At 35.4% G+C, this 57671-nt stretch carries 58 protein-coding genes, 1 rRNA gene and 2 other annotated features (1 of these 61 running past the window's edge); of the genes, 55 read left to right on the forward strand and 4 right to left on the reverse strand.

From position 1 onward, the window contains the following. The 27 genes from rrf to hxlB (ACWG42_RS08690) all read left to right on the forward strand — a co-directional run. Positions 1-89, forward strand: a 5S ribosomal RNA gene (gene rrf / locus ACWG42_RS08560); the annotation flags it as partial. An 89-nt stretch (positions 90-178) separates the two neighbouring features. Continuing rightward, a complete protein-coding gene (gene mnmA, locus ACWG42_RS08565; RefSeq protein WP_455791561.1) occupies positions 179-1339 on the forward strand; it encodes a tRNA 2-thiouridine(34) synthase MnmA in 1161 nt (386 codons plus the stop codon). Then, positions 1329-2036, forward strand: coding sequence for a CPBP family intramembrane glutamic endopeptidase (locus tag ACWG42_RS08570; protein ID WP_455791562.1), 708 nt, complete (start codon positions 1329-1331; stop codon positions 2034-2036). Before mnmA ends, ACWG42_RS08570 begins: the two co-directional genes overlap by 11 nt. 18 nt (positions 2037-2054) lie before the next feature. Next, entirely contained in the window at positions 2055-4223 is a 2169-nt protein-coding gene (gene recD2, locus ACWG42_RS08575) for an SF1B family DNA helicase RecD2 (RefSeq protein WP_455791564.1), read from the forward strand. Between the two features lie 43 nt (positions 4224-4266). After that, entirely contained in the window at positions 4267-4443 is a 177-nt protein-coding gene (locus ACWG42_RS08580; protein WP_455791565.1) for a hypothetical protein, read from the forward strand. Between the two features lie 21 nt (positions 4444-4464). Next, positions 4465-5565, forward strand: coding sequence for an AI-2E family transporter (locus ACWG42_RS08585; protein WP_455791567.1), 1101 nt, complete (start codon positions 4465-4467; stop codon positions 5563-5565). 51 nt (positions 5566-5616) lie between these two features. Further along, positions 5617-5808: a binding site (T-box leader), on the forward strand. A gap of 38 nt (positions 5809-5846) precedes the next feature. Continuing rightward, positions 5847-8471, forward strand: coding sequence for an alanine--tRNA ligase (alaS, locus tag ACWG42_RS08590; RefSeq protein WP_455791569.1), 2625 nt, complete (start codon positions 5847-5849; stop codon positions 8469-8471). Positions 8472-8530: 59 nt separating this feature from the next. Further along, positions 8531-8788: an IreB family regulatory phosphoprotein gene (locus tag ACWG42_RS08595; RefSeq protein WP_455791571.1), complete on the forward strand. Its 258-nt coding sequence runs from the start codon at positions 8531-8533 to the stop codon at positions 8786-8788. Next, complete coding sequence (gene ruvX, locus ACWG42_RS08600) at positions 8788-9201, forward strand: Holliday junction resolvase RuvX (RefSeq protein WP_455791573.1); 414 nt, start codon at positions 8788-8790, stop codon at positions 9199-9201. The genes ACWG42_RS08595 and ruvX overlap by 1 nt, the downstream gene beginning before the upstream one ends. Positions 9202-9239: 38 nt before the next feature. After that, complete coding sequence (locus ACWG42_RS08605) at positions 9240-9500, forward strand: DUF1292 domain-containing protein (RefSeq protein WP_455791574.1); 261 nt, start codon at positions 9240-9242, stop codon at positions 9498-9500. After that, complete coding sequence (mltG, locus tag ACWG42_RS08610) at positions 9493-10566, forward strand: endolytic transglycosylase MltG (protein WP_455791575.1); 1074 nt, start codon at positions 9493-9495, stop codon at positions 10564-10566. Before ACWG42_RS08605 ends, mltG begins: the two co-directional genes overlap by 8 nt. A gap of 8 nt (positions 10567-10574) precedes the next feature. After that, positions 10575-11207 (forward strand): uridine kinase, encoded by a 633-nt coding sequence (gene udk / locus ACWG42_RS08615; RefSeq protein ID WP_455791577.1) that lies wholly within the window; start codon positions 10575-10577, stop codon positions 11205-11207. A 24-nt stretch (positions 11208-11231) separates the two neighbouring features. Further along, positions 11232-11711, forward strand: a complete 480-nt coding sequence (gene greA / locus ACWG42_RS08620; RefSeq protein ID WP_455791578.1) for a transcription elongation factor GreA — start codon at positions 11232-11234, stop codon at positions 11709-11711. 69 nt (positions 11712-11780) lie between these two features. Further along, entirely contained in the window at positions 11781-12245 is a 465-nt protein-coding gene (locus tag ACWG42_RS08625) for a helix-hairpin-helix domain-containing protein (RefSeq protein ID WP_455791580.1), read from the forward strand. Further along, complete coding sequence (locus tag ACWG42_RS08630) at positions 12242-14194, forward strand: MBL fold metallo-hydrolase (protein WP_455791582.1); 1953 nt, start codon at positions 12242-12244, stop codon at positions 14192-14194. Before ACWG42_RS08625 ends, ACWG42_RS08630 begins: the two co-directional genes overlap by 4 nt. A 5-nt stretch (positions 14195-14199) precedes the next feature. Beyond that, positions 14200-15162, forward strand: coding sequence for a DNA polymerase III subunit delta (holA, locus tag ACWG42_RS08635; protein WP_455791584.1), 963 nt, complete (start codon positions 14200-14202; stop codon positions 15160-15162). Next, a complete protein-coding gene (locus ACWG42_RS08640) occupies positions 15159-16361 on the forward strand; it encodes an L-serine ammonia-lyase, iron-sulfur-dependent, subunit alpha (RefSeq protein ID WP_455791586.1) in 1203 nt (400 codons plus the stop codon). Before holA ends, ACWG42_RS08640 begins: the two co-directional genes overlap by 4 nt. A gap of 616 nt (positions 16362-16977) precedes the next feature. Then, positions 16978-18414 (forward strand): PTS transporter subunit EIIC, encoded by a 1437-nt coding sequence (locus ACWG42_RS08645; RefSeq protein WP_455791588.1) that lies wholly within the window; start codon positions 16978-16980, stop codon positions 18412-18414. 71 nt (positions 18415-18485) lie between these two features. Beyond that, positions 18486-18923 carry a PTS sugar transporter subunit IIA gene (locus ACWG42_RS08650; protein ID WP_455791589.1) on the forward strand — a complete coding sequence of 146 codons (438 nt, stop codon included), beginning with the start codon at positions 18486-18488 and terminating at the stop codon, positions 18921-18923. An 18-nt stretch (positions 18924-18941) separates the two neighbouring features. Further along, positions 18942-20096 (forward strand): mannitol dehydrogenase family protein, encoded by a 1155-nt coding sequence (locus ACWG42_RS08655; RefSeq protein WP_455791591.1) that lies wholly within the window; start codon positions 18942-18944, stop codon positions 20094-20096. A gap of 12 nt (positions 20097-20108) precedes the next feature. Further along, a complete protein-coding gene (hxlA, locus tag ACWG42_RS08660; protein WP_455791592.1) occupies positions 20109-20735 on the forward strand; it encodes a 3-hexulose-6-phosphate synthase in 627 nt (208 codons plus the stop codon). A 10-nt stretch (positions 20736-20745) separates the two neighbouring features. Then, complete coding sequence (gene hxlB, locus ACWG42_RS08665; RefSeq protein ID WP_455791594.1) at positions 20746-21306, forward strand: 6-phospho-3-hexuloisomerase; 561 nt, start codon at positions 20746-20748, stop codon at positions 21304-21306. Positions 21307-21325: 19 nt separating this feature from the next. Beyond that, positions 21326-21913 (forward strand): hypothetical protein, encoded by a 588-nt coding sequence (locus ACWG42_RS08670; RefSeq protein ID WP_455791596.1) that lies wholly within the window; start codon positions 21326-21328, stop codon positions 21911-21913. A 100-nt stretch (positions 21914-22013) separates the two neighbouring features. Then, on the forward strand, positions 22014-24062 hold the full coding sequence (locus tag ACWG42_RS08675; RefSeq protein WP_455791598.1) for a BglG family transcription antiterminator: 2049 nt from the start codon (positions 22014-22016) through the stop codon (positions 24060-24062). Continuing rightward, on the forward strand, positions 24059-25213 hold the full coding sequence (fucO, locus tag ACWG42_RS08680) for a lactaldehyde reductase (RefSeq protein ID WP_455791600.1): 1155 nt from the start codon (positions 24059-24061) through the stop codon (positions 25211-25213). The genes ACWG42_RS08675 and fucO overlap by 4 nt, the downstream gene beginning before the upstream one ends. A gap of 9 nt (positions 25214-25222) precedes the next feature. Further along, a complete protein-coding gene (locus tag ACWG42_RS08685; RefSeq protein ID WP_455791601.1) occupies positions 25223-26215 on the forward strand; it encodes a dihydroxyacetone kinase subunit DhaK in 993 nt (330 codons plus the stop codon). Positions 26216-26228: 13 nt separating this feature from the next. Further along, entirely contained in the window at positions 26229-26792 is a 564-nt protein-coding gene (gene hxlB / locus ACWG42_RS08690) for a 6-phospho-3-hexuloisomerase (RefSeq protein ID WP_455791603.1), read from the forward strand. Between the two features lie 60 nt (positions 26793-26852). Here the strand turns inward: hxlB (ACWG42_RS08690) and ACWG42_RS08695 are convergent, their stop codons facing one another. Then, positions 26853-27653 carry a DeoR/GlpR family DNA-binding transcription regulator gene (locus tag ACWG42_RS08695; protein WP_455791604.1) on the reverse strand — a complete coding sequence of 267 codons (801 nt, stop codon included), beginning with the start codon at positions 27651-27653 and terminating at the stop codon, positions 26853-26855. 182 nt (positions 27654-27835) lie between these two features. Here ACWG42_RS08695 and ACWG42_RS08700 point away from each other — a divergent pair, with 182 nt between their 5' ends. The 9 genes from ACWG42_RS08700 to ACWG42_RS08740 all read left to right on the forward strand — a co-directional run bounded on the left by ACWG42_RS08700 (position 27836) and on the right by ACWG42_RS08740 (position 35534). Next, on the forward strand, positions 27836-29089 hold the full coding sequence (locus tag ACWG42_RS08700) for a zinc-binding dehydrogenase (RefSeq protein ID WP_455791606.1): 1254 nt from the start codon (positions 27836-27838) through the stop codon (positions 29087-29089). 18 nt (positions 29090-29107) lie between these two features. After that, positions 29108-29968 carry a sugar phosphate isomerase/epimerase family protein gene (locus ACWG42_RS08705; protein WP_455791607.1) on the forward strand — a complete coding sequence of 287 codons (861 nt, stop codon included), beginning with the start codon at positions 29108-29110 and terminating at the stop codon, positions 29966-29968. A gap of 24 nt (positions 29969-29992) precedes the next feature. Further along, positions 29993-30868 carry a class II fructose-bisphosphate aldolase gene (locus ACWG42_RS08710; protein WP_455791609.1) on the forward strand — a complete coding sequence of 292 codons (876 nt, stop codon included), beginning with the start codon at positions 29993-29995 and terminating at the stop codon, positions 30866-30868. Positions 30869-30880: 12 nt separating this feature from the next. Further along, positions 30881-31597: a glucosamine-6-phosphate deaminase gene (nagB, locus tag ACWG42_RS08715; RefSeq protein ID WP_455791610.1), complete on the forward strand. Its 717-nt coding sequence runs from the start codon at positions 30881-30883 to the stop codon at positions 31595-31597. 13 nt (positions 31598-31610) lie between these two features. Further along, on the forward strand, positions 31611-32525 hold the full coding sequence (locus ACWG42_RS08720; protein ID WP_455791611.1) for a cupin domain-containing protein: 915 nt from the start codon (positions 31611-31613) through the stop codon (positions 32523-32525). A 60-nt stretch (positions 32526-32585) separates the two neighbouring features. Beyond that, positions 32586-33032, forward strand: coding sequence for an RpiB/LacA/LacB family sugar-phosphate isomerase (locus ACWG42_RS08725; RefSeq protein WP_455791613.1), 447 nt, complete (start codon positions 32586-32588; stop codon positions 33030-33032). A gap of 12 nt (positions 33033-33044) precedes the next feature. Next, complete coding sequence (locus ACWG42_RS08730; protein ID WP_455791614.1) at positions 33045-34052, forward strand: dihydroxyacetone kinase subunit DhaK; 1008 nt, start codon at positions 33045-33047, stop codon at positions 34050-34052. A 1-nt stretch (position 34053) separates the two neighbouring features. Then, the gene (dhaL, locus tag ACWG42_RS08735) at positions 34054-34689 is read left to right on the forward strand and encodes a dihydroxyacetone kinase subunit DhaL (RefSeq protein ID WP_455791615.1); all 636 of its coding nucleotides are present in this window, start codon (positions 34054-34056) and stop codon (positions 34687-34689) included. A 275-nt stretch (positions 34690-34964) separates the two neighbouring features. Continuing rightward, the gene (locus ACWG42_RS08740; protein ID WP_455791616.1) at positions 34965-35534 is read left to right on the forward strand and encodes a GNAT family N-acetyltransferase; all 570 of its coding nucleotides are present in this window, start codon (positions 34965-34967) and stop codon (positions 35532-35534) included. Positions 35535-35663: 129 nt separating this feature from the next. On the opposite strand, the gene trhA is transcribed toward ACWG42_RS08740, so the two are convergent. Beyond that, positions 35664-36317 carry a PAQR family membrane homeostasis protein TrhA gene (trhA, locus tag ACWG42_RS08745; protein ID WP_455791617.1) on the reverse strand — a complete coding sequence of 218 codons (654 nt, stop codon included), beginning with the start codon at positions 36315-36317 and terminating at the stop codon, positions 35664-35666. A 145-nt stretch (positions 36318-36462) separates the two neighbouring features. On the opposite strand from trhA, the gene ACWG42_RS08750 reads away from it, so the two are divergent. From ACWG42_RS08750 to ruvB, 14 genes are all read left to right on the forward strand, one after another. Further along, positions 36463-39402: a chromosome segregation protein SMC gene (locus ACWG42_RS08750; RefSeq protein ID WP_455791619.1), complete on the forward strand. Its 2940-nt coding sequence runs from the start codon at positions 36463-36465 to the stop codon at positions 39400-39402. Next, entirely contained in the window at positions 39402-40373 is a 972-nt protein-coding gene (gene ftsY, locus ACWG42_RS08755; protein WP_455791621.1) for a signal recognition particle-docking protein FtsY, read from the forward strand. The genes ACWG42_RS08750 and ftsY overlap by 1 nt, the downstream gene beginning before the upstream one ends. Continuing rightward, entirely contained in the window at positions 40366-40680 is a 315-nt protein-coding gene (gene ylxM / locus ACWG42_RS08760; RefSeq protein ID WP_455791622.1) for a YlxM family DNA-binding protein, read from the forward strand. The genes ftsY and ylxM overlap by 8 nt, the downstream gene beginning before the upstream one ends. A 13-nt stretch (positions 40681-40693) precedes the next feature. Beyond that, a complete protein-coding gene (locus tag ACWG42_RS08765; protein ID WP_455791624.1) occupies positions 40694-41884 on the forward strand; it encodes an acetate/propionate family kinase in 1191 nt (396 codons plus the stop codon). A 4-nt stretch (positions 41885-41888) separates the two neighbouring features. After that, positions 41889-42842 (forward strand): DHH family phosphoesterase, encoded by a 954-nt coding sequence (locus ACWG42_RS08770; protein WP_455791626.1) that lies wholly within the window; start codon positions 41889-41891, stop codon positions 42840-42842. Positions 42843-42961: 119 nt separating this feature from the next. Further along, positions 42962-46051: a DNA polymerase III subunit alpha gene (gene dnaE / locus ACWG42_RS08775; RefSeq protein ID WP_455791628.1), complete on the forward strand. Its 3090-nt coding sequence runs from the start codon at positions 42962-42964 to the stop codon at positions 46049-46051. 112 nt (positions 46052-46163) lie between these two features. Then, positions 46164-46237: a sequence feature (ribosomal protein L21 leader region), on the forward strand. A gap of 17 nt (positions 46238-46254) precedes the next feature. Continuing rightward, on the forward strand, positions 46255-46566 hold the full coding sequence (gene rplU / locus ACWG42_RS08780) for a 50S ribosomal protein L21 (protein ID WP_455791630.1): 312 nt from the start codon (positions 46255-46257) through the stop codon (positions 46564-46566). A gap of 1 nt (position 46567) precedes the next feature. Further along, positions 46568-46882, forward strand: a complete 315-nt coding sequence (locus tag ACWG42_RS08785) for a ribosomal-processing cysteine protease Prp (protein ID WP_455791632.1) — start codon at positions 46568-46570, stop codon at positions 46880-46882. Between the two features lie 2 nt (positions 46883-46884). After that, positions 46885-47169, forward strand: coding sequence for a 50S ribosomal protein L27 (gene rpmA, locus ACWG42_RS08790; protein ID WP_455791633.1), 285 nt, complete (start codon positions 46885-46887; stop codon positions 47167-47169). A gap of 62 nt (positions 47170-47231) precedes the next feature. Next, positions 47232-48521, forward strand: a complete 1290-nt coding sequence (gene obgE / locus ACWG42_RS08795) for a GTPase ObgE (RefSeq protein WP_455791635.1) — start codon at positions 47232-47234, stop codon at positions 48519-48521. A gap of 148 nt (positions 48522-48669) precedes the next feature. Continuing rightward, positions 48670-49428: an exodeoxyribonuclease III gene (locus ACWG42_RS08800; protein WP_455791637.1), complete on the forward strand. Its 759-nt coding sequence runs from the start codon at positions 48670-48672 to the stop codon at positions 49426-49428. An 87-nt stretch (positions 49429-49515) separates the two neighbouring features. Beyond that, positions 49516-50106 carry a hypothetical protein gene (locus ACWG42_RS08805; RefSeq protein ID WP_455791638.1) on the forward strand — a complete coding sequence of 197 codons (591 nt, stop codon included), beginning with the start codon at positions 49516-49518 and terminating at the stop codon, positions 50104-50106. Positions 50107-50175: 69 nt separating this feature from the next. Beyond that, positions 50176-50757: a Holliday junction branch migration protein RuvA gene (ruvA, locus tag ACWG42_RS08810; RefSeq protein ID WP_455791640.1), complete on the forward strand. Its 582-nt coding sequence runs from the start codon at positions 50176-50178 to the stop codon at positions 50755-50757. Positions 50758-50760: 3 nt separating this feature from the next. After that, on the forward strand, positions 50761-51768 hold the full coding sequence (gene ruvB, locus ACWG42_RS08815) for a Holliday junction branch migration DNA helicase RuvB (protein ID WP_455791641.1): 1008 nt from the start codon (positions 50761-50763) through the stop codon (positions 51766-51768). Here ruvB and ACWG42_RS08820 read toward each other — a convergent pair whose 3' ends face one another. Beyond that, on the reverse strand, positions 51769-52122 hold the full coding sequence (locus ACWG42_RS08820; RefSeq protein WP_455791642.1) for a YrzE family protein: 354 nt from the start codon (positions 52120-52122) through the stop codon (positions 51769-51771). It lies immediately after the preceding gene. A gap of 62 nt (positions 52123-52184) precedes the next feature. Between ACWG42_RS08820 and ACWG42_RS08825 the strand changes: the two genes are divergently transcribed. After that, positions 52185-52844, forward strand: coding sequence for a DUF421 domain-containing protein (locus ACWG42_RS08825; protein ID WP_455791643.1), 660 nt, complete (start codon positions 52185-52187; stop codon positions 52842-52844). On the opposite strand, the gene ACWG42_RS08830 is transcribed toward ACWG42_RS08825, so the two are convergent. Further along, positions 52810-54138 carry an oligosaccharide flippase family protein gene (locus ACWG42_RS08830; protein WP_455791644.1) on the reverse strand — a complete coding sequence of 443 codons (1329 nt, stop codon included), beginning with the start codon at positions 54136-54138 and terminating at the stop codon, positions 52810-52812. The two genes, ACWG42_RS08825 and ACWG42_RS08830, sit on opposite strands and share 35 nt — an antisense overlap. 115 nt (positions 54139-54253) lie before the next feature. Between ACWG42_RS08830 and ACWG42_RS08835 the strand changes: the two genes are divergently transcribed. The 4 genes from ACWG42_RS08835 to ACWG42_RS08850 all read left to right on the forward strand — a co-directional run. After that, the gene (locus ACWG42_RS08835; RefSeq protein WP_455791646.1) at positions 54254-54538 is read left to right on the forward strand and encodes a post-transcriptional regulator; all 285 of its coding nucleotides are present in this window, start codon (positions 54254-54256) and stop codon (positions 54536-54538) included. A gap of 86 nt (positions 54539-54624) precedes the next feature. Then, complete coding sequence (locus ACWG42_RS08840) at positions 54625-56232, forward strand: single-stranded-DNA-specific exonuclease RecJ (RefSeq protein ID WP_455791648.1); 1608 nt, start codon at positions 54625-54627, stop codon at positions 56230-56232. A 60-nt stretch (positions 56233-56292) separates the two neighbouring features. Continuing rightward, positions 56293-56805, forward strand: a complete 513-nt coding sequence (locus ACWG42_RS08845) for an adenine phosphoribosyltransferase (RefSeq protein WP_455791650.1) — start codon at positions 56293-56295, stop codon at positions 56803-56805. Between the two features lie 46 nt (positions 56806-56851). Continuing rightward, positions 56852-57671, forward strand: the 5' portion of a protein-coding gene (locus ACWG42_RS08850; protein WP_455791652.1) for a RelA/SpoT family protein. The gene runs 1379 nt beyond the window's last position; the window shows 820 of its 2199 coding nt (coding positions 1-820); it begins with the start codon at positions 56852-56854; the stop codon falls past the right edge of the window.

The following is a 57671-nucleotide window of genomic DNA, read 5'->3' on the forward strand; positions in this document are numbered from 1 at the left end:
CACCTGTTCTCATCCCGAACACAGAAGTTAAGCACTTCAGCGGCGACAATAGCTGGGCCTGCCTCAGTGAAGATAGCACGCTGCCAGGTGATCGACATCCTTATGGATGTCTTTTTCTTTTCTGTTTTATCTATACCAATTCCATGGTATAATATTCAACGTATAAGTAGGTGAACGTATGAAACAAAAAGTACTATTAGGATTATCAGGCGGAGTTGACTCTGCTGTAGCGGCATATATATTAAAAGAACAGGGCTATGATGTTACCTGTGCTTTTATGCGTAATTGGGATTCTTTTGCGAATAACGATATTTTAGGGAATCCAACCATTCAAGACGATGTTTGTCCACAAGAACAAGATTATTTAGATGCTAAAGCAGTTGCGGATGCATTGGAGTTACCTTTGTTGAGAGTGGATTTTGTAAAGGAATACTGGGATCATGTATTTACGTATTTTTTAGATGAATATAAAAAAGGAAGAACTCCAAATCCAGATATTTTATGTAATAAATATATTAAATTTGATGCTTTTATGAACTATGCGAAAAAATTAGGGTTTGATACTTTAGCAACTGGTCATTACGCGCAAGTAGATCACAGTGGTGAAAAAAGTAAAATGTTACGTGGTGCAGATAATAATAAAGATCAAACATATTTCTTATGCCAAGTACCTCAAGACTCACTTGCACATTCTTTATTTCCTATTGGACATTTACAGAAACATGAAGTTCGTGAAATCGCGGAGAAACTGAGTTTAAAGAGTGTTTCTGAAAAGAAAGATTCAACGGGAATTTGTTTTATCGGTGAACGAAATTTTCGAGAATTCTTACAAAACTATCTTCCTTGTCAAGATGGCGATATTGTAGATATTGAAACTTTAGAAGTTGTTGGTAGACATGGTGGTGTTTTATACTATACGGTTGGACAACGTAAAGGGTTAGGGATTGGTGGAAATAAAGGCCCTTGGTTTGTTGTAGGGAAGGATGTCGAAACAAATGTTTTATATGTGACCAATGGCGATGAATCCGATTGGTTGTATACAGATAGTTGTATTGTAACAGGAGTAAATTGGTTTTCATCAGAACTACCAAATGGGGAACTTCAGTGTACTGCGAAATTTAGATACCGGCAAAAAGATCATGATGTTGTACTTCGATTTATAGATGAAACAACTGTTTTTGTTCGTTATGAACAAGGTGTTTCTTCTGTTACATGTGGTCAAGAAGCGGTCTTTTATAGAAATGAAGAGTGTCTTGGCGGAGGCGTCATTGAAGAAGTATTTATCAAGGGCGAAAGTTTACAAAATAGAATCAATAGGAGATTGCATGATGGAAAATAGGGAACGTGTGCATGCCTTGTCATTACCACGAGTAATTGCTCTTTTAGTACATTATTTTGTAGGTTACATGTATGTTTATGGAATTGTAATATCTAGAATTACATTAGCGATTGATCCAAATGCAAAAATGATTTTGCCATCATTACAAATCGCTACCTATGTGTTTACTATTGTGATTGCGCTTTTGTTAGCGTGGCCAGTGATAAAACAAGGATATAATAAATTTAAGGAAGCTCCATTACAAAATATAAAGCTAATTATTGGATTGGCAGTTGTTTTATTATGTGTAAACGTTACCTTATCGATGGTTGTATCCCTGATTAGTAATTCAAATGGTAGCAATAACCAAGAGGTCATTCGACAAGCGAGTAATGTCGTGCCAATGATTACCTTATTGTCCACTTGTATTGCAGCTCCACTAGTAGAAGAATGTGTATTTCGAGGTGGGGTATATGGTTACCTTCGAAAGAAAACCAATTTCATAGTTGCCATTATTGTGAGTTCCATACTATTTGGTTCTATACATTTCGTGGATACACTGCTCATTGGAGATTTTAGTGATATTATCTACTTGTTTGTATATGCTGGATTAGGCGTTGTCTTAGCATTTAGCTATGAAAAGAGTAATAGTATATTAGTGCCTTTTGGCATTCATTTTTTAAATAATGCAATATCCATGATTGCAATGCTTTTATAATGAATTGAGGAATGATAAATGAATGAATCTTTAGTATTAAAAGCAAAACATCTTTTAACGATTTTCCGTAATGATCAAAGTGGTTATAGTGTAGCAAAATTTGTAACTTATGATGCAAATGAGGAAGATTTTGTAGCTACGGGATATTTTCGAGAATTACATGAAGATGTGATTTATGAACTTCATGGTGAATATATCGATCATCCGCGTTATGGGATGCAGTTTCAAGTTAGTGCTTATGAGAAAATGAAACCGAACGATGAAACATCATTGATTCGTTATTTTTCTAGTAGCTTGTTTCCTGGAATTGGAAAACAAACGGCCGCAATGATTGTCCAAATTCTTGGAGATGATGCCATCGCAAAAATCAAAGAGAACCCAGAAGTTTTAATTGATATTCCATCATTAAATCATAAGAAAATAGAGAGTATTCTGCATGGTGTAAATGATCATGAGAATTTAGATGATTCGATTGTATTTTTTACGCAACATGGAATCAGTGTAAAAAACATTATGAAACTAGAAGCAACTTATGGAGAGAGAGCTGCCTCTGTTGTGAAAGAAAACCCTTATCGTTTGATCGAAGAAGTAGATGGAATTGGGTTTAAAACAGCAGATAAACTCGCTAAAGAATTATCATTTGCCAGTGATCATCCATATCGTATGAAAGCTGCAGTTCTTGCATGTATTCTTGATATTTGTATGGCAAATGGTGATACCTATACAAGTGAGGATGCTTTATCAAAACGATTACGTAAAGAATTCGATGTGGAAATCGTATTGGATGACTATTTGAATGAATTACAAAAAGAACGTTTGGTAATGTTGGAAGATGGGCGTATATATCATCATACGCAATATGACGCAGAAAAGGGAATCGCGAATTTTTTATATCATTTCCCTTATGTAGAAGATATTTCTTTTGATTCTTCTATGGATGAGGAAATCACGGAGCTTGAAGAACGTTACCATATTCATTATGAAACGAAACAAAAACAAGCCATGACTGCGTTCTTCAAGGATTCATTCTCCATAATTACAGGAGGTCCAGGTACTGGTAAGACGACAATTGTACAAGGTATTTTAGCACTTTGTAGAACTTTTTTGCCGACACAAAGAGTTGCACTATGTGCACCAACAGGTAGAGCTAGTAAACGTTTATCAGAGCTCAGTAATGGATCTGCAATGACTTTACATAGCTTATTAAAGTGGGATTTAGAAACTAATACATTTCAAGCGAATGAAAAAGAACCAATTGATTATGATATTTTAATCATCGATGAGTTTTCTATGGTTGATCAGTGGCTTTTTTATAATTTGGTAAAAGCTTCTAAGAATGTACGCAAGATTCTACTTATTGGAGATGAAGATCAGCTACCAAGTGTAGGGCCAGGGTGTGTCTTAAAAGATCTTATTGAATCAAAACAATTCTCTTTAAGTAGATTGGATAAGATTTTTCGTCAAAGTGAAGGTAGTGGAGTTGTTCGCTTAGCACATGAAATACGTGATGGACATATAGAGGTGATGAACAATACTGGAGATATAGCATTTTTTAATGCGCAGAACTATGAAATCAAAGATTTGGTGATGAGCATTGTCTCTAATGCGTTTGAAAAAGGCTATCAGGAAAAGGATATTCAAGTGTTAGCCCCAATGTATGGGGGAGTAGCGGGTATTGATGCTTTAAATAATGCATTACAGAAAATGATCAATCCTCCTCGTGGACACGTACAAGAAATAAAAGTAGGATATCGAACATTTCGGGAAAACGATAAGATACTACAGTTGAAAAATCAACCAGATGATGGTGTGTTTAATGGAGATATAGGTACGATTCTAGAAATCATCCCAAGTTATGAAGATATTCATCATACCAATCGTATTACTGCGGATTTTGATGGTGTGATAGTTGAATATGCAGGTGAACAAATTTATCATATTACACATGCATATTGTGTTTCTATTCATAAATCACAGGGAAGTGAGTATCCAATCGTGATTTTGCCGATTGTCTCAGATTATCGTCATATGTTACAGAAACGATTGATTTATACGGCAGTTACTCGTGCAAAGAAGAGTTTGGTTATGCTAGGTGATCCAAGTGTGTTTGAAAGAGCTATTCAAATAGAGGATCGTCAGGTCAGAAAAAGTACTTTAAGACAAAGAATTTTAGAATTCTTTGGATAGAGCATCTACTTACTTCCACACTAGTAGTGATGGGAGTGATATTATGAACAAATGTATGGTTTCTGCAGTCATAGGATTAATTGCTGGAATGTATATAGGTTATACACAAGAGGAAGAATTATCTGATATTTATCGTAAATCTCGCCGGCAAAAGAAAAAAATGATGAAAAAGATTCACAAATCCTATGATCATATGTGCGACTGTATGGATTTAGACTAACCCCTAAGGGGTTTTTCTTTTATGAAAACATTACCTTTTACACAACGCTTTATTAGAATTTGTAAAAAAAGTATCCTTCCACTACTTTCTATCTTATTACTTGTACTTGTTTTAAAACAACTTCATCTTTTTGAACGTTTGGTAGATATTTATAAGTCTTGTTTACCAATCTTCATGGGTGGTGTAATTGCGTTTTTATTACAACCTATTATTGATCGCTTACGAAAACATTTTTCTACTCGTACTTCCGTATGTTTGGTGTATATTGGAATCCTATTAATGGGATGTGTCTTTTTAATGATTATAATGCCATTACTTTATCAACAAATCTTGGATTTTATAAAGGTATTTCCTTCGTGGGTACAAAAGATTGAAGAGTTTTTACAAACATATCATATTTCATACGATAACTTGAATGTCGTGAAAGAAAAATATTTGGATGAGGGCTATATCATTGTCATTGATTCTTTAAAGAATACAATGGATGTTGTGACCAAATATGGCATAGCATATATTACTGCATTTTTCCTTTCTATCGATTTAGATTTTTGGAAGCGATGTGCAAAAAAACTACTTCCTAATGTACAACGCTTTTCTACCTTTTATCTTACAATGAGTAACATTGTCTTTCAGTACTTGGTAGGTACATTAATCGACTTATTATTTATCGCATGTAGTGTTGGAGCTGTGCTTTATTTGATTGATTTTCCCAATGCTATTTTATATGCGATTATTTTAGCTTTGTTAAACTTATTTCCTTATATTGGTGCGACTTTTGGTTTGTTGTTGATTGCTGTAGTGGGATTGTTGAGCTATGATTCCTTTCCAGTCATTCCATTTCTAATTGTTTGGACCATTCAACAGATTGAATCCAATGTAATTCAACCGATGATTTTCAATCGTACAATGAATGTTCGTCCAATCCTAACCTTTGTATTTATTTTTATATCCGAAGCTTTCTTTGGAGTGGTTGGTGTAATTCTTTCTCCTATCTTTGCGGCGATTGCACAAATTGCATTTCGTTCTTATCTGCATAGTAAAACAAGTGACAAAGTAGGAGAGTGGGATGATATTTGGAGGGATTTTGATGAAGTTATGAGAGAAGAAAGTTATGAAAACTGATATATAAACTATTTGCCAAAAGCTCCACAATATGATAAACTAAATTCATTCATTGAAACGTTGAAGAAGATGAGTACATGTCTTGACGCATCAAAGAGAGAAAGCGGTTGGTGAAAGCTTTTATGCTAAGGAATGGAAGCTACTTTGGAGTTTCACGTGATTTCGCGTTAAGAAAGAAATAAGGGTGCTTTATATACATATAAAGTGAACTAGGATGGTACCGCGTATATTTACGTTCCTGGAATAGGAACGTTTTTTTATTGTTCAGGAGGTAAGAGAGAATGAAACAATTAACAGGTAATCAAGTTCGTCAAATGTTTTTAGATTTCTTTAAATCAAAAGGACATATGATTGAACCAGGAGCTAGTTTAGTTCCACACAACGATCCAACATTATTGTGGATCAATGCAGGTGTAGCAGCTTTAAAGAAATATTTTGATGGTAGTGAAAAACCAAGAAATAATCGAATAGCAAATGCTCAAAAATCAATTCGTACCAATGATATTGAAAATGTAGGAAAGACAGCTCGTCATCATACGTTTTTTGAAATGCTTGGAAATTTTTCTATTGGTGATTATTTCAAAGAAGACGCGATTCCATTTGCTTATGAATTTTTAACGAGCCCTGAATGGATTGGATTTCCAAAAGAAAAACTATATGTGAGTGTGTATACAGATGATACAGAAGCATATCGTATTTGGACCGAAGTATGTAAGTTCGATCCAAGTCATATTTTAAAAACAGATGGTAACTTTTGGGAAATTGGTGAAGGTCCTGGTGGTCCGGATTCTGAGATATTTTTTGATCGTGGAGAAAAGTATGATCCTGAAGGCTTAGGAGAAAAGTTATTTTTTGAAGAGTTAGAGAATGATCGTTATATTGAAGTATGGAATGTTGTATTCTCACAATACGATTGTAAACCTGAATTAGATCGTTCAGAGTATAAAGAACTACCACAGAAAAATATAGATACGGGTATGGGTCTTGAACGATTGGTATGTCTTGTACAAGAGGGCGAAACAAACTTTGATACAGATTTATTTCTACCATTGATTCATGAGTGCGAAAAATATACGAAATATGCTTATACACAAGAAGAATATAAGATGGCATTTCGCGTAATTGCGGATCATATCCGTACAGTTACATTTGCACTTGCGGATGGTGCTTTATTCTCTAATGAAGGTAGAGGTTATGTGTTGCGTCGTGTATTACGTCGTGCTGTTCGTTTTGGTAAGAAATTAAAAATTGAAGGAGCATTTATGTACAAGCTGGTTCCAGTTGTATATGAGTTAATGAAAGACTTCTATCCATACGTTGGAGAAAAACTTGAGTATATCGCAAAATTAGTAAAAGCAGAAGAAGAGCGTTTCCATACAACTTTATCCGATGGAGAGAAATTGATGTTGGATGTTATGGATAAAAACAAAGATACAAAATTGATTGATGGCGCGACTGCATTTAAGTTATACGATACATATGGCTTCCCATTGGAGTTGACAATCGAGATGGCACAAGAGAGTGACTATCGTGTAGATGAGAATGGTTTCCAAGAAGAAATGGCGAAACAACGAGAACGTGCTCGTAATGCAAGAGAAGAAGCAGAATCTATGTCTAGTCAATCTGCGGACTTAATGGCGTTTACAAAAGAAAGTGCATTCATTGGATATGATCAGACACAATGTCATGCGTTAGTAATCGGTTTGTTTAAAGATGGAAAACAAGTAGAATCATTGGATAGTGAAGGTGATGTAATCTTTGATCAAAGTGTTTGTTATGGAGAAAGTGGAGGACAAATAGGGGATAGTGGTTCTCTTCATGGGGCTGTGGAAGCACGTATCTTACAAACTATAAAAGCACCACACAAACAACATTTACACAGAGTTTCTATAGATGCTGGAAAGTTGCATGTAGGAGATGAAGTGGAAATCGTTGTAGATGAGAAAAAACGTGATGTTATTACAAGAAATCACTCTTGTACACATTTACTACAAAGTGCTTTGAAAGAAGTAGTAGGAACGCACATTCAACAAGCTGGTTCTTTTGTAAGTGATGAGTATTTACGATTTGACTTTACACATTTTGAAAAAGTGAGTGAAGCACAACTTAATGAAATTGAGGGTATTGTAAATCAATTCATCGCTGCACATTATGAAGTTCGTAAAGTAGAAATGCCAATTGAAGAAGCGAAGAAGAGTGGAGCAACTGCTTTATTTGATGAAAAATACGGTGATGTTGTTCGTGTTGTTTCTATGGGAGATGTATCTAAGGAATTTTGTGGAGGATGCCATGTGCATAATACACAAGAAATTGGAGTATGTAAAATTGTAAGTGAAGAAAGTATTGGTTCTGGAATTCGTCGTATTACTGCGAAAACAGGATTTGAAGCATATCAAGAATTCCATGCATTGGATCATACTTTACATGAAATTGCGGCAGATTTGAAAATGAACGGAATTACAAATATCGAGAATAGAGTTGTTCAAGTATTGGATGAAAATGCACAATTAAAAAAAGAAATCGCTGCATTACAAGCATCTATGTTTGCGTTGAAGGCAAATGATTTACAAACACACATTCAATCTATGAATGGAAAAGAAGTATTAATCGAACGTATGGATGGTGTGGATGCGAATGCCTTAAAGGATATCGTGACAAATTTAAAAGCTAAATATGATAATCTTGTTGTATTCCTTGGTGGTATCGTGGATGATAAGGTTGTATTTGTTGCGGGGGCAGGGAAAGAAGCAGTATCTACTGGTGTAAAATGTGGAGATTTGGTTCGTGAAGCTGCGCTCATTTGTGATGGAAAAGGCGGAGGTAGACCTGATTTAGCACAATCTGGAGCAAAAGATACATCAAAAATAGAGGATGCATTTGCATTCATTAAAAATATCCTGTCATAATGCTTTTCAATTTGATGAAAATACGATAAAATATACATATACAAAAAGGAGGTAATACAATGAAAGATATAACAGAAACGATGTCTTTTTCAAGCGAAGAGTTAAAAAGAGACAATATCAAGCATGTATTACGCTTAGTGAAAGATGCTTTGGACGAAAGAGGATATAATTCTGTAAATCAACTTGCAGGATATCTTATTTCAAATGATCCAGCTTATATTTCATCACATAACAATGCGCGTACAGTGATTCAAAGTGTAGAACGCTATGAAATTATTGAAGAACTTGTAAGATCATATCTGGAAGACGATAAGTAATGCGTGTTCTAGGACTTGATTTAGGCAGTAAAACACTTGGTGTGAGTGTAAGTGATGCACTTGGTATGATCGCTCGTTCAGTAGAAACGATTCGTTTCGAAAGCGATGATTATGATAGTGCATTTGAACAAGTACAAAAACACATCAAGGAATTCCAAGCTGACACCGTAGTTCTTGGCTTGCCTAAACATATGAATGGTGATGTTGGAATACGTGGTGATATTTCTATCATGTTTAAAGAGAAACTAGAAACATTAGGTGTAAACGTTGTGCTTTGGGATGAACGCCTTACAACGGTTGCGGCTGAACGTATTTTGATTGCGGCAGATGTATCACGTAAGAAACGTAAAAAAGTCATTGATCAAATGGCAGCAGTACAAATATTGCAGGGATATTTAGATAGTAAATACTAGGGGCTCAGCGAGCCCTTTTAGTTCTAGGAGGAAAAAATATGTTAGATTCTAATAGCTTATATGTGACAGATGAACAAGGGAATGAGAAAAGAATGGAAATTCTTTTTACGTTTAATGATGAAAATCGTGGTAAGAACTACGTAGTATTCGTAGATCCTGATGAAGAAAGCGATGAAGTATTTGCATCTGCTTATGATGAGGGTGGAAACTTGCTTCCTGTAGAAAGTGATGAAGAATGGCAAATGATTGAAGAAGTTATTGGTGCCTTCCAAGAAGATGAGGAAGCAGTGGATGAATAAAGAAGTATTCAAGAATAAAAAGGTACTCATCCCAGTTATCATTGCGGTTGTTGTGTTGGTTCTTGGTGTTGGTGGTTTTACTTATTATTCCAGTTCTTTGGGAGCGGTAAGCTCTAGTAAAGATCCTGTGGTGTTTGAAGTAAAGACAGGTGAAACATCAGAAACAATTTTAGCAAATCTAAAAGCGAATAATTTAATCAAAAATACAACCATGGCAAAACTATATATGAAAATGAATGGTTTATCTGATATGAAGGCAGGGAATTTTTCTATTGATCGTTCTATGAGTACCAAAGAAATCTTAGAGATTTTAAACGATACTACGAAAGCCAAAGATGAACAAGTACAGATTACATTTAAAGAGGGTATGTGGGCAAAAGATGTTGCCAGTGAAGTAGAAAGCAAATTAGGTGTTTCTAAAGATGAGTTGCTTACACTATGGAATGATGATACATATTTAAGTGAACTCATGAAGAGTTATCCTTTCTTAACGAAAGATATTCTAAATTCACAATATCGAGTGAAATTAGAAGGGTATTTATTCCCAGAGACATATACTTTTAAAAAAGATGCAACTGCAAAAGAAGTTACGACAACCTTTTTGGATCATTTTGGTACAATCTATGATAAGTATAAGAATGAAATTAGCAAAAGTGGGTATAGTGTACAAGAGATTGTTACTCTATCAAGTGTTGTACAATATGAAGCAGCTAAGAAATCAGATATGGATATGATTGCGGGAGTATTCTACAATCGTTTGAAACAGAACATGCCTTTACAATCAAGTGTAACCGTATGTTACGCATTATATGATAACCTTACAAGCAGTGATGATTGTGAAATTCAAACAGATATCAATTCTCCATATAATACATACCAAGTGTCTGGACTTCCTATTGGACCAATCTTGAATCCTGGAGAAGAAGCAATCCATGCGGTATTAAATCCAAAAGATAGCGAGTATTTATATTTCGTTGCGGATATTTATGGTGATGGAACCGTGTATTATGCAAAAACATTGAATGAACAAGAAGCAAACATCGATAAGTATGGACTTAGAAAATAGAGGCTGTTATGAGAAAGATGATCGTTATTGGAATTGCTGGAGGTAGTGCTTCAGGAAAAACTTCTATTTCAAAACAATTGAAAGAAACTTACGAAGATACTAGATCTGTTGTAATTATTCGACAAGATGATTATTATAAAGATCAATCCCATATGGTGATGGAAGAGCGAGTGAAAACTAACTATGACCATCCATTTGCGTTTGATAATGATCTATTGGTATCACAGTTGTCTGCTTTAATGGCAGGCAATGAAATACAAAAACCTGTATATGATTTTGTGGAGCATACTCGTTCTACAGATATCGAAGTGATTGAACCAAGTGATGTGCTTGTGTTAGAAGGCTTGTTCGTGTTAGAGAATGAAGAACTTCGTAATTTATGCGACATTAAAATATTTGTAGATACGGATGCAGACTTGCGTTTTATCAGAAGACTCTTACGTGATGTGAAGAAGCGTGGGCGTACTTTAGATTCTGTTGTAGAGCAATATATTGGTACAGTACGTGATATGCACAATCAATTTGTGGAACCAAGTAAGCGATATGCCGATATTATCATTCCTGAGGGTGGTAAGAATGTTGTGGCTATCGATCTATTACTTACGAAAATTAGTAGTATTATTTCAGGGAATATGGTATAATAGCGAGCGAATAGGAGTGAAATCATGGCTCAAGAAGAAAAATTTTTAGTAACAAAAGAAGGTTTAGATGAATTATTAAAAGAACAAGATCGTTTGATTCACGTTGTACGTGATGAGGTTATTCGTGAGCTTCAAGAAGCTCGTGCACAAGGTGACCTTAGTGAAAATGCGGACTACGATGCTGCAAGAGATCATCAAGCACAAGTAGAAGCAAGAATTCGTGATTTGGAGGCAATGATCTCAAAAGCAGAAATTATTGAAGAAGATAAGAAATCTGCAAATCGCAAAACGGTTTCTCTAGGTTCTACTGTTAAGATTTTAGATATGGACACAAATGAAGAAGAAACATATACTATCGTTGGTTCTATTGAATCTGATCCATTAAATGGAAGATTATCAAATATTACACCACTTGCAAATGCTCTTATGGACCATAAAGCAGGGGATGTTGTGGAAGTAATGACAGAAGATCCATACAATGTAAAAATCGTTTCATTAAAATAATCCTTAATTGGATTATTTTTTTTAGGATTTTTACCATAGAATCTCGTATATAAATAGTGGAGGGGTTCTATGAAAAAAATAATTCTAGTTTTATTTTTATTATGTTTGTTTTATGGACGTTTTGAGTATGTAGATTTAAGTAAGTATGGAAGTACAATAAAAAAGATTGAGGTGAAAGGAGAAGTAGAGAAGCCAGGAGTTTATACAACGGATGTTCATGCCAGTATTAAAGAAATTCTAGCATTGGCTGGAGGAGTAAAGGAAAATGGGGATACTTCTCATTTAAACCTTACAGAAGATATTGTAAATCATGGTGTTATAGTTGTGAAAGAAAAAGCCACTAAGAAGCTTGTCTCTATCAATTCTGCTTCACTAGAAGAACTTGATACACTTTCTGGAATTGGTCCAGCAGTAGCTAGTAGAATCATTGCATATCGTACACTTCATCCATTTCTTACACTTGAACAATTGAAAGAAGTAAAAGGAATAGGAGATAAGTTATATGATAAGTTGAAGGATGATATTGCCCTATGAAAAACACATGGCTATTGATAGGACTGATCTGGTTGTTTTCAAAATGGATTCCATATACAGCACTTCTTGTAGTGTTCTTACTTTGTATGACACTGTTTTATTTAAAGCACTATAAAATTCACATTGTATTCTTTATATGTATCATCCTTGTTTTTCTGCAGTGTTGTGGAACTTCACAACACCCAAAGCCAGTTTCAAAGATCGTACAAATAAAAGAAATAAAAGCAAATTATGTAATCGCATCTACTGGTGATTATAAGGTTGTACTGTATGGAGTTGATCAAATGAATTTTGATGATGTCATTGAAGTAAAAGGTGAATATCAATATATTCAAACAATACATAATATTCAACAATTTAGTTTTGAGAAATGGTTGAATCGAAAATCGATTTATTATCAAATGAACGTGAAGACTTACAAGGTTATACAAGCAGGAACAGGCATACGTTCTACGCTTTATCAGCGTATCTCAATGTTTCAGAATAAAGATGTTGTGGAATGGATAAAATCCTTATTGTATGGCATCCACGAGGACGATGTGTCCTTTTTTGTGACATCAAGTGGTATGCACATCGCATTCTTGATGTATCTCTTACAGAAGGCTCTACAGCGTAAGTTATCCAAACGTAGTGCAAGTTTTATTGTCTTTCTTGGTGTTGGGGGTATTGCGTATTGCACTTTACTTTCATCCACCCTGATACGAATCCTTTGTTTTTCTTTGGTCTCGTATTTATTCCACAATTCATCTAGATACGATACATTAGGAATAAGTATGTGCTTTGTGCTTTTGTTGTTTCCCTATATGGCTTATGAAGTTGCATTCTTATTGCCAGTTGGATTTCGTCTTTTGTCCTTGTTTAACATTCAAAAAAGGAATGCTATGATCAGTTCACTATGCTTTATGATTCCTTTTCAATTGCATTTTTTTCACAGTTTTAACCCAATACAGATTCTTTCATTCCGTATCTTTCGTACAATCTACGCCATGTTGTATTTGTTGGCATGGGGAATGGTATTATTTCCTGTGAAAGGATTATTAGATATTTCGATGCATTTGTATGAAATCGTAAGGACTTTGGAATCGTGGGGGTGGAATGTATATTTTACACCTAATATCTTTTGGTTATTGTTATGGATTTATTATTTTATGAAGTATTTAAGTTATCGCAAGAATGACTTAAAAATATTATGTATGTTGTTGGCTTTTATTCCATGCGCACCATATATAGATCCTTTTGGAGAAATCTATATGCTAGATGTAGGGCAAGGAGATTGTACACTAATCACACTGCCATTTCATCAAGGCACCATGTTAATTGATGTGATGGGAAGCTTATATAAAGATATACCGAAAGACATCATTGTTCCACTACTGAAGGACAAAGGAATACATGCAATCGATAAAGTGATTATCACCCATGAGGATTATGATCATAGTGGAGGGTTAAAACAATTACAGGATTTAATTCCAGTGAAAGAAATAATTCGTACTAAACAGAAAGAAACATCACTAGGAAATCTTCGCATTCCTTTTATCATAGAGAACTATGAAGGTAAAGATGCGAATGAAAATAGTATCGTGACATATCTAGAAGTGTTTGGTATTTCAGCTTTGTTTATGGGGGATGTTGGAATAGAGGGGGAAAGAGAATTGTTAAAACAATATCCCAATATGGAAGTGGATATATTAAAGGTAGGACATCATGGAAGCAACACGTCTTCTTCGATTGAATTCTTGCATCAAATACGTCCGCAAATCGCTTTAATATCTGCTGGAAGAAACAATCGTTATCATCATCCAAGTACACAAACCCTTGAAAGAATGCGCTTTGAGAATATATATCCACTTATTACTTCGAAAAATGGTGCTGTTTCTATAAAATTTTGTAAATATTTCGCTTTTTATAGGACGGCAGACAATGAATTTGGTATAATAAACAACAGGTGATAAGAATGAACTATATACTGCATGGAGAAGAACAGTTTCGATTACAAGAAGCATTGCGTAAAATTGTACAATCGTATATGGAACAAGGTGATGAAATGAACACCATTGTTTATGACGCGCTGAAAAGTGATGTTCATGTGTTGTTAGAGGATGCGCAAACAATACCGTTTTTTTCGCAGCATAAAGTAATCCTTATCCAAAATGCGAACTTTTTAACTACGAGTGATGATACAGGATGGGACTTGGTTCCTCTAGAAGCATATTTGAACGATCCATTAGAATCTACAGTTCTCATATTTATCACAACTACGGATAAGTTGGATGCTCGCAAAAAAATCGTTAAAAAAATGAAAGAAACATGTAAGGTCATGGTGTTTTCTAAAGTAGACGATCAAGAAAAAATACGGTATGCAAATGAACAGATTACAAAACGTAATTTGGTACTTGATTATGCGGCAAAAGAGTTGTTAATGTTACGATTACCTAATGATATACGTTCCATTCAAAACGAACTAGCTAAACTTGAACTGTTTGGAGGAACGATTACACGGGAAATCGTAGAAGACCTTGTGACGCGTCCGATTGAAGAGGATGTATTCCAATTGGTGAATGCAGTTGTGGACAAGGATTTAAAGAAAGCATTTCATGTGTGGGCAGATATGCAAGTCTTAAATAAAGATGCAATCTTTTTGATTGCTACATTAGCTTCGCAGTTTCGCTTACTTTATCAGGTACGAGTCTTAATGGATGAGGGTAGGCAAAAGGATGATATTGTTTCTATCACCAATGCACATCCATATCGTGTGCAACTTAGTATGAATACAGCAAAGCGTTTAACGGCTAGGGAACTGTTATCTATACTTGAACGTCTAGCTACTTTGGATCAACAAATTAAAAGTGGTCTTATGAAAAAAGAAATCGGATTTGAAATGTTTTTATTAAGTCTTAGAGGAGAAGAATGTAAATGAAGTCATTAAAAGAATTGTATCGTGTAGGACCTGGTCCGTCCTCATCACACACGCTGGGACCACAAAGAGCAGCAGCTTTATTCAAAGAAAAGTTTCATCATGCACATCATTATGAAGCAGAACTATATGGTTCATTGTCCTTGACAGGGAAAGGACATTTAACAGACTATATCATCATCGAAACTATGAAACCAAAAGATTGCATGGTTTTATTCAAAGCGAAAGATAACTTAAAACATCCGAATACGATGAAATTATTAGCATACAATGATAATAATGATATCTTAGGTGAATGGACTATTTATTCAGTTGGTGGTGGTGCAATACAAATTGAGGGAGAAGACAGCAAAGAGGGAAAAGATGTCTATCCTCATCATACATTAAAAGATATAGAAGAGTATTGTACATCTCATAATTGGGAATTGTGGCAGTATATTAATATGTTTGATCCATTGGATGATTATATGGACATGATTATGACACAGATGATAGCTACTGTAGATAGTGGATTATCAAAAGAAGGAACACTACCTGGTACTTTGAAATTAGATCGTGTAGCGAAAGATTTGAAATATAAAGCAGAACATAATAAAAGCGCTATTGAAAAAGAAAAGATGTTGTTATGTGCATATGCATATGCGGCCTGTGAGGAAAATGCATCAGGATGTACGACTGTAACGGCACCTACTCTTGGAAGTAGTGGAATCATACCAGCTTTAATCTATTATCATCACAAAGATTTAGGCTATTCAAAGGAATGTATTCGTAATGGCTTAAAGGTTGCGGGATTATTTGGCAACTTAATAAAAGAAAATGCTACGATTTCTGGTGCACAAGGTGGATGTCAGGCAGAGATTGGTGCTGCTGTAGCTATGGGAGCAGCGATGTCAGCCTATTTTAGAGGTCTTCCTACTGCGCAAATAGAATATGCAGCAGAGATAGGAATCGAGCATCATCTTGGACTTACATGCGACCCTGTAGGTGGCTATGTAATGATTCCATGTATTGAACGAAATGCGGTTGGTGTTTTACGTGCACTTGATTCAGCATTATTGGCTCAAAATATTAGTGAGCTAAGAGGACACAAAGTATCCTTTGATATGGTGGTTCATACAATGAATTATACTGGTAAGAAAATACCAATCGAACTACGTGAAACATCTCTTGGAGGATTAGCGACTATCGTGCCTAATACGTAAATCACATACTTTTGATAAGCAAAAACAGTCCTTTTGTAAGGGCTGTTTTTGTTTTGCTTATATAAGGATGTTCGTCATTTATGCTTTCCTTAATAGATTAAAAAAGAAGTAGGTTATTGTTACACTCCTATCAAATGATTATATGTTTAATAGGAATTGATTGTGGTGCGTGGTACTATTTTATTTGAAGAAATGTTTCCATGAAATATGAAAATGGAAGAATCATGTATATACAAAAATTGGAAAAATATTATCATCAAAACATATAGTATATTTTGTATAATTTCGATATGATATGGGAAGTACGTTTTATTATTGTGACACATATGATTTAAATAAATTTACATTTATAAAGGGGAGATCACATAAATATTTTGATTATAATTATTCTTACCAGTCCATGTAATTGTATAAAAGTCTTTATTTTATTAGGTTTTTTTGTTCTTTCAATCTTGTCACATGGCTTCGTCAGACAACATTGAATGGGAATGCTTTGTTTATCGAAAAACGCGAGGCTATAATGTAGGTGAAAGGAGTAGCAGAGCAAAATAGGAACAGAAGTAACATGGGAAGACTAATGTAAAATGTTGTAAAAACTTATGAGAGGAGAATGAAAATGGAAAACAGTTCTAGCTTTAAAATTAAGATTCAAAAGTTTGGCGCTACATTGTCAGCAATGGTTATGCCAAATATTCCAGCATTTATTGCTTGGGGTATCTTAACAGCTTTATTTATTCCGACTGGTTGGGCACCAAATGAAGATTTAAATAATCTTGTTGGACCTACCTTAAAATTCCTGATGCCAATCTTGATTGGTTATACAGGTGGTTATAACGTTTATGGGAAACGAGGAGGGGTTGCTGGTGCAATCGCTACAATCGGTGTTGTAATCGGTGCTGAAATCACCATGTTAATTGGTGGTATGGTGATGGGACCTCTTGGTGCAATCATCATTAAATACGTCGACAAGGCATTAGAAGGTCATATCAAAACTGGTCTTGAAATGCTTGTCAATAACTTTACATTAGGTATTATAGGGGCTCTTATTATGGTTGCAGGATATTGGGTAGTAACTCCAATATTTGATGCCATCTTAAGTGTAATTTCTTCAGGAGTACAATGGACAGTAGATAACAACTTATTGCCATTTGCATCCATCTTTGTGCCACCTGCACAAGTATTGTTCCTAAACAACGCCGTAAACCACGGCATTATGATTCCACTAGGTGTAGAACAAGCAGCCGAGACAGGTAAATCTATTCTATTCTTGGTAGAAGCAAATGGTGGTATGTGGTCTGGCTTAGTATTAGCATATTGTATCTTCGCTAAAGGTGAAGACAAATCATCCGCTTATTCTGCACTTCCTATCATGGTATTTGGTGGTATCGGTGAGGTAGCATTCCCTTATGCGTTAATGCACCCATCAACACTATTAGGACCAATCGTTGGTAACACTTTTGCAATCTTTGTATTACAAATGTTTGATGGAGGAACAGTGGCAGCTGTTTCACCAGGTAGTATTATTGCCCTCGTGCTAATGTCTCCAAAAGATAGTATGTTTATCAATGTGGTAGCTTATCTTGGAGCAGCAGCAATCTCTTGTGTCATCGCTGGTTTCTTCTTGATGCGTATTTACAAAAATACAAAACCTGAATTAGAAATGGCTGGCGCTGGTGCAGTATCAGGTGGTAGTGCAAGCTCAATTACTGCTACAGGTACAATTACTAAGTTAAGTGATTTCCGTATGATGAATGAGATTCCTAAGAATGTAAAGAAAATTGTCGTTGCTTGTGATGCTGGTATGGGTTCAAGTACGATGGGAACTTCTTTATTAAAGAGTAAAGTTTCAAAAGCAATGCTGAACGTAGAGGTAAAACATAATTCTGTTGCCGAAATTGATGCAGATGCAGATGTTGTAATTACAAGTGATCCATTATTTGATCGCGCTGTTAGTTCATGTCCTAACAAAAATGCAGCCATCATTGGTTTTGATAACCTAATGAATAAAGATGGTTATGACATGGTCATTAACGAAATCAAAAAGAATGTATAAAACGTGATAGAAACATTGATTGGGAAAGGTGTTATCATCTTTCCCAATATGTTACATAAGGAGGTCGCAAAATGCAGGATATACTTAATGGGAAAAATATCGTTTTAAATGCGAGGATACAGGATATGAGTGAAGCGATACAGAAGAGTGGTGAAGTATTGCTTAACAATGGTTATATCACTCCTGAATATATCGATGATATGTTAAAAAAAGAAGAAATTTGCCCTTCTTATATAGGTATGAATATTGCGATTCCTCATGGCTTCAGTCATTCTGAAACTATGATCAAACGCTCAGGAGTAAGTTTCATTCAAGTACCACAAGGCTTTCAAACAAGTCGGGGAGAAACCGTGTATCTTGTATTTGGCATTGCTGGTAATAATGATGAACATATCAATGTTTTAGGGAAAATAGCATTGATATGTTCGGAAGACGAAAATGTGGAGCGTTTAAAAAATGCAAAAACAACGGAAGAGGTCTTCAATATTTTAAACTTAAATGATGAGTAAACATGAGGAGGATAGGTTATGGAAACAGCGGTACATTTTGGCGCAGGGGCTATCGGTAGAGGATTACTTGGAGATTTATTGTATGAGAGTGGATACCAAATTGTATTTGTAGATACGATGCAAAAATTGATTGATCAAATCAATGAGACAAATAGCTTTACTTTAATTGAGATGGAATTAGGAAACCATCGCAAAGTGATTGACCATGTACAAGCACTTCATTCTATTGACGAAAGTGATAAGGTAATTGATGTTATTGCGGAAGCGCTCATCCTTACCACTAGTGTAAGAGTAGAAAATTTAAAAAGAATTGCTCCAGTGATTGGAAAAGGATTGTTGAAACGTTTGGAAAAAGGGGTTCGTCCTATCGATATCCTTGCGTTTGAAAATGCATATCGTGCAAGTGATACATTAAAGGAAGAAATCCTAAAATGTACACCAGAGTTAAACGAAGAAACCATTGGAAAGGTAGCTTGCTTTGCAAATACAATTACAGATCGTGTGGTTATGAATATCGAAGAAGATGGAAAAAGTATCATACAAGTCGGAGATACCTTTGAAGCAGCTATTGAACAAGATCGTTTATATGATCCGACTTCGAAACCAATTAAGGATGGTTCCTATACAAATAATATAAATCTTGCTTTAGATCGTAAATTGTTTGTGGTAAATGGTGGTCATTGTGCATGTGGATATCTTGGAAATCTACGTGGATATACAATTATGATGGATGGTTTTACAGATCCAGAGGTATACAAAGAAGTACGTGATCAAATGTGTGAAGTAGGGAAGATGTTAAGTAAAAAACACAATATTGATTATGCGGAACTTGCTGAGTATATTGAATTTGCATTGGAACGATATTTGTCTAGTAAAAATACAGATTATGTTGTTCGTGTATGCCGTAATCCAATTCGTAAGCTTCATCCCAATGATCGTTTATCAGGACCTGCTATACAAGCAATGCAGTTAGGGATGCCATATCAAAACATTGCTAGAGCAATTGCAGCTGCCTTTACATTTGATAGTTTGGAAGATGAAGAATCACAACAGATTCAAGACTTTATCCGCAACGAAGGAATTGAAAAAGCGATTACCAACTTTACAACAATTCCATCAGATACAGATTTATTTGCATGTATCTTACAGTATTATAAGGACTTTAAAAAATAGGAGGATAATTGTATGAAATTACAAATAGCATTAGATGAAGTAAGTGTTGAAGAAGGTATGAAACTCTGTGAGGAATTAAGAAACTATATCGATATCATCGAAATAGGTACACCCTTTGTTATACGAGAAGGTACAAAAGCAGTAGAGTTATTTGCAAAAGCTTTTCCTGAAAAAGAAATTTTAGCAGATCTTAAAATTATGGATGCAGGAGATTATGAATCACAGCTTGCATTTGATGCAAATGCGGAATATGCAACTGTTCTTGCTGTTACGGATTTATTAACAATTAAGGGTTGTGTGGACGCTGCCAATCGCTACAACAAACAATGTGTGGTAGACTTAATTTGTGAACAAGATTTCCCTAGCAAAATCAAAGCATTAGAAGAAATCGGTGTACATGTAATTGCTGTGCATACTGGAGCTGATCAACAACATGCAGGTAGAACACCACTTGAAGATTTAACAGAGGTAAAATCCTTGGTAAAAAATGCAAAAGTTGCTGTGGCTGGTGGTATCAATAGCTCAACGATTGAAAAGTATGTAGCATTAAAACCAGATATCATCATTGTAGGTTCTGGAATTTGTAATCATGCAAATCCTTTGGAAGAAGCTAAACGAATTAAAGAAAAAATGTGCTAGGTGAAGGAATATGAATACAAGTGAGAGTATTGTTGGAATAGGACAAGAACTTGCAACCTATGCAACACATATAAAAGAAGAAGAATTAGATACGGCTATCTCAATGTTATTAAAAGCGAAACGGATTTTTGTTGGAGGGAGCGGTCGTTCAGGTTTTGTCGCAAGAGCATTCGCCAATCGTATGATGCATTTGGGACTTACAATGTATGTTGTAGGGGAGACAACGACACCATCGATCCGTAAGGATGATGTCCTATTTATTATTTCTGGTTCTGGTAATACCGCAAGTCATGTAAACAATGCATTCCTTGCTAATAAGGAAGGAGCAAAGGTGATTACCATAACAATTTTCCCACAAAATAAGATTGGTAGTGTGGCAGATGCTTGTGTTGTACTACCAGGTAAAACGGATAAAATAGAAGATGAAAATCAAAGCGAAAGCTTACAGCCAGCTGGAAATATGTTTGAACAACTTTCTTGGTTGACTTGTGATGCAATTGCTATGAGTATTCAAAAAGAACGTCACCAAACACAAGAACAAATGCATTATCGTCACGCTAATATGGAATAAAAAGAAAGAGGGAATACAAATGGAGAAGAACAACACAACGAAAATTAAAAAAAGAGGAAACTTTTATGTTACTAAGATCATTCCAAGTACATTTACCATTCGCGGTGTTTATTTTGATACGAAGTATGAAAAAATGATGAAAATTAAAGATCGTCAAACCTATGTGTGGTTTTCTATCTTTGCAGTTTTGGAAGGATTACTTCGACCATATATATTTGAAATTGTTCTTGGCTTAGGCATTAGCATTGTAATTGCCAATGTGCTGTTCTACTTCATGTTTATCAATACAAAAGAACGAGTGAATATCAAACTTCAAGAAAGCGAATTCTATGAAGTAGCTAAGAAAAAACATAAAGTTTGGCAACAAGCACTCACTATGTCATTGGTATTTGTATGCTTAACACGTTTGATTATTTTTGTTCAACCAGGTGTTGTTAGTAGTGAACGTGTCATGATTGTATATGGTATGGCACTTACCTTATGTTTGTTATGTATTTCGTTTTGGATTTATTATGGAAAAATCAAAAATATGAATCCACATCAAATAAAAAGGACTAGAAAGAAAAAAGTAACAAAAAAACAAAAGAAGATGAAATATATCCAATAAATATTGGATATTTCATGTTTATCATGGGGATGTTAGGCAATTGGGTTGAAAGGAGACGAATATGGAACATTGTATATACTCTCGGAGGCTTTTACAAATCATGGATATTATTTCATGTGGTGATGATTACATCTCTATCGGTGATGTAGCTAAAAAACTACATGTCAGTAACCGTACAATCATTCGTGAGCTAAAAGATACAGATTATATTTTCTCCCAATTTGATTTAACCTTAACATCCAAAAAAGGTTTTGGTTATAAAATCATTGGAGAACAGGAGAAGAAAAAAGAATTTATCAACTATATACAGGATGAATTAAAACATCTTGTGGCCAATAGTCCTGAACTTCGTAGAGAGCGTTTGTTGTTGGAATGTTTACAACGAAGATCCATTGATAAACTTAGTTACTTCGCCTATTTGTTCAATGTTTCAGAAGGAACCATCAGCAACGATTTAAAAACTATTGAAGAATGGTTACATAATCAAAATTTAACGATTAAACGAGGCGTTTCATCAGGGATTGAGGTTGTGGGAAGTGAAGAGGATATCCATCGCGCAAAGGCGAATTTTCTTCATGCTCAATTGGTGAAGGAAAATGTAGAAGAGTATATTCATAACAATACGAATTTTGATGAATTGGAATATTTCAATCGTCATAACGATGATGAAAATAGCATTATGAACCTTTTAAATAAAGAGATTTTATATTCTGTAATTACAACCCTAAAAGATATTAGTGTAATACTACTCAATAATATTACGAGAAGTTCTTACTTAGGACTTATTATTCATATGACGATAGCTATTGATCGTATCAAAAAAGGTGAAACTATTGAAATGGCACAACATATCTTTGAGAAACTTCGTAAAGATCCATTGTTTCCACTTTCAAAAGAGTTCGCACATTATTTTGAAATGTCACAAAATATTGTGTTTCCAGATGAAGAAGTTGCCTATATTTTAATGCATTTAAAAGGTACACGTATTCGAGTACCTATGCAAGAAGTAGCGGAAATGGACGATGTAAAGGATGAACACGAGTGTACACAAATAGTAGAACAATTAATATTAAACTTTAGTAAATTGGTGGATTATGATTATACGGAAGATGAAGACTTGTTCGCTGGTTTGATGGCACATCTAAAACCAGCACTCAATCGTATCTCTTATGATTTAAGTATACGAAATCCACTCTTAGACCAGATAAAAGATCAGTTTAATGAAATGTTCGAACTTACAAAAAAGACATGTGGCTTCATTAAAGATACCAAAGGAAATAGTATTTCTGATCATGAAATTGGATATCTTACGCTTCATTTTGGAGCTGCTGTAGAACGTTCCAAAGCTCTTATGCAAAATGAAAACAAACTCAATATAGGTGTTGTTTGTTCTAGTGGGGTAGGGATTAGTGTTCTATTGGTATCTACCTTAAAAAGCAACTTTCATCAACTAGGTGAAGTAGTGGCACTTTCTATAGAACAATTAGAACATTTATATGAGTACAAGGATTTAGATGCGATTGTCACAACCCTCACAATCGATAAAGAAATATCACTCCCATATGTTCAAGTGAACCCTCTTCTAGAAGAAGAGGATATTTCCAATCTCAATCGTTTATTTAATCAAATTAAAGCTGAAAAACGCGTAAAAAATATTCAAGCTTTCAATGATGATAAACATCGTGAAAGTCTCGATGTTTCGCTGTTTGAAGAGGCACGTTTAATACAATTTATGTTTCCACTTACAAAGGGACAATTGATACATAATATTGTACGTATTCTTGATGAACCAACATCCATACGTAAGGAATGTGTCAAAGCCATTATGGAACGAGAAAAATTAGGAGAAGTATATTTAGAAGAGAAAGAGTTTGTGTTATTCCACTCAAGTATTGCTTCTATTCATAGACCCTATATTATTTTCTTCCGTTTCCAAAATGGAGCGCAGATAAGCGATTTTAAAGAAAAAATATCCGTTGGTTTAATGATTTTGATTCCAAAACCAGCGAAAAAAATTGAACGTATAACACTTGGTAATATATCTTATCAAATATTACAAGATGAAACATTATTGCACGTTATTCGTTCAGCTAAAGAAAAAGAAATCATCCAATATTTAAAAGATACTATGAAGGAGGATCAATTATGAAACGCTTTATATTAAATGAAACTAGTTATCATGGTTATGGTGCGATAGAAGGTATTATCTTAGAAATAAAGCAACGCAACTTTAAAAAGGCTTTGATTGTTACAGATGAAGATTTAGTAAAGTTCAAAGTGATCAATAAGGTTACAGATTTAATGGATAAAGAAGGTTTTCCTTATGTCGTATATGATGGTGTAAAAGCGAACCCAACTGTAGATATGGTGAAGGAAGGGGTAGCGATATTTGCACAAAATGCATGTGATTACCTGATTGCTATAGGAGGGGGTTCCCCACAGGATACAGCAAAGGGGATTGGTATCATTACCAACAATCCTGAATTTGGTGATGTTCTTAGTTTAGAGGGAACAGCTGAAACAAAACATAAAAGTGTTCCAATGATAGCGGTAGCGACAACGGCAGGTACTGCAGCTGAAACTACGATCAACTATGTTATCACAGATACAGAAAAACGCCGAAAATTTGTATGTGTAGATCCACATGATATTCCTGTTGTAGCGGTTGTAGACCCTGATATGATGAGTAGTATGCCTAAGGGATTAAGTGCGGCTACTGGTATGGATGCTCTTACACATGCAATTGAAGGGTATATTACAAAAGATGCATGGGAATTATCGGATACCCTGAATCTAAAGGCAATTGAACTTATTGCGAAACATTTAGGAAAGGCATGTGAAAATGATCCAGTTGCTAGAGAGGCGATGGCACTTGGACAATATATGACAGGGATGGCATTCTCAAATGTTGGGTTAGGTATTGTACATAGTATGGCTCATGCTTTAGGTGCGTATTATAATACTCCTCATGGTATTGCGAATGCTGTATTACTTCCTTATGTTATGGAGTTTAACAAAGATGCTACAAACGAAAAATACCGTGATATTGCATATGCTATGGGAGTGGAAAATTGTCAAACTATGGATAGTGATACTTATCGTAAGGTAGCCATCAAAGCTGTGAAAGAATTATCTGCTTCCATTGGTATACCACAAACGCTATCTGAAATTAATGTGTTAGAAAGTGACTTGAAAGAATTAAGCGAATTGGCTTATAAAGATGTATGCACTGGAGGGAATCCAAGAGAATGCAGTGTTGCGGATATCCTTGCTATTTATCAAAGTGCGATGGGAAAGTAGGGGAATACTATGCAAAAATTTGTAAATGATGCAAGTCAAGTAGTGGAAGATATGTTGAAAGGGTTTGTTGATGCCCATGAGTATATTGCCTTGTCGAAATCCAATCCTAAAGTTGTGTATTATAAAGATGAACCTCAAGGCAAAGTTGGACTTGTAAGTGGGGGTGGCAGTGGACATGAACCTGCTTTCCTTGGTTATGTAGGAAAACACATGCTAGATGCTGTGGCGGTAGGGGAAGTGTTTTCTTCTCCAACAGCAGTTGCATTTCATGATGCTTTTCTACATGCAGACAAAGGCGCAGGAGTAGCTTGCTTATTTGGAAATTATGCAGGAGACAACATGAATGTTAAGATGGCGATCGACATGGCAGATGATGACGATGTGTGCGTGAAATATGTTGTTGCTTGTGATGATATTTCATCATCTCCAAAAGAAACAAAAGAAAAAAGACATGGTATAGCGGGTGGCATGTTGATGTGGAAGATTGCAGGGGCAAAAGCAGCGATGGGTGCTGATTTAGATGAAGTGATTCGTATAGCTCAAAAGAGTGTTGATGCAACACGAAGCATATGTGTAGGCTTATCTGCTTGTACAATTCCTGCTGTGGGTCATCCTAACTTTCATATAAAAGAAGGATGCTATGAATTTGGAATTGGACATCATGGTGAACCTGGGATGGATGTACGTGCTATATGTAGTGCCCATACGATTGTAAATGAAATGATGGACAAGCTTCATGAAGATATGCCATTACAAAAGGGCGATGAAGTTGCTGTGATAGTTTCGGGGTTAGGTAGTACACCACTTATGGAACAATACATTTTATATGGAGAAGCGAGTGCTTATTTAAAAAATAAGGGTATAAAAATATACGAACCTTTTGTTGGGAATTATGTAACTTCACTAGATATGAATGGCGCAGCCATTACCATATTAAAACTTGATAATGAATTAAAAGAATTGTTGGATTATGAAGCGAAATGTCCAGCATTTACAAAATAGGGAGAGGTACGATATGAGTGTAAAACAATATACAAATGCAATAGTAGATGAATTAAAATATAATGCACAATATTTAGAAGATACACAATTGACAAAACTAGTGGATGCTATTCAAGAAGCAAGGCATATTTTCACTGCAGGAGCTGGTCGCTCTGGTGTAGCTATGAAGGGTTTTACGAATCGTTTGATGCACTTAGGGTTATCGATTAGTATGTTTGGAGAGATTTCCTCTCCTCATTCTCATGCAGGAGATTTACTGATTATTGGTTCAGGGTCAGGAACAACAGAAAGTTTAGTTGCTCTCGCTACAAAAGCAAAAAAAGCAAAAGTCAAAATTGCTTTATTTACGATGGACGATGAATCACCAATTGCTCAAATGGCAGATGTGGTAGTTGTGCTTCCTGGAGTTTCACCAAAGTTGGCTCACAAAGGGATTACTTTAACATCCATACAACCTATGGGAAGTGCGTTTGAACAAATGTCATTTCTCACATATGATGGAGTTATTCTAGAACTTATGGAACGTATGCATGAGACAACAGAAACAATGTTTCCAAGACATTGTGATTTTGAGTAATTATAATATCAATTTATATGCAAAACCCACCCTATGAAGTTAAGGTGGGTTTCATTTCATTTATAAGCCTTTTTCCAGAATATAAGAGCGCATCTGTTCAAGTGTATGAATGACTTTGATATTATGTACATCACACAAGTCTTGAATATGTTTTTCAAAGGGGCGATCTGTGATAATAACATCGATATGATCATTTGCTAATTCAAGGTAAGGGAAACTTTTCCCTATTTTTTTATGATCAAGTAGCACGATGGTATAATCAGCATTTTCATAGAAAGCTGTTTTTAATTCTGCTTCATTATGATCATAATTGAATATTCCTTTTTCCGGATGAAAACCAGGGGAAGAAATAAATGCATATTTCGCATGAAATTTACAGATATAATCCACAGTACCAAATCCATAAATACTTGTACGTTGGAGTTGATAAGAGCCACAAGTGATTTGAGAGTTAATCGTATCATTTGCTGCTAGGATTTTCGCATTATCTACTCCATAAGTGAGTACAGATAGGTGCTTTAATTCCACCATTTCACGAGCAAGACAAAAACAAGTACTACCGCTATCCAAGAAAACACTATCACCATCGTGAATCAGTTTAATGGCAAGTTGCGCAATTTTGCGTTTTTCATCTATATTTTCTTTTTTTCGAAAACTAAAAGGCCAATCTACTGTATCAGGATTCACAAAGGAAGCTCCACCTCGTGTACGTTTTAGTGAACCTTCTTTGGAAAGTTGAGCTAGATCACGCCGTATGGTTGGCTCGCTTACAAAGATAGCTCTTGCAAGCTTTTCTACACTCATATAATGTTGTTGTTCTAAGAGTTCAAGAATCTTTTTTCTACGCTCATCGCTTATCATAAGAGACTCCTTTCGATGTTGATCAATACTACCTTTATTATAAGCGAAAACTTCGTTTAATCAAAGAAATTGATTGAAATATGATAAATATTCATCTTTTTTTGATCATTTGTCATCATTTCCGCCATCTATTTACTTTATAAAGCGAAATGATAAACTGAACCCATAGAGAGGTGTTGTATATGAAAACAAAAGCAGTGCGTTTGTATGGAGCAAATGACATTCGATTAGAAGAATTTGAATTACCAAGTATTCAAGAGGACGAAATCCTTGTGAAGGTTATGAGTGATAGTTTATGTATGTCAACCTACAAAGAAGTGACACAAGGTGCAGAACATATCCGAGTACCAAACGATGTAAACAAACATCCAGTAATCATTGGACATGAGTTCTCTGGAGATATCGTGGAAGTAGGCAAGATGTGGCAGAAAGAGTATCATGCTGGAAAGCGATTTGCTTTGTTGCCTGGAATACCAGATCAAATGGAAGCACCAGGTTATTCGTATGAATATCTTGGAGGGGATTGTACCTATGCAATCGTACCGAGAGATGTCATCGAAAAGAAGTGTTTCTTTGAATTGGAACTAGACAGTTATTTTGAGGTATCTGTAGTAGAACCACTATATTGTGTGATTGGTGGTTACAATGCCAACATACATACTGTATCAGGTACGCATCAACCAGTTTATTCTAACAAGGCAGATGGTAATTTAATTATTCTTGGAGGATGTGGACCGATGGGAATTATGGCAATCAATTATGCACTTGCTAAAGAAGGAAAACCAAAACGTGTGGTTGTAACAGATATAGATGATATTAAATTAAAACGTACACAACGTCTAATTGATGAAGAATACGCAAAGAAGTGCGGAGTGGAATTATATTATATTGATACATCTAAGGTTGAAAATGAAATCGATGAATTGATGGGGATTACACAAGGGGAAGGATATCATGATGTCTTTGTGTATACACCAATCAAATCCGTATCAGAAACAGGAAATGCAATTCTAGCATTTGATGGATGTATGAATTTGTTTGCTGGACCTGCGGATAAGACTTTCAGTGCCACAATGAACTTATATGATTGCCATTATCGCAATACAAAAATTATCGGTTCTAGCGGAGGATTACGTGAAGATTTTGTAGAATCATTAGAATTGATTCGTGAGAAGAAAGTAAATCCAGCACTCATGATTACGCATATTGGAGGAATTGATAGCGTTGTAGAAGCGACAACACAATTACCTAAGATTCCAGGTGCTAAAAAACTTATTTATACACAAATTGATTTGCCACTTACTTCTATCGATGAATTTGAAGAATTAGCAGAAGAGAGTGAAATGTTCAAACAATTATATGAGTGTTGTGAAAGACACAATGGTTTATGGAATCCTGAAGCAGAAAAGATTTTATTATCTCATTTAATGAAATAAATAGAAAGGAAACTCATTATGAAATTTGGAGTAGATACATTTATTTGGAGTGAAGTATTTTCCAAAAAAGATTTATGGGTGATTCAAAAAGCGGATGAACTTGGATTTAAAGTCATCGATATTGCGATTGCACACCCTGAAACATTTCCAACAGAAGAAGTAATCAATGAATTAGCAAAAACGAAGTTAGAAGTAGTTACGACAACAACCTTAGGTGCAGATACGAATTTGATATCAGAAGATGCTTCTATACGTAGAGCGGGAATTGCGTCCCTTAAAACTCTAGTGGATATCAATAAGGCCTTAGGATCTAACATCCTTGGTGGTGTAAATTATGCTGGATGGGGTTGCTTAAGTGGGAAACCAAGAACTGAGATAGAGTGGAAACATTCTGTGGAAGCGATGCGAGAAGTCGCTCAATATGCAAAAGAAACATATCCAGAATTACGTATTTGTGTAGAACCAGTCAATCGATTTGAAACACATTTTATCAACACTGCAGAAGATGGAGTTCAATATTGTAAGGATGTTGGTACTGGTAATATGGGTGTCCATTTGGACTGTTTCCATATGATACGAGAAGAAACAAGCTATCGTGAAGCGGTACAAACATGTGGAAAAGAATATCTTGGTTATGTTCATGTTTGTGAAAATAATCGAGGAATTCCAGGTACTGGATTGGTACCATGGGTGGAGTTCTTCACAGCTCTTCATGACATTGGTTACAACGGACCATGTGTAATTGAATCTTTTGATCCAAGCTTTGAAGAGTTGAATGCAAATTGTGCAATTTGGCGTAAATTTGCGGATACAGGAGAAGAATTGGCAGTACAAGGTCTTGCGAACCTTACCAAAATTGCAGATGAACTAGGTTACTAGAAAGAAAAGAGGAGGAATGTAACAATGTTAGTAAACATGAAACAGATTTTAGAAGAAGCAGAAAAAGGGCAATATGCGATTGGATGTATCAACACACCAAACTTAGAAACATTAAGAGCGGTCGTAGATGCAGCAGAAGAATTAAACGTACCAATTATCATAGACCATGCACAAGTACATGATCCATTGATTCCAATTGAGTCCATTGGGCCACAAATGGTAGCTTATGCAAAACAAGCGAAAGTTCCAGTGTGTGTACATTTGGATCATGGTAGTGATTACAACTTTGTAATGCGTGCCATTCGTTGTGGCTTTAGTAGTATTATGTATGACTTAAGTGCTCTGCCATTTGAAGAGAATATGGCAAAACTAAAAGAGTTTACAAAGATTGCTCATGATTTAGATATCACAGTAGAAGCAGAATTAGGGATAATGACAAGTACAGAAGAAGATTCACATGGTGGTGAAGTTGTTGGATGGACACATGAAACAATCAAGAAGACATTTACAGATCCAAAACAAGCTGCACAGTTTGCAGAAGAAACAGGAGTGGATGCACTTGCTGTATGTTTCGGTACAGCGCATGGAATTTATGCAGAACCACCACTACTAGATATTGAACGTGTAAAAGAAATTCGTAAGTTGATGCCAAAAGATTCACGTGTGGTAATGCATGGAGGAAGTGGAGTTGATGATGATCAAGTGCGTGCAGCAATTAGCGCAGGATGTTCAAAAGTTAACTACTACAGTTATATGGCAACCGCATGTAGCAAACATATTCAAGAATACTTAAATGAACGAGATGGAAAAGCCTTCTGGCACGAAGTAGAAGAAGAAAGTTATACATTCATGAAAGAATACGCAAAACAAGTATTATCTGTATTCAAGAATGGGAAATAAGTAGGTACCTATATGAATGTATATGTAATGGATAGTTATGACGATATGAGCGAAAAAGCTTTTACCATTGTCAAAGAATTTATCACAAACAAACCAAACGCAGTATTAGGTTTATCCACTGGTGGAACACCTATTGGATTATATGAAAAGATGATTGAAGATTATAAAAACCAAGGGACAAGCTATGCAAACTGTATATCTTACAACTTGGATGAATACGTAGAAATTGATCCGAAACATCCAGAATCCTATGTATCCTTTATGCATCGTACACTTTTTGATCACATTGATTTAAAACCTGAAAATATTCATATGCCTTCTGGCAGTACTCAAGGCGATTGTGATGCATATGAACAAGCATTGAAAAGCACAACGCTTGATTTACAAATCTTAGGAATTGGTTCTAATGGACATATTGGGTTTAATGAACCAGGAACACCATTCGATATGGAAACACATATCGTAGCATTAACGGAAAGTACACGTAAAGATAATGCACGCTTCTTTGATAACGATATGAAACAAGTGCCACATCATGCGATGTCTATGGGAATTGCCTCTATTATGCGCTCTAAGAAAATCATCTTACTCGCTAGTGGAGAAAACAAAGCTGATGCAATTGCCCAACTTGTAAATGGTATAAAATCAGAAGCATGTCCAGCAACCGCCCTGCAAGCACATGATGATGTAACTGTTATTGTTGATAAAAGTGCTGGCTCAAAACTATAAGGAGAAAAAAAGAATGGCAAAATTATTTGATATCATGGGAAACTTCCCATTTAAAGTAGAAGACAAGAAACCAATGTTGATTCGTAAACAAGATTATTCCACTGCTTTATATCCGCCCAATAACGCATTTACATCGGATAACACATTTACGATGGTAACTACAGATACCTTTATGCTTGGTATTTATGAATTAGGTCCAGGCGGTGTATTTGCACCATTGGATATTCATCCAGGAGATGAATCCTATTATATCTTAAATGGTCCTGTACTACAGCGTAGTGGAAATGGGCAGTTTGCGTATTTGGAAACTGGAGAAGGTTTGTTCATGCCAGAAGGAGCGTGGCATTGTTGTCATAACTTCTCAAATGAAAAAGCAAGAATCCTATATTTCATCACACCAAAGGCATGGAGTGAACAAATTCCACCAGCAGTCATTCCAAGCGATGAAGAAACAAAATTCTATAAAGGGCCAAACAATGAGAACTTGCCAGATATGCGTGATAAAATCCAAGATATCTCTCGTCAAGGTTGTACAGATGATATTGGTTCATGGCCTGTAGATCCAAGTGAAGCTAGAAAAACAGGTGCAGTATATGCGGTACGTGATTTTGAAAAACTCAACAATGTACATGGTACAAAGCATCCAATGCTCATGCGTTTTATCACAAGTAATGATTATGGTCATTTTGGAGAGTTTATATTACCAGCAGGTGGATATGGGCCAAGATGTTCCGACCCTGATACACATGAGGGAGATGCTGCAATATATTGTGTTGAAGGTCCAGTGACTGTTAATCTTGTGGATTTAGAAGAAAGCTTTGTCTTAGAATGTGAAGATACCTTCTTTATTCCAGCAGGTGTTAAATATCAGTTAGTAAACTTTGAAAATCATCCTGTGAAAACGGTATTCGCAATTACGAAGCTGTAGGTGAGTGAGCGAACCGTAACATAAATACGGTTCGCTTTTTTAAGAAAAGGAAGGTATTGTATGAAGATTGTGATTGGCTGTGATGAGGCAGCGTATAAACTAAAAGAAACTTTGAAATCGTATTTAATAGAGGCAGGACATAGCATTGAAGATGTAGGGGTGTTCAATGAAGAACCTGCTATGTATCCAGATATTGCGAACTCTGTATGTCAAAAGATTTGTGATCAAACATGTGAAAGAGGATTGTTGTTGTGTGGGACAGGGATTGGTATGGCAATTACTGCCAATAAGGTTCCAGGTATTCGTGCAGCAGTAGGACATGATTTGTTTTCTGTAGAACGTAGTGTACGATCTAATGATTGTCAAATTCTATGTATGGGAGCGCGCGTGATAGCTCCAGAATATGCGAAATTATTATTGGATCGTTGGTTAACTTGTAGCTTTGATGGAGGTAAGAGTACCTCTAAAGTAGAGAGAATCATGGAAATAGAAAAGAACTATCGATAGGAGGTGAACAATATGCAAAGAATTATAAATGATCCCAATAGAGTCGTTGAAGATATGTTAAAAGGCTTTGAGAAATGTCATCAAGATATACTTCATATTAGTAAAAAGAATCCTCGTGTTGTCGTGGCAAATGGAGTCAAAGATAAACAAAAGGTAGGCGTAGTGACTGGAGGAGGAAGTGGGCATAAACCAGCCTTCATTGGATATTGTGGTAAGCATATGGTAGATGGTGTCGCAGTAGGGGAAATCTTTTCATCACCAACAGCAAAAAGCTTCTATGATGCAATATGTGAAGTGGATCAAGGCATGGGAGTTGCGGTTTTGTATGGAAATTATGCAGGCGACAACATGAATGTAAAAATGGCAATGGATATGGCAGATGATGATGACATTGTGGTAAAGACAGTGGTAGCAAATGATGATGTCGCAAGTGCACCAAAAGAAGAAATACAGAAACGAAGAGGAGTGGCTGGAGAAATCTTCATGTGGAAAGTAGGGGGTGCAAAAGCAAGTATGGGAGCTACTCTTGAAGAAGTCATTGCGTCTGCACAAAAAGCAATTGATAATACAAGAAGTGTAGGTGTAGGATTAGGGCCTTGTACAATACCAGCCAATGGAAAACCAAACTTTGATATCAAAGCAGGTACGATGGAATTTGGAATAGGACATCATGGAGAACCAGGAGTACGTATTGAAAAACTAGGGACAGCAAAAGAAATGGCAAAAGAAATGGTGGATATGGTCGTTGGTGATGTACCTTTTACAAAGGGAGATGAAGTCGCTGTACTTGTATCTGGATTAGGGGCAACACCAGTCATGGAACAATATATTTATTACGATGAAGTAGAGAATTTAATGAGGGAAAAAGGCATTGATGTATATCGAAGTTATGTAGGGAATTACTTTACATCATTAGAGATGAATGGAGTAACATTAACCGTGATGAAACTTGATGAAGAATTAAAAGAATGCCTTGATATGGAATGTGAATGCGTTGGTTTAACGCAGATGAGGAAATAATATGGAATACATAAAGAATGAGAACCAAGGAAAGATTGCGTTAGCCATATGTGAAGCCATACATGTAAATGCAAGTTATCTAAGTGAAATCGATGGAGCAACTGGTGATGGAGATCATGGAGTCAATATGAACAAGGGATTTTTAATGGCAAAAGAAAGACTAAGTGAAGAGATGAGCTTCACAGAGTCAATGAAAGTCATATCAAGAACCCTAGTGGAAGATATTGGTGGAAGTATGGGACCAATCTATGGAACAATGTTTTCAAAGCTAAGTAAAGCAACGAAAGGCAAGGATGAAATAAGTAAAGAAGTGTTATTAGAAGCATTCCAATTAGCATTACAAGGACTATGCGATTTAGCAGGTGCTAAGGTTGGAGATAAGACATTGATTGATACATTGAATCCAGCTATTGAAGCCTACCAAACATCCCTTATGGAAAATGCAACTTTCAAAGATGCATTATTAGCTCTTCAACAAGGAGCGGAATCTGGTAAAGAAAACACAAAGAACTTAGTTGCAAAAATAGGAAGAGCCGCTCGCTTAGGTGAGAGAAGCAGAGGGTTCTTAGATGCGGGAGCAACAAGCTGTTGTATTATCATAAAAACGATGGCGAATGAAATTAGTAAACAATTATAATTAGAAATAAACCCTTTCAAACACGCAAATGGAGCATATTGCTCCATTTTTAATTGGGGATTAATCGATATTATCGTTTTTTTTATTCACGAAAAAACTTGATTGTTTCAAAAACACTATATTGATTGTAATATCCAAATATTGTATTTCTTCATTTTACTACATATTTTCTACTGTAATGATTCTTGTATGCTCTATGATATTGGAGTTGCTAGTGATGTTTGATAGTCGTATAATAACGCTATAAATAAAAAATTTTTGAAAGGAAAAAGCGTATGAACATAAATATTATAAGTGAAAAGGATGGCTATTTCATCCGATTGGCTAAAGCTGAAGATATCACAAATTATTACGAACAAAATTTTCATCCTTTAGACAAAGAAGTTGCACGATTAACAGGTAGTAAAGAAGTGTTTACGAAAGAAGAAGTTACTTCCTTTTTCCTCAAATCCCTTGAAGATTCTGCTCGATACCTTTTTTTGATTATTACACCTGATGGAAGCATTATCGGTGAAAGTGTAATCAATGAAATTGATTGGGATTTGCGCTGTGCTAATTTTCGTATTGGTCTCTTCCGTATGAATGAAAGAGGAAAGGGGATAGGGACTTGGGCCATAGAAGTTACCCGTGATTTTGCATTTGAGAAATTAAAAATACATCGTTTAGAACTCGATGTGTATTCCTTTAACCCAAGGGCAGAGAAGGCATATTTAAAAGTTGGTTTTAAGAGGGAAGGCGTTTTGAGAGATGCTGTTAAAGATGGTAATAAATATGCGGATGTTATATTGATGTCGATTCTAGAAGATGAATGGAGATCAATAAAGAAACAGAAGAAAGAAATGTAAGCAATCAATATCTACAAGTACTATTAGTACTTGTAGATATTGGGGATATTCAAATTTTTGACTTATGGAAAGATTGTACAAAATAAAAGATCACTCTATTTACTAGGGTGATCTTATTTATAGGTTGTACTATAATGCAAATACGATAGCTAAGAAATGTAGAATACTAGCTAGGTTGATACAAATATGCCATATGGAATGGAAATATTTTTTTTGTGGTTTGGCATAAAAGAATGCGCCAATGGTATACATGACTCCACCTGCAACAATTAATACAAGAAATGAAACAGATGCTTTTTGAATTAGGGTAGGTAGAAACAAGATTGCTGTCCATCCCATTATCATATAAAGTGCCATTGATACTTTTGGATAACTCTTCTTAGCAATCGATTTCAATAAAATACCACCTAGTACTGCGCCCCATTCGATAAGTAAGATAACGAATCCTTGCCATCCACCAATTAGGGATAAAGCGACAGGGGTATAACTTCCAGCAATTGCGAACAAGATACAAATGTGATCCAATTTACGAAATACGTATTTGTGGTTTGTCCCAAAAGGCATACAGTGATAAATCGTTGAGACCAAAAACATAAGAAACAAAGATATAATAAAGATAGATACTCCACTTGCTTTTGTAGCTCCACCTTCGCTATAGGCATATATTGCTGTTATAGGCAAAGAAATCAAACATATGAATGCCATAATTCCATGGGTAATGCAATTCGCAACTTCTTCTCCAAATCCTAGACGGAACATATTGCGCATAGATTTTTCTTCCATTTATAATGCACCTCCAATTTTGTTTATTATTTTAACACAATCTTTATCAAACCACAAATATATGCTATACTATTATACGGTATATGCAAAAAATTCATGTTATATAAAGGATTCCTTATAGTGAATTTGGTGGAACGGAGGCATTATGTTTTTAAAACGTATAGAACTGCAAGGATTTAAGTCGTTTGCAGATAAATCCATCATTACATTCGATTCCGATGTTATTGGGATTGTTGGTCCAAATGGATGTGGAAAGAGTAATATCAATGACGCCATTCGCTGGGTGCTTGGAGAACAAAGTGTGAAGTCTCTACGTGGTAACAGCATGAGTGATGTCATTTTTAGTGGATCTACAGCACGTAAACCAGTCAATATGGCAGAAGTAACTCTTGTGTTTGATAATTCTCGTCATATGTTGGGTGTAGAATATGAAGAAGTGGAAGTTACTAGAAGATTACACCGTCAAAATAGTGAGGCTGAATATTTTATTAATAAAACACCTTGTCGTTTAAAGGACATTGTAAATCTAGTAATGGATACAGGATTAGGACGTGATTCTTTATCTATTATATCGCAGGGAAACATTTCTGCATTTGCGGATGCGAAACCGGAAGATCGACGTGCGTTGTTTGAAGAAGCTGCGGGAGTCGCAAAATATAAGAAACGTAAAAATGAATCTTTGTCTAAATTGAATCGTACACAAGAAAACTTGGCGCGTTTAGAAGATATTGTTTTAGAATTAGAACGTCAAGTAAACCCTTTGAAACGTCAGGCGAAAAAAGCAGAGATTTATAAAGAAAAGAAAAAAGAGTTGGAAGTCATTGAAGTAAGTGTGTTGGTCGATGAAATTGAAAAATTGAGTGAACAAATCGATACCCTAAAGAAAAAGGCATTTGATTTAGATTCACAAAAGGTAATGCATGAAACTACAATTCAAGTAGAGGATAATAAGAATAACGAATTACGTAATGAAATGTATCAATTGGATCGTGATATCAATCGTTTACAAGATGAATTTGCGAAATTAAATGAAGAGAGTCGTATTCTAGAAACTAGAAAGATCGAGTTGGATGAAAAGCGTAAGTATGCATTAGAATTCGCGAGTAATGCGGAGAAGGCTAGAGAGTTAAAAACAATGGTCGAGGAAGCACATTACGAATATGAAGATCGTGCGAAGCGTTTGAAAGAGTTGGAAACAGATATTGCGTTAAGTAAAGAAAATCAAATCAAAGTAGATGGGGAATTGGCTGCTTGTATGCAAGAGAATGAACAAGCATCTTCTATTTTGAATCGATTGGAAAATCGTAAATCTGTATTAGAAAATTTAGCAAGAGAACCATTCAACCATCAACAGGCTGTAAAGGCTGTTTTAGAAGCGAAATCAACCTTAGATGGTATATTGGGTGTGGTATCTCAGATTTTCCAACCACAGACTAATTATGAGACGGCTATTTCTAATGCACTTGGTGGGGCGATGTATCATATCGTTACGGAAGATGAAGCTAGTGCACGTCATGCGATAACATTCTTAAAACGTAACCAATCTGGTAGAGCGACCTTTTTACCATTGACCGTTATGAAATCAAGAGGCATGAATAGAGAGCATGTGGTATTGGCACAAAACTGTGTTGGATACTTAGGTGTAGCGAGTGATTTCGTAGAAAATGAAGAAGCCTTCGATACATTGAAGGAATCTTTGTTAGGAAACGTATTGATCGTTGATAATTTAGTAAATGCGAATGAAATTGCAAAAGTATTAAGACACAATTATAAAATCGTGACACTTGAAGGTGATATCGTCAATAAAGGCGGTAGTATGACGGGTGGTAAAAACAAGAATAATTCAACACCGTTAACCATTCAAAAAGAACTTCAACAAGTACTATCTAGTTTAGAGGGACAAGCGTTGAAAGTAGATGGGTTACGAAATCAATTATATGCGCTTCAAAGTAAGAAAGAAAAGATTGCCTCTGAGCTTGTCCAAATGCAAATATCCAATGCACAATTGGATCAGATTGTAAAAGCAAAATGGGCGAAATATGATCGTTTGCGTGCGGATTATGAACAGATTGCGCCAGACGAAGATTTAGAAGATACTGCGTTATTGGAAGATGACTTGGTTGTAAAACTTAGTTCCTTGCATTCTCGTTTGGATGAAATCTCAACTCTTACAAAAGGGAAACGAGAACGTCGTATGAAGGCGGGAAGTGATGTAGAACGTAAAGAAGGCGCAATTCGCCAATTACGTCGTGACTTAAATATTCTACAAAATGAACAACGTGATGTAGAAGTAAGTCAAGCCAAAGCAGAAACGAAACTTGAAGGTTCTTTAGAACGTTTATCCACGACCTATGAGATGACATTTGAATATGCACAAAGTCAGAAAATGGATACGGATATTCAAGAAGCTCGTCACAGTGTTTCACTCTTGCGTCAAGAAATTGCGGCTTTAGGAAATGTGAATTTAGATGCTCCTGAAGAATATAAAGAAGTAAGTGAGCGTTATGAGTTCTTAACGAAACAGCGTGAAGACTTGATTCTTGCGAAAGATAAAATACTAGAAGCCATTGATGAAATGGATGAAATCATGGTGAAACAGTTCAAGGAAATGTTCGATAAAATAAATGCAGAATTAAATGATGTATTCCGTTCACTATTTGGTGGAGGAAAGGCTCGTTTGTTCTTAGTAGATCCTGAAGATATTTTGAATACTGGTATCGATATCGATGTACAACCTCCTGGGAAAACTGTACAAAATATTCGTTTGTTCTCAGGTGGAGAAAAAAGTCTTATCGCAATATGCGTTTTATTCTCAATCTTAAAAGCACGTACGATGCCACTTTGTATTTTTGATGAGGTGGAGGCTGCACTGGATCAAGCAAATGTGGAACGTTTTGCGAAATACATTGCGCAATTCCGTGGAGAAAGCCAATTTATAGTGGTTACACATCGTCCAGGAACGATGGCACAGTGTGATGCTTTATATGGCGTTACGATGCAACAAAATGGTGTATCACAATTGTTAAAGGTAAAACTACAAGATGCCATTAATTTGGTAGATAAAAAAGAAGAGGTGAGTGCTTAATGGGAATATTTTCAAAATTAAAAAAATCCTTTCAAAGTAAATCGGATGGAGATCGTTACCTTAGTGGGTTAGATAAATCAAAGAAATCATTCTCAGAGAGAATACGAAAACTTGCTTTGGGATTTACTGGAGTAGATGAAGAATTTCTTGAAGATTTAATGATTGCACTTTTGGAAGCGGATATAGGTATAAAGACTGCGCAAAAAATTGTGGATGAAGTTGAAAATAGAGCGATGGATCAAAAATTGAAGTCCTTTGATGAAATCAGTGAATGTTTAGTCGAAGTAATGCGTGATATGTATGTATCGCATGAAGATAAAGAGTTTCAGAAAAACGAAGATGGTCCTACTGTTATTTTGATGGTTGGAGTCAATGGAAGTGGGAAAACTACAACTACTGCTAAGTTAACGAAACTGTTTCAAGAAGAAGGTGGCAAAGTTGTGTTGGCCGCAGCTGATACCTTTCGTGCAGGTGCCATTGATCAACTTGCGACATGGGCGCAACGTCTAGACGTTCCTTGTATCAAAGGAAAAGAAGGTGGAGATCCAAGTGCAACTTTAGTAGATGCATGTCGATATGCAAATGAACAACATATGGATTATTTGATTGGAGATACCGCAGGCCGTTTACAAAACAAAGCGAATTTAATGAATGAATTAGGGAAAATGAAACGTGTCATTGAACGTGAAATTCCTGGTGCACCTCATGAAGTATGGTTGGTGTTGGACGCAACGACTGGACAAAATGGGATTTCACAAGCACAGATTTTCTTAGAAACTACAAATGTTACAGGAATCATCCTGACGAAGTTGGATGGAACTGCCAAAGGTGGGATTGTAATCGCAATACGTGATTTACTAGGTCTTCCAGTGAAATATATTGGACTTGGAGAGAAAGTTGATGACTTACGTCCGTTTGATATAGATTCTTATTTGTATGGAATGTGTGAAGGATTATTGACGCATGATTGATGAAATGCAACGCATGAATGCTCTTTTAGATGCATACGAAGTGTTGCTAACTGAAAAACAACAAAGCATCATGGATTTGTATTTTAAGGAAGATTTTTCATTATCTGAAATTGCAGAAGAACTACATATTACACGTTCCGCAGTGAATGATCATATCAAAAGAAGTTCACATATTTTAGAAGATTATGAAAAAAAGTTGAATCTTGTCTCACATTACGAGAAAAGAAAAGAGATTTATGGTAAAATAAAAGAAGTTGGTAACGAAGAAGTAAAGTTACTGATGGATGCTTTAGAAAACATGGAATAAATAGGAGGATATTATGAGTAAAATTATTTCTGTAAACGCTGGTAGTTCATCATTGAAATTTCAATTATTCGAAATGCCAGAGGAAACTGTATTAACAAGTGGTATTATTGAAAAAATAGGGTTTGAAGATGCCATTTTCACAATTAAGGTAAACGGAGAAAAAGTAAAAAAAGTATTACCAATCCTGGATCATACAAAAGCTGTTTCTTTGTTATTAGAAGCTTTGGTTGAACATAAGATTGTAAATACTTTAGATGAAATCACTGGTGCAGGACATCGTGCTGTACATGGTGGTGAAATCTTTAAAGAATCTGTTCCAGTAACAGATGATGTAGTTGAAAAGTTCTCATCTTTGAACGATTTAGCTCCATTACATAACCCAGCTGGTTTAATTGGTTATAACGCGTTTAAGAAACATCTTCCACAATGTAAACATGTATTTGTGTTTGATACTGCTTTCCATTCTACAATGCCGAAAGAGTCTTACATATATGCTCTTCCTATGAAATATTATGATGAATATAAAATTCGTCGTTATGGATTCCACGGTACTTCTCATATGTATGTATCACAAAGATGTGCGGAATTGATGAACAAAGATGTAAAAGATACAAAAATCATCACTTGCCACTTAGGGAATGGTGCTAGTATTACTGCGGTAGATGGTGGTAAATCAATCAATACTTCCATGGGATTCACACCACTTGCTGGTGTTATGATGGGTACAAGATGTGGAGATATTGATCCAGCTATCGTAACTTATATTATGAAGAAAACAGGAATAACTCCAGATGAAATGGATGATATTATGAATAAACAATCAGGAATGTTAGGGGTAAGTGGAATTAGTTCTGATGCTCGTGACATAGAAGATGGATATCATGATGGAAATCCAGCTGCTGTATTAACTGCAGAAGTTTATGTAAACCGTGTAATTACAACTGTTGGTGGATACTATGCACAATTAGGTGGTGCTGATGCAATGGTTTTCACTGGTGGTATTGGTGAAAACGATACGAACATGCGTAAGATGATTTGTGAGGGATTAGAAAAAGCCTTCGGAATCAAATTGAACACTGAATTAAATGCTTCTAGTCGTGGTAAAGAAGTTCTTTTATCTACAGAAGATAGTAAAGTTCAAGTTTGGCTAATTCCAACAAATGAAGAATTAATGATTGCACGTGATACGTATCGCTTAATTTAAGCGTATGAATACGAAACTATTATTCGAGTGCATTGAAGCACATGATGTCATCACCATTTATCGTCATGTTGCACCAGATAGTGACGCTTTAGGTTCACAGTTTGGTTTAAAACAATGGATTATGGATACATATCCTGAAAAGAAAGTATATGCTTTAGGGTATGAAGAGTGTTCAAAATCATCGAATTTCCCTGCAAGTGATGAAGTGAATGATAAAGAAATTGAAAATTCTTTAGCGATCATATTAGATACTGCAAATACAGGAAGAATCGATGATGGACGTTGGAGTAAGGCGGAATCTAGCATACGAGTGGATCATCATATCATTGTTGAAAAGTTCGCAGATCATGAAATCATTGAAGATATCTTCGGTGCCACATGTGAAATACTAGGTTTTATGCTAAAAGAGGAACATAAACAGGTTTCTGCCCAATGTGCGCAATACTTATACGGTGGTTTAATCGCGGATACTTTGCGATTTTCAATCGCTACAATAACATCTGAAACATTAAAGGTGGCGGCTTTCTTATTGGAGGCTGGTGCAAATGTCGCGAAAGCCAATGAGGAGAATTTTTCAACTCCAATGGTACAATTTCGTTATGAGAATTATATTCGTTCAAATTTCAAATGGTTTGATGATTGTATAGCTTATATTATTGTGCATAAAGAAGATTATGAGAGATTTGGATTATCCTTCAACGAAGCTAAAGAAAAAGTATTTGTTCTTGGTGGTGTTGATGAATTTCAAGCGTGGGCACTCTTTGTTGAGAAAGAACGCAATGAACAAGGTGAGTGTGTTTATAACGGAAGTCTTCGTTCGAAAAATAAAACAATCAATGATATCGCAAACCGCTATCATGGTGGTGGACATCGCTTTGCATGTGGTGTAAAGGGATTGTTAGAAGCAGATATCAAACAATTATTAATAGATTTAAGTGAATGTGTAAAAGAACAATAAGCTCTGTGTAAAAAACAGGGCTTTTTCATTTGTTGTAAAGATGTGGTTATGATAGGAATTCGATGGATAAGAGAAGACAGTACTGCTTCTTTATGATAAAATAAGTACGAGGTGTTGAGATGAGTGTCCACTTGCATGTTAGAAGTTGTTATACATTACTACAAAGTACGATGACGATACAAAAAATCATTGATTGTACAAAAGAACATGGCTATACAAGTGTTGCGTTAACAGATAAAAACGTAATGCATGGAGCGATGGCTTTTTATCATGCTTGTAAGAAAGAGGGGATCCATCCTATCTTTGGAATGGAAGTGGATGTCAAATGGAACGATGGTATCTTTGGACTATTGTTGTTGGCGAAAAATGATGATGGTTATCAAAGTTTAATGAAGCTATCTACTCGTATCAATACGGATGAACATATTGCAATTCTTACATTAGAGGAATTGTTGCCATATACAAATGATTGTGTAGTAATTACCAATGGAGATCAAAATAATTTAGAAACTTATATTATACGCGAAGAAAAAGAACCACTTATAGAATATCTAAAAGTGTGTTCTCTATCGTTTTCTAATTTTTATGTATCCATTGCCCGTAATGACTCTGGATTATTGGCAAGTAAGAATCCATTTTTAAAATCCATTTGTAAAGAAATGGACATCTTAACAGTTGCACTTTCAAGAGTGTATTTTAAAAATGAACAAGAAGAAGAAAGCTATAAAACACTTTGTGCGATTGCACAAGGAGTATCTGTGGATGATAAAATGTTGAATTATAGTCCAAAGAGATATTTTCGCTCTATGCAACAAATGGAAGCATTATATGAGGAAGATGATTTAAAACGAAGTGATGAAATAGCATCTATGTGTCAGGTTAAGATGCAATTTGCTAAAGCAGTCCTTCCTAAATTCCAAAACAAATATGATGTGACGAGCGAGGAATTTTTACGTAGTTTGTGTCAAAAAGGACTTATGAAACGTATGGATTTCAAACAAATACCTACCGTTTATCAAAAACGTTTGGATTATGAATTGGATATCATTATACGTATGCAATATGCAAATTACTTTCTTATTGTATGGGATTTTATTCGTTTCGCTAAGACGAGAGATATTTATATAGGACCTGGCCGAGGAAGCGCCGCGGGTTCTCTAGTTTCATATTGTTTGGGGATTACCCATGTGGATCCTATCAAATATGATTTATTATTTGAACGTTTTTTGAATCCAGAACGTGTGTCTATGCCAGATATCGATACGGATTTTCCTGATAATCGAAGAGATGAAGTTATTCAATATGTAAAAGAAAGATATGGAACACATCGTGTTTCACATATTATTACCTTTAATACACTTGCCGCAAAACAAGTGCTAAGGGATGTTGGACGTTCTATGAATATCAATATTCGAGAGATTGATACCCTTTGTAAAATGGTGCCTTATATGCCAAAGGTAACACTTGATTATACCTATCATAATGTTCCTCGTTTTAAACAAATGATCAATTCTTCCGATAAATACAAACAATTATTTATGGTTAGTAAACAACTCGAAGGATTGCCACGACATTCCTCTTTGCATGCTGCTGGAATTATTATGTCGAATGTTTCGATTGAAGAAGTGTGCCCATTGATTGATGTGGATGAAGGAATGTGTGCAAGTCAGTTTACCATGGAATATATGGAAGAACTAGGTTTGATTAAGATGGATTTTTTAGGACTACGTAATTTAACGATTATTGATGATGTTGTTCGTCATATTCAAAAGGGTGCGAAAAAAGATTTTGATATCATGAGAATTCCTTTGGACGATAAGAAAACCTTTCAATTGATACAAGCAGTAGACACTATGGGTGTTTTTCAATTAGAAAGTGAAGGTATGAAAAATCTGATTCGTCAGATGAAACCACACTGTTTCGAAGATATTGTGGCGACAGTTGCATTGTTTCGTCCAGGACCAATGGAGAACATACCAGAATACTTAAAACGCAGAGAACACCCTGAAACAATCGATTATATTCATCCTGTATTAGAACCGATATTAAAACATACCTATGGTATCATGATCTATCAAGAACAGATTATGCAAGCAGCGCAAACCATGGCTGGATTTTCACTTGGGAAAGCAGATAATCTTCGTAAAGCAATCAGTAAGAAAAAGGGAAGTGAACTTATTAAACTTCAACAAGATTTTATTGATGGAGCTATACAAAAAGGATTTGAGAAACGAGTCGCAGAACATGTGTATGAGTTGATTATGAAATTTGCTAACTATGGATTTGGCCGTGCGCATTCCGTTGCCTATGGTATGATTGCGTATCAAATGGCATACTTAAAAGCAAATGCTCCTTTATATTTCTTTATGAGTTTACTAAATTCAGTGATAGGATCTGAAACAAAAACAAGTGAATATGTATTTGAGGCAAAGAAACGTAAACTTCAAATTCTATCTCCAGACATCAACTCTTCGAGTGGTACTTATGAAATTGAAGGTAATGCACTACGCTATCCACTTTTAGGAATTAAAGGAATTGGAAGTGCTTTGTGTGTTCAAATCATAGAAGAACGAAATGAAAAAGGAAAATTCAAAGATTACTTTGATTTTGTGGCTCGTATGTGTGGTTATAAAATTAATAAAAAGATAATGGAAACTTTGATTTTTGCTGGAGCATTAGATTGTTTTAAAATTAACCGTGCAAGTATGATAGCCTCTTTAGATGATGCATTGCGTTATGGAGATTTGGTTAAAATAGAAGATGCTGATCAAGTACTCTTTGATTTTGATTTAGTTTCAAAACCTGCGCTTATATCCATTAAGGAAAATAGTGCACTTCGTGCAGAGAAAGAAAAAGAAATGATTGGATTTTATTTATCAAAACATCCAATTGAAGAACTGCGTAGCAAGGTCAATGCAACGCTTCCATCCATCATATCTTTACATAACAAAAAAGGATATGTTAAATTCATTTGTATTCTTGAACGTATCAAACAACATCGAACAAAAAAAGGAGATTTAATGGCTTTTTTAATTGTTGCGGATGAAACAAGTAAATTTGATTTGGTATGTATGCCAAATCTATATGAAATCCACGCAGGAGAACTTGTGAAAGGGAATTACTTTTATGTGGAAGGTGTGATTGATGAAAAACGAGATAACTCTTGTTTGATTAAGAAAATCACCCGTATTGAAACACAGGAAGTATGATATAAGGGAGAATCTATAAAACTTTCTATTCATTTTTCATAGATGAATAAAAGTGAAAAAAACGTTGCGAATTAAAACGTTTTGTGGTAAACTAACTACGTTGTATGTCCTTTTGGATTTACAACCGCTCAGAAAAGGTATAAGAATGAGAAATCATCACCTTATATGGCGAGTCTTAAACAATATAGAAGGAGGTGCGATACATGTACGCAATTATCGAAACAGGCGGAAAACAAATCCGCGTAGAAGAAGGTTCTACAATCTTTGTAGAAAAATTAGACGTTCAAGAAGGTGACAAAGTTGTATTTGACAAGGTAGTAGCTTGTTCAGACAAAACAACTAAAATTGGAACTCCTTACGTTAAAGGTGCGAAAGTAAACGCAAAAGTTGAAAAACAAGGGAAAGCTAAGAAAATTATCGTTTATAAATATAAAGCGAAAAAAGGTAGCTCTCATCGTAAACAGGGACACCGTCAACCTTATACTAAATTAACAATCGAATCTATCGAGGCTTAATATGGTTAAGGTATCCATCAGACGCAAAGATTCTATCATTCGTGATATCACGGTTGTTGGACATGCGGATTCAGGACCACACGGTCAGGACCTTGTCTGTGCAGGGGTTAGTTCCATTACATTTGGAATGATGAATGCATTGGATGAGCTGGTGAATGGTGCTTGTGATTTCAATATTAGCGAATCACAAATCAATATAGGATTACAACAAGAGAGCAAAGAAGTACAGATGTTGTTAGAGGCATATGTGATTCAATTGCGAACTCTTGAAGAAAATTATCAAAACAATATAAAATTAAACGATCAGGAGGTGTGATTATGAAATTTACTTTAGATATTCAGTTCTTCGCGTCTAAAAAGGGTGTTGGTTCTACTAAGAACGGACGTGACTCTGCTTCAAAACGTTTAGGTGCTAAGTTAGCTGATGGACAGTTCTGCAATGCAGGATCAATCATTTATCGTCAGCGTGGTACAAAAATTCACCCAGGAACAAATGTTGGTAGAGGTGGAGATGATACATTGTTTGCGACAGTAAGCGGTATCGTTAAATTCGAACGTTTAGGTAAAGACAAGAAAAAAGTTTCTGTCTACCCACAAGCGTAATGAAACAAATCCCCGACTAGGGGATTTTATTTTTGGATATCCTAAGATAGGAGGTATACCCAATGTTTATAGATAGAGTTAAAGTTCATGTTAAGGCTGGAAAAGGTGGCGATGGTATCGTATCTTTTCGCCGTGAGAAATATGTAGCTTTCGGAGGACCAAGTGGTGGTGATGGAGGAAATGGTGGGAATGTTGTCTTCATAGTTGATGAAGGACGCACAACCTTATTAGATCTTCGTTACCAAAAGAAGGTGCTTGCGGAAAGTGGTGGAAATGGAAAGACCAAAAAGATGCATGGTGCTAGCGGAGATGACTTCGTAGTGAAGGTTCCTCAGGGAACGATTGTGAAGAATGCAAAATCTGGAGCGATCATTGCGGACCTTACTCGTCATGGGCAAAGAGAAATCATTGCCAAAGGTGGGAAAGGTGGAAAAGGGAATTATCATTTCAAATCTAGTAAAAATACGGCACCACAATATAGTGAGCTAGGTGCGCCTGGAGATGAATTTGATATCCAGGTAGAGTTGAAAGTATTAGCTGATGTTGGATTGGTAGGATTTCCATCTGTTGGAAAATCTACGTTATTGTCAGTGGTGACAAAAGCAAAACCAGAAATCGCGGATTATCACTTTACAACGATTGCGCCAAATCTAGGAATGGTCCAAGTTAGTGATGGAAGAAGCTTTGTTATGGCAGATTTACCAGGATTGATTGAAGGTGCGAGTGAAGGAAAAGGATTAGGACATCAATTTTTACGTCATATCGAACGTTGTCGAGTAATTTTACACGTTGTAGATATGGGGGCGAACGATGGACGTGATCCTGTTGAAGATTACCGTATCATCAATGATGAATTAGCAAATTATGAATACCGTTTGATGGAACGTCCTCAAGTAATAATTGCAAATAAGATGGATTTGGAGGGAGCTCAAGAAAATTTAAAACGATTCAAAGAAGCTTATCCGGATATCGAAGTATTTGAGACTACTACCATTATTGCGGAAGGATTAGATCCTGTATTATACCGTGCTGCAGACTTGTTGGAAACAACACCACAATTTCCACTTTACAATGATGAAGAAGTGGATGAAGATGCAGAAGGTGTATTATACAAATTTGAACCTGAAGCACCAGCCTTTGAGATTAAAAATCTTGGAAATGGTAATTGGGAACTTGTTGGAGAAGAAATGGAACGTTCATTCAAAATGAGCAAACTTGATAATGAGGAAGACTTCATGCGATTCGCACGTAAAATGCGTAAAATGGGAATCGATGATGCACTTCGTAAGGCTGGATGTCAAGACGGAGATATGATTAACCTTTGTGGCATTGAATTTGAATTTGTAGACTAATACAAATCATTTGATAACTACCTACATAAAAAGGATTGAGATAATCCTTTTTTTATTTGAAAGTAAAAGGAGTGCATTTAAAGTGGATATCACTGGTCATTTTATAAGAAATCCGCTATCATATATACTATAGATGGAGGTAATGAATATGAAAATGGTATCTTGGAATGTAAATGGAATTCGAGCATGTATGACGAAAGGGTTTATGGATTTCTTTCGTGAGATAGATGCGGATATATTTTGTATACAAGAAACAAAAATGCAACCAGGACAATTAGAAATAGAAACACCTGGTTATGTACAATATATGAACAGTGCAGATAAGAAAGGCTATAGTGGAACAATGGTGTTTTCAAAACGCGAGCCGTTAAGTGTTGTTTATGGCATTGGAATAGATGAACATGATCATGAAGGACGTGTGATTACATGTGAATATGATGAGTTTTATTTGGTATGTGTATATACTCCTAATTCAAAGGATGAACTGTTACGATTGGATTATCGTATGGGGTGGGAAGATGATTTTAAAGCGTATTTATTAAAGTTAAAAGAGAAGAAAGCTGTCGTGCTTTGTGGCGATTTGAATGTAGCGCATCAAGAAATTGATTTAAAGAATCCGAAGACAAATCGTAGAAATGCTGGGTTTACAGATGAAGAACGAGGGAAAATGACGAGCTTGTTAGAGAGTGGGTTTATTGATTCCTATCGTTATTTATATCCAGATGTAAGAGATTGTTATTCATGGTGGAGTTATCGTTTTAAAGCTCGTGAAAAAAATGCTGGGTGGAGAATCGATTACTTTGTTGTATCCGATGATGTAAAAGATAAAATAAAAGAAGCACACATTCATACGGATATTTTTGGTTCTGACCACTGTCCTGTATCCATCGATTTAGATGTTAAATAAGAATGATTTTATCTTGCGTTGACCATATCGTAATCTTATGTTACAATTAAATAAGAAAAATAAGAAATGTAAGAGAGGGTCGATAATATGTTAATGCAAAGGAAATATCATATCTATGTAGATAAAAAAGTCCTGATGGATGATGCGTGTCTTTCTATGTTTGAAGAACTTGCGGCAAAACATCGTGTTATGTATTTATACCTTCATGATATTTGGAAATTAGAAGAAGTAAAAAAACTAGAACAATACGAATATATTTGTGATGTTGTGTATGGGGTAACTATGGAAAGTGCTGTGCAAAGCAACGTGATTAGCAAAGGACAAAATGTAAAGCAGGTATTGCTATTGCATAGTGGAGAAGGTGTATATCATAAACCATTTGATATGGTTGGTATAAATCATGAAGGAAGCGTGGATTTAAATCGTTTCTTAGAAGAGAAAAGCAAAGAAATAAAACATAAAAGAAGAATTGTACTTTCCATACTGGCGTTATGTATTTTATATTTTATTGTTTATTTCCTTAATTTAGATTCTATGCCTCCCTTTATGGTAGATGGGTGGATAGCGTTCTTGTTTGCACTCATACCTGCACAGGTGTTTATTATTACATTGTTCTATGGACTGTATTGTGGTGCAATCAGTTGGAGCTTCTTAGGAGAATTGCTAGATTTGGTTTAATAGAGCGAACAGTGCTTTTGCACTGTTTTTCTTTTATGTTCCATGGTAAAATATAAAAGGTGATGAAAAATGATAGCATTTATTAAAGGAATTATACATAGTTATAGCAACGATTCATTGATCATAGAAAATAACGGGATTGGATATCGTGTTTACATTAGTAATCCAACGGTTGTTTCTTTGCAAAGTGAAGTGATTTTATATACTTATCAACATGTCCGGGAAGATGCCATAACGTTATTTGGGTTTACTTCCATGGAAGAACATGATCTTTTTTTACAGCTTATTTCTGTAAAAGGTGTGGGTCCTAAAACGGCTTTGAGTATGTTAGCAGTTTGTCCTGTCAAAAAAATGGTGGAGGCAATCGAAAATAATGATGTAAAATTATTGAAGACACTTCCTGGTATTGGGGCAAAGAGTGCCTCTCAGATTGTTTTAGACTTAAAGGGAAAACTTGTTGAAGAAGTAGTCGAAATAGAAGTTAAAGAAAATGCAGAGTTATTGGATGCATTAGAAGCATTGAAAGCACTTGGATATAAGAATGCAGAAATCAATAGTATTAAAAAAGAATTGAGTAAACAATCTGATTTAAGTAGTGATCAGTATATTCGTAGTGCTTTAAGTATGCTTGCGAAAAGAAAAGGAGTTTAGTAGATGGACAGAATGATCTCGGCAGAAACACAGAACTTTGATGATGAAGCTACTCTTCGTCCTCAAACGTTACGTGAATATATTGGACAACGTCAGCTTAAAGAAAACTTGAACGTGTTCATTGAAGCCGCAAAACAAAGAAATGAAGCATTGGATCATGTATTACTATATGGTCCTCCAGGGTTAGGAAAAACAACGTTATCCTATATTCTTGCCAATGAAATGGGAGGAAGTATCAAAACTACAAGTGGACCTTCTATTGAAAAAAGTGGTGATTTGGCAGCGATTCTTTCAACACTTCAAGCTGGGGATGTGTTGTTTATCGATGAAATTCATCGTCTTCCTAAGCAAGTAGAAGAAGTGTTATATCCTGCAATGGAAGACTACTGTATTGATATATTAGTAGGGAAAGAAAGCAACACCACTCGTTCTATCCGTTTAGAACTACCACCCTTTACACTAGTTGGTGCTACTACACGTGCAGGTGATTTAACTGCGCCTTTACGCGATCGTTTTGGGATTGTTTCACAATTAGAATTTTATGAGTTGGAAGAATTACAACAAATCATTTCAAGAACTTCTCGAGTGATGGATACTGAAATAGAAGAAGAAGCGGTATTGGAAATTGCACTTCGTTCTCGTGGAACTCCACGTATTGCGAATCGTTTGTTTCGAAGAGTTCGTGATTTTGCGCAAGTCATGAACGATGGCATTATTTCAAAAGAAATTGCGGCTATGGCACTTGATAAACTAAAAGTTGATCATTTGGGACTAGATAATGTTGACCATAAATACTTAAAAGGAATCATTGATCGATTCAAAGGTGGACCAGTTGGTTTGGATGCATTAGCTAGCAGTATTGGTGAAGAAACGATGACACTAGAAGATGTGTATGAACCTTACTTATTGCAGATTGGTTTTATCAACCGTACTCCTAGAGGAAGAATTGTTACAGAGAAAGCTTATCAACATTTAGGGTATAATATTAATGAAGGTCTATTTTCAAAATAATTATGATTTATGCTTTGTAGTATAAATAAATAAACATACTGCCATATAAGAAAGAAGTTTGCTAAGAACTTCTATATATCCTAATAAGGTATGTTCACATAAGAGTAAAGCAGGAATACATACCACAAACAATACTAGAAAAGCGTTGAAAAGCGCTTTTTTTTCTATGCATTTCCCAATCCAAAAGCCACCTGCACCAAATGCTAGAATTCCACTGATCCAATTTAAGATATGAAACGTGTTTGTTTGAATTACATTAAAATAGTATAAAGAAGCAAAAACAAGCGAAAATAACATTGTGAGTATCAATACGATGGCAATTGATTGTACATATATTTGAACTTTGTTTTTCATGAATGTTCACCTCAGTCAATTGTATGAACGATATAGGAAAACTATGCAGGAGGAAACGGAAAATGAATACCTATTTTATTTTGATGAGTAAATGCTTTGTGGTGTATTTCGTAATCATCTTATCCTTACGTGTCATGGGAAAAAGAGAAGTTGGAGAGTTATCGGTATTTGATATTGTTATCTACCTTGTTATGAGTGAGTTGTTGGCTTTGTCAATTGCGGAAACAAAGGAAAGTATTATGAAATCCTTAGTTCCAATTTTTACCTTAGCAATTATGCAGATAGCAATTTCTTGGATATTACTAAAAAGTAAAAAGATTCGAGATATATTTGATGGGAAATCCGTCATCTTAATTCATAATGGACATATCAATCAGGATAAGATGAAAAAAGAGCGTTATAATATCGATGATTTAATGTCACAAATTAGAAGCAAAGACTTATGCACACCAGATGAAGTAGCCTTTGCAGTATTGGAGAATAGTGGAGAGTTAAGCATCATTCCAAAAAAACAATGTAAAGTGAAACATCCAGATCCTTTAATCAACGATGGTATTGTAAACAAAGATGCTTTAGCTGATTTGAAATACGATGAAACTTGGTTAGTTGAATCTTTGAAGAAAGAGGGGATTGATGATATTCATGATGTTTTTTTATGCATGTATCAAAAAGATGGGTTTTATGTGATTAAAAAGGAGTTGGGTAAGAAGCATTCTTCTTAACATCCTGATGAAGTGCTACACCAAGTCGCAATGCGTGTGTGATTGTTGTTAATAGCATTCCAAGAACCAATCCTATAAATAAAGATGTATTGCCTAAAAGTGGTGTTAAAAAGAAGACACAGGATAAACGAGCAACTGATCCTAATAAGGTATCAAGAACTGTTTTTTTACTGCGAGATAATGCATGCAACATACTGGATAAGGGAGCTTGTAAGGAGAATAAGGCAAATGGCCAAGCAAGTTGTTTCAGGATATGAGCTCCTCTAGTGTTGTGATAAAACAACGTCAATAGTTCTTCGTTATAAAAATAACAAGCAAAGCTACAACATATTCCAATAAAAAAGCAACAACTTATAATCACGTTGAACAGTTTCTTAGCATTTTTTATATCTCCACGAGAGTAATGATACGTAAAGGAGGGCAATAAAAAGTTGCTTAAGGTAACTGTGATAAAGGAAGGCATTGTGATAATGGGCAACACATAACCGTTTAATTGTCCATATGCAGATATCATGGAACCAGCCGCAATACTACTTAATCCCATGACCATAATGATGGGTTCGAAGAAGTAAGTCAAAGAACCAATAAGTCTACTTCCGGTCATGGGAAGGGATACACTTAATATCTCGTAAAATGAAGAACGATTTAAATCTAGGAACAAATGTGGGATACGTGATAACGTATGTTTTTTTATACGTATAGAACACAACATAAACAACATACTGATGACTTCACCTACCGTTACAGAAATCATGGTGTATTGTGCCATTTGAATGGCGCTCATGTCAGGGTGTAAACTAAAGACCACAAATAAAAAAATAATGCGAGCTAATTCTTCGAAGATTTGTGAACTGGTTGCCTGTATGTGGTGCTGTATTCCATATAAGTATCCTTTGAGAAGACCTGATATAGTGACAAAGGGAATGAGAGGGAGGATGGCATAGAGCACAGGTTTGATTTCATTTTGTTTCAATACGTATTGTGCTAACATGGGGAGAATGATTAAGAACGACAAAATAATAACTACATTGTTTAACACAGATAATAAGATACTTACTTTCATGGATTTATTAGGAGTTTTGCTTTGTGCAATTACCTTTGATAATGCAGTGGGTATACCCATTTGCGCAAGCGTAATGACAAACACCATGGTGGGTGAAGCTAGGGTGTAGTAATTCATTGCTTGTTCACTTAAGGTTCTAGCTAACATAATACGCACAATAAATGACAAAATTTTTGCGATAACAGAGACAATAATTAAAAGTATGGTGGATCGTATAATGGTTTTCTTCATGTAAGATACCTACTCTTTCTAAAATGTAAAATATATCAAAAATGTAAATATAGTTTCATAACGCAAACACAAAAATACATGCTATAATACTTCATATGAAAGTGAGGGGTAACGTATGAGTAATGCGAATGAATTTGATGAAAAATATATCCGTTTAGCGATTACCCTGAAAGCAAATGAGCTTCGACGGGAATTGTCTTCTTTAACATATGAACATATAGAAAGTACACTTGAAGGAAATTGGAAAGTGCGTAAACCTGAAAGTATACATAAAGCATTAGATGATATTAATTCACTTACGGTTGGTGAAGTGGTTGCTTATTTATCAACACAGGCAGTGATATTAGGTTCTAAGATGAAACTTCATGATTTTGAAGATATGTTTGAAGTGAAAGCATAAACTACAGGTAATACCTGTTTTTTTTTTTAGGTCTTTTGTTTCGTAATCTGGTGTAAATTGTGATATGATTACAAACGGTGATAATTATGAATATAAAAGAATTAGATATTGAACGATATAAAGAAATAAAAGAACGCTTTTCACTTTCTTCTCTTTGTGCAAAGGTGCTTGCATCGAAACAAATGAGTGATGAAGAAATTGAAGAACATCTTCAAGAAAAGGTTCTTATAAATCCTATGCTGGCAAGTGGTATGAAAGAAGTAGTAGATCGTATCTATTTGGCAAAGGTAAATAAAGAAAAAGTGTTGGTTTGTGGGGATTACGACGCGGATGGAATATGCGCTACTACCATACTTGTTGATGCGTTAAATAAGTATGGCGTAGATTGTGGTTTTTATATTCCGAATCGATTCAAAGAGGGGTATGGACTTCAGTTACATACAGTAACCATGGCACATGAAAAAGGGTACACATTACTCATAACAGTAGATAATGGTGTGAAAGCATTTGATGCGTTAAAAGAAGCAGAAAAGCTTGGGCTTGATGTCATCGTAAGTGATCATCATTCCATGGATGAGGAATTTCCATGTTTATATTTGTTGCATCCAGAACATATGGGAGATGATTTTTCATTCCTAAGTGGAGCGGGTGTTGCTTTGGAGATATCGCGTGCTCTTTTAGGAGAGATTAAAGAACATGTGGTACTCGCTTGTGTGGCATCCATTGGTGATGTTATGCAACTACGAAAAGAAACAAGAACGATTGTAAAGTTGGGTATTTCTTATTTAAAACAAGGGGTATGTCTACCAGTACAAATGTTGGCAAATGATCGCTATCCTCAATGGGATGAGATGATGATTGCCTTTCAAATCGTACCAAAGTTAAACGCAACAGGGCGTTTGGCAGATATGGCAAATGCGAATAATACCGTTCGTTATTTGATGTCATCAAATCGTGATGATATTATGAATATGTCGAAACAGATTCATAACTTAAATGATCAAAGAAAGGTTATGAGTGATGAAATGGTCGATGTGGCAAGATCACTGGTGCATGATGAATATCGTTTCCAATTATTGTTTCATGATTCTTTTCACGAGGGTATGGCAGGAATTGTGGCGGGTAAACTACAAGAAGAGCTACATCAGCCTGTTATGGTTGTTGCACAGAGTGAATCTACCTTTAAAGGCAGTATTCGAAGTGGTAATTTATTAGATTTAACTACATTTTTTAATGATTGTATGAAAGAATTGAGTGCTTATGGTGGTCATCCAGCAGCTGCGGGTATTGGATTTTCATATGAGAAAAAGCAGGTTATCCAAGATTATGTAAACAATAAAATGAAGGATATTGAATTTCATGAAGAAAAGATATATGAAGTGATTCCTGTATCCATAGATGAACTATCTATTCAAGAAGTAGAAAGTCTATCTAGATTAGCTCCATTTGGAAATGGGTTCGAAGAACCATTGTTTTATTTAGAAGATGTACCAGTTGTTTCGATGAAGGCGTTAAGTCAAGGTGTACATGCGAAATGGGTGATTAATGATACATGTGAAGCGATGTATTTTCGTTGCCAAGACGCCTTCACTAGACTTGCAGATCACAAACAAATTAGCTTCCTAGGAAATCTTAGGGTAAACACCTTTATGAAGCGTAAAAAAGTTAATATATTTGTTTTAGAAGCACGATAAGCTAATGCATTTTAATGAAGAATTTGATATAATAAATGAATAAGTACAGGAGGAAGTACCATGAATTTAAAAGAGTATATTGCAGATATTCCTGATTTTCCAAAGGAAGGCATTCTGTTTCGTGATGTAACACCATTGATGGCGGATGGAAAGGCATTTAAAGAAGCTTGTGATCGAATGATTGCATTTGCAAAAGAAGTTGGTGCGGATGTAATTGTAGGGCCTGAATCAAGAGGATTTATTTTTGGATGTCCTGTTGCATATGAATTAGGGATTGGATTTGTACCAGTTCGTAAGCCAGGAAAACTACCTCGTGAAACGGTAAGTGTTTCTTATGATTTAGAATATGGAAGTAATGAATTGCATGTTCATAAGGATGGTGTTACCAAAGGGCAAAAAGTTTTGATTGTTGATGATCTTTTGGCCACTGGTGGAACTGTAGAGGCTACCGTTGAAATCATTCATCAATTAGGCGGAGATGTAGTAGGCTGTGCTTTTTTAATTGAATTGTCAGATTTACATGGTAGAGATTTATTGAAGGATATCAATATATTATCCATCATGACGTATTAAAATAGAACAAGAGGATTTCCTCTTTTGTGAAAGCGAGGTGAAAAGTATGGTTAGCACAAATGTTGTAACATTTAGTGAATTGTTGTTAGAGATAAAGAAGTATATCAAAAAAGATGAAAACATTGATTTAATTACTAGAGCATATTTATGTGCTGAAAAAAATCATACTGGTCAATATCGTAAAAGTGGGGAACCATATATCATCCATGCGATACAAGTAGGATATATATTGGCAATGTTGAGAACTGGTCCTAAAACAATTGCGGCAGGTTTTCTTCATGATGTAGTAGAAGATTGTGATGTTACCATACAGGAAATCACTGACTCTTTTGGTGAGGAAGTCGCTTCGCTTGTAGAATCTGTTACTAAAATTGGTGCTTTAAAGTTCAAAGATGAAAAAGAGTATTTAGCTAGTAATCATCGTAAGATATTTATTGCGATGGCAAAGGATGTACGTGTTATTTTAATCAAATTGGCAGATCGTTTGCACAATATGCGTACATTACAATACATGAGTGAAGAGAAACAAAAGAAGATTGCTTCCGAAACTTTGGAAGTATACGCTCCAATCGCTCATCGTCTTGGTATTAGTGACATCAAGAATGAATTGGAAGATTTATGTTTTCAATATTTGGATAATGAAAAATACTATGAAATCGCAAAACTGGTTGAGAAACGAAAAACAGAACGCGATGAACAAGTAAAACATATGATTTTTGATATTTCTAGATTGATGGAAGAACATCAGTTAAAGTATCGAATATTTGGTCGTTCAAAGCATTTGTATAGCATTTATAAGAAAATGATGACAAAAAATAAACGATTCGAAGAAATCTTGGATTTACTTGCGATTCGTATTATTACAG

Source organism: Amedibacillus sp. YH-ame10, assembly GCF_053848885.1.

Coding starts and splice junctions, on each gene's coding strand:
- mnmA (WP_455791561.1), top strand. CDS start 179: ATGAAACAAAAAGTACTATTAGGATTATCAGGCGGAGTTGACTCTGCT.
- ACWG42_RS08570 (WP_455791562.1), top strand. CDS start 1,329: ATGGAAAATAGGGAACGTGTGCATGCCTTGTCATTACCACGAGTAATT.
- recD2 (WP_455791564.1), top strand. CDS start 2,055: ATGAATGAATCTTTAGTATTAAAAGCAAAACATCTTTTAACGATTTTC.
- ACWG42_RS08580 (WP_455791565.1), top strand. CDS start 4,267: ATGAACAAATGTATGGTTTCTGCAGTCATAGGATTAATTGCTGGAATG.
- ACWG42_RS08585 (WP_455791567.1), top strand. CDS start 4,465: ATGAAAACATTACCTTTTACACAACGCTTTATTAGAATTTGTAAAAAA.
- alaS (WP_455791569.1), top strand. CDS start 5,847: ATGAAACAATTAACAGGTAATCAAGTTCGTCAAATGTTTTTAGATTTC.
- ACWG42_RS08595 (WP_455791571.1), top strand. CDS start 8,531: ATGAAAGATATAACAGAAACGATGTCTTTTTCAAGCGAAGAGTTAAAA.
- ruvX (WP_455791573.1), top strand. CDS start 8,788: ATGCGTGTTCTAGGACTTGATTTAGGCAGTAAAACACTTGGTGTGAGT.
- ACWG42_RS08605 (WP_455791574.1), top strand. CDS start 9,240: ATGTTAGATTCTAATAGCTTATATGTGACAGATGAACAAGGGAATGAG.
- mltG (WP_455791575.1), top strand. CDS start 9,493: ATGAATAAAGAAGTATTCAAGAATAAAAAGGTACTCATCCCAGTTATC.
- udk (WP_455791577.1), top strand. CDS start 10,575: ATGAGAAAGATGATCGTTATTGGAATTGCTGGAGGTAGTGCTTCAGGA.
- greA (WP_455791578.1), top strand. CDS start 11,232: ATGGCTCAAGAAGAAAAATTTTTAGTAACAAAAGAAGGTTTAGATGAA.
- ACWG42_RS08625 (WP_455791580.1), top strand. CDS start 11,781: ATGAAAAAAATAATTCTAGTTTTATTTTTATTATGTTTGTTTTATGGA.
- ACWG42_RS08630 (WP_455791582.1), top strand. CDS start 12,242: ATGAAAAACACATGGCTATTGATAGGACTGATCTGGTTGTTTTCAAAA.
- holA (WP_455791584.1), top strand. CDS start 14,200: ATGAACTATATACTGCATGGAGAAGAACAGTTTCGATTACAAGAAGCA.
- ACWG42_RS08640 (WP_455791586.1), top strand. CDS start 15,159: ATGAAGTCATTAAAAGAATTGTATCGTGTAGGACCTGGTCCGTCCTCA.
- ACWG42_RS08645 (WP_455791588.1), top strand. CDS start 16,978: ATGGAAAACAGTTCTAGCTTTAAAATTAAGATTCAAAAGTTTGGCGCT.
- ACWG42_RS08650 (WP_455791589.1), top strand. CDS start 18,486: ATGCAGGATATACTTAATGGGAAAAATATCGTTTTAAATGCGAGGATA.
- ACWG42_RS08655 (WP_455791591.1), top strand. CDS start 18,942: ATGGAAACAGCGGTACATTTTGGCGCAGGGGCTATCGGTAGAGGATTA.
- hxlA (WP_455791592.1), top strand. CDS start 20,109: ATGAAATTACAAATAGCATTAGATGAAGTAAGTGTTGAAGAAGGTATG.
- hxlB (WP_455791594.1), top strand. CDS start 20,746: ATGAATACAAGTGAGAGTATTGTTGGAATAGGACAAGAACTTGCAACC.
- ACWG42_RS08670 (WP_455791596.1), top strand. CDS start 21,326: ATGGAGAAGAACAACACAACGAAAATTAAAAAAAGAGGAAACTTTTAT.
- ACWG42_RS08675 (WP_455791598.1), top strand. CDS start 22,014: ATGGATATTATTTCATGTGGTGATGATTACATCTCTATCGGTGATGTA.
- fucO (WP_455791600.1), top strand. CDS start 24,059: ATGAAACGCTTTATATTAAATGAAACTAGTTATCATGGTTATGGTGCG.
- ACWG42_RS08685 (WP_455791601.1), top strand. CDS start 25,223: ATGCAAAAATTTGTAAATGATGCAAGTCAAGTAGTGGAAGATATGTTG.
- hxlB (WP_455791603.1), top strand. CDS start 26,229: ATGAGTGTAAAACAATATACAAATGCAATAGTAGATGAATTAAAATAT.
- ACWG42_RS08695 (WP_455791604.1), bottom strand. CDS start 27,653: ATGATAAGCGATGAGCGTAGAAAAAAGATTCTTGAACTCTTAGAACAA.
- ACWG42_RS08700 (WP_455791606.1), top strand. CDS start 27,836: ATGAAAACAAAAGCAGTGCGTTTGTATGGAGCAAATGACATTCGATTA.
- ACWG42_RS08705 (WP_455791607.1), top strand. CDS start 29,108: ATGAAATTTGGAGTAGATACATTTATTTGGAGTGAAGTATTTTCCAAA.
- ACWG42_RS08710 (WP_455791609.1), top strand. CDS start 29,993: ATGTTAGTAAACATGAAACAGATTTTAGAAGAAGCAGAAAAAGGGCAA.
- nagB (WP_455791610.1), top strand. CDS start 30,881: ATGAATGTATATGTAATGGATAGTTATGACGATATGAGCGAAAAAGCT.
- ACWG42_RS08720 (WP_455791611.1), top strand. CDS start 31,611: ATGGCAAAATTATTTGATATCATGGGAAACTTCCCATTTAAAGTAGAA.
- ACWG42_RS08725 (WP_455791613.1), top strand. CDS start 32,586: ATGAAGATTGTGATTGGCTGTGATGAGGCAGCGTATAAACTAAAAGAA.
- ACWG42_RS08730 (WP_455791614.1), top strand. CDS start 33,045: ATGCAAAGAATTATAAATGATCCCAATAGAGTCGTTGAAGATATGTTA.
- dhaL (WP_455791615.1), top strand. CDS start 34,054: ATGGAATACATAAAGAATGAGAACCAAGGAAAGATTGCGTTAGCCATA.
- ACWG42_RS08740 (WP_455791616.1), top strand. CDS start 34,965: ATGAACATAAATATTATAAGTGAAAAGGATGGCTATTTCATCCGATTG.
- trhA (WP_455791617.1), bottom strand. CDS start 36,317: ATGGAAGAAAAATCTATGCGCAATATGTTCCGTCTAGGATTTGGAGAA.
- ACWG42_RS08750 (WP_455791619.1), top strand. CDS start 36,463: ATGTTTTTAAAACGTATAGAACTGCAAGGATTTAAGTCGTTTGCAGAT.
- ftsY (WP_455791621.1), top strand. CDS start 39,402: ATGGGAATATTTTCAAAATTAAAAAAATCCTTTCAAAGTAAATCGGAT.
- ylxM (WP_455791622.1), top strand. CDS start 40,366: ATGATTGATGAAATGCAACGCATGAATGCTCTTTTAGATGCATACGAA.
- ACWG42_RS08765 (WP_455791624.1), top strand. CDS start 40,694: ATGAGTAAAATTATTTCTGTAAACGCTGGTAGTTCATCATTGAAATTT.
- ACWG42_RS08770 (WP_455791626.1), top strand. CDS start 41,889: ATGAATACGAAACTATTATTCGAGTGCATTGAAGCACATGATGTCATC.
- dnaE (WP_455791628.1), top strand. CDS start 42,962: ATGAGTGTCCACTTGCATGTTAGAAGTTGTTATACATTACTACAAAGT.
- rplU (WP_455791630.1), top strand. CDS start 46,255: ATGTACGCAATTATCGAAACAGGCGGAAAACAAATCCGCGTAGAAGAA.
- ACWG42_RS08785 (WP_455791632.1), top strand. CDS start 46,568: ATGGTTAAGGTATCCATCAGACGCAAAGATTCTATCATTCGTGATATC.
- rpmA (WP_455791633.1), top strand. CDS start 46,885: ATGAAATTTACTTTAGATATTCAGTTCTTCGCGTCTAAAAAGGGTGTT.
- obgE (WP_455791635.1), top strand. CDS start 47,232: ATGTTTATAGATAGAGTTAAAGTTCATGTTAAGGCTGGAAAAGGTGGC.
- ACWG42_RS08800 (WP_455791637.1), top strand. CDS start 48,670: ATGAAAATGGTATCTTGGAATGTAAATGGAATTCGAGCATGTATGACG.
- ACWG42_RS08805 (WP_455791638.1), top strand. CDS start 49,516: ATGTTAATGCAAAGGAAATATCATATCTATGTAGATAAAAAAGTCCTG.
- ruvA (WP_455791640.1), top strand. CDS start 50,176: ATGATAGCATTTATTAAAGGAATTATACATAGTTATAGCAACGATTCA.
- ruvB (WP_455791641.1), top strand. CDS start 50,761: ATGGACAGAATGATCTCGGCAGAAACACAGAACTTTGATGATGAAGCT.
- ACWG42_RS08820 (WP_455791642.1), bottom strand. CDS start 52,122: ATGAAAAACAAAGTTCAAATATATGTACAATCAATTGCCATCGTATTG.
- ACWG42_RS08825 (WP_455791643.1), top strand. CDS start 52,185: ATGAATACCTATTTTATTTTGATGAGTAAATGCTTTGTGGTGTATTTC.
- ACWG42_RS08830 (WP_455791644.1), bottom strand. CDS start 54,138: ATGAAGAAAACCATTATACGATCCACCATACTTTTAATTATTGTCTCT.
- ACWG42_RS08835 (WP_455791646.1), top strand. CDS start 54,254: ATGAGTAATGCGAATGAATTTGATGAAAAATATATCCGTTTAGCGATT.
- ACWG42_RS08840 (WP_455791648.1), top strand. CDS start 54,625: ATGAATATAAAAGAATTAGATATTGAACGATATAAAGAAATAAAAGAA.
- ACWG42_RS08845 (WP_455791650.1), top strand. CDS start 56,293: ATGAATTTAAAAGAGTATATTGCAGATATTCCTGATTTTCCAAAGGAA.